Here is a 57,671-nt window from a genome sequence, read left to right as displayed (position 1 = left end):
GAGCAGGCTGGCGTCGTCATGGCTGAACCGGTGCAAACCGTTCAGGATGACGCTGACCGCGTTCAAATAGACGCTTCGAACGATATGCGGCGGCGTCCCTTCGGTGCTCATATTGGCGATGATCCGTTCCACCACGGATTTGACGGAAGCGGCTTCGTTTTTTAAGATCGACAGCTCCAGCGATTGCAGCAGTTCGGCGTAAAATGACGCCATCGCCGCCTTCGGAGCCTCCATGTCGCCGAAAAACAACACCCGGCACTCGCGGCGGAGGCGCAAATGCTCGGATGCGCGAACCGCCTGCAAATACGATAAATGAACGGCTTCCGGCGATTGGGGTTCGCCCGATAGACCCGCACCGATAAACACGCGTCCCCCGGTTTCCGCCTCCAGCTCCCGCTTGACGCCTTCAAGATAATCCTTGATAGCGAACCCGGGCGCAAAAGAGCCGATCCAGATCATTTCTTGATTGTAAATGCTTTTGAAAAAATGACATTGAAGCCCTTCCGTCGGCCGCTCTTCGATACTTCGGAGCACGTCGACAGCATGGGAGAACGTCTGCCCGCCGGCCTCCGTTCCTTCCGCCACCGCATTTTGCTTCTATGGACAAAACCGCGACGGCCAAGGACGGGTAGGGGAACGCGATGCCGTACGATTCCGCTTCGAGGCGGAATGTTTCCCAAGCAAGGGCCTTGCCGCTGACCAGCTCAAACAGCAAATTTTCCCGCATAATCGGAATCGTCTGCTTTACCTTGGCATCCAGCGTATGGTTGACGTTGGCGAGCTCGCCGAGCGCGTACCGGATGGTTTCGATTTCGTTCAGCGGCTTCGCTTCGGCCGGTTCGAAGATGTTGACGGCCAAATCGACAAGCCGTTTGATCGGGTGATAGTTTTTGCGGATGGAAACGTAAATGACCAGCAGTTCAAGCAGCAGCATCAGCCCGATCAGAAGCACCGTGTTGCGCTGAATCGTTTGAATGCCCTGCAGCGTATCCGTCACCGGCAGCATGCTGACATATTGCCATCCGTTGGTGCCCGACATCGTGTGCGACACGATATACGATTTGCCGTTTAACCGGTGGATGCCCGCTCCTTCCGTTCCTTCCGCTCCTTCCGTTCCTTCCTTCAAGCCCGATACGATGCGGCGGAACTCGTCCGATGCGCCGTAATCGGTTTCCTGTGATGCAAGCAGCTGACGGCCCTGCCCGTCGAAGATAAAAAATTGGCCCGTATACTTTTCGGAAAGGGAATTCATCATGCGTATAATCGTGTCTTCGCGCACCATGATCAGCAGCGCGCCCGGCGGATCGTATCCTCCGATCGGCAACGGCAGGGCGAAGGTTAACATGCGGACGCGGTTGCTTCCCGGGATGATGACGTTTTCGACCGGTCGGACGATGGGAGCCTTCAAGCGGCTCAATGTTTCGAACATTTCCCGGTGCGGCCAATTTTCGTAGAAGTAGCCGATGCCCGGCTTGCTGAAGTCTTCTACCTTGTAAGCGCTTCCCGTTTTTGCGAACAAATATCCCGTGCTTTCGATGTAAAGCAGCGTATTATCGATAAACCCGTCCGTGGCGTTGTATTTGCGCATTTCGTTTGCGATCACGACCCGCCCGTAGTCGCTGTTGTCGTACATTTTGATTTCGCGGTTCTGCACCAGCTCGGATGGCAGATGATAAACATATCTCATGAAGGTATCCATCGACGTCGTGAATTGTTCCGTAATATGCGTGTTCCAATCCATATCCTGCTGCTTCACGACGGCGGTCGAATGCGGATAATAATAAACGAGGATGATTAAGACAGGGAATAAGAGAACTAGAACATAGGAGGCCAGAAACTGGAACAGCAGATGATTCCGTTTTTTTCCCAATGGACAACCACCTTTCTCTTAACAAGGCATGTGATGCGGTGAGGCCGGAACGGTTCCTTTAATTTTTTATGGATATTATACCAGCGTTCCGGCAAAAATGGTACGTACAAGTTGCATCGTTTATGTTGGTTTTGTTGTCGGTTGCCATTCTAAAACGGGTTGAAATCTTGATTTTTCTTATATTTACGCGATTTTCACACCACCCTATTGTATGTACGACTTTGATCAAGTATTCGTTCGTATGTTCCGGTGTCTTTTTACGGATTATGCTCTCGAATCTTTGGTCCGGGGCTGCATTCTTGTGAAAAACCTTTACGGAGTGCTGTCAGAAATGCATGCGACCGCTCGTTAAACCGCTTTAACTTTTACCGCTTAGCGTTCCCTGCGCCAATGAAAGCGGCTGGCTTTGACGTTGGACTCCACGATGCCCCTGAATCGGGTCCGGTCCCGCTCCGTCGCAAAATCATCCTTCGGCACGATCAACGTACGGCTCGTCGACAGCAGAATCAAATATAAATTCCGGGATTCGCGCACCTCATAAATTTCGCTCCAACGGACTTTGCCGGATTCCGAATCGGAAGCATATTGAAACCCCATTTCCGAAAACACGAACGTATGGCGCTGCCTTAACAACTGATCGCTGAAAAATGCTTTCACGGATTTCCGGCGGATGCTCCACCCGTACACGAACCATAAAATGACGCTGAGCAAAAGATCCGACAGAACCGCGATCATAAACTCCATGCCGGTCCGGCTCCCGTCGATCAATAAGACGATGCCGATGACGATCAGGAAAAATATGACGGCGAGCATCAGCCTTGACGATCTTGTAAAAAAGAGATTCAACTCCTCGACATCCTTCAAATCAAGCATGGCTTCAACAACGATTTCATGGTTCAAACGGTCCGCCTCCTTTGGATCCATACATTCTCCCTATGGGTTAAACGACAAAAACAATGGCGAGGTTAGACACGGTCACAAAAAATGATGTTGAGATCACAAAAGCCGGGGCAAACCCGCAGCCCGCTTCAAGGGACTGCGAATCTGCCCGCGGTTTCCCGGCGAGCTTAGTGCGGAACCTGGGAACTGAAATCGTCCCGGCTCGATTTGTCCGCATGGTAAAAAAGAATATCGCCGTCTTTTAACGTAAAGCGATGGCCGTAAGCATCTTGAATGCTGCGGTTAAAGCCTTCAAGCTGCCACTGGTTCATCAGCGGGGCATGAATATACTGCAAATAAGGGTGGTTTAGATCCCCTTGCCGAATCGACTCGATGTTGAAGTTCACGATGATATAACCGTTTTTGAGAAAAATGGGAGACTTGCTGTCCAGCCCGCCGTGCGTGCGTCCATATTCGGCCACGTTTGTTCCGGCTTCGACCACAAAGGGCTCGGCCGGCAGCGAGTATTCCCCGTACCATTTTTGCACGGAAACGTTGGCGCGTTCCGGATCGACGGAAGCCGGGATGTTCTCTTTCAGCCTTAAAAACGTCCGGAGCTGTTCCGGTAAAATCATCAGGCTGTAGCTGCCCACAGGCGTTTTTTGTTTCGTAAAGGATTGCATGTAGTTTTGGATGTACTCGTTTTTGCCCATATTTCCGGCTTGTCCGTAATGCCCGTATTTGTAAGCGGCGGTGTCGCTCAGCTCCAAGGTCGGCACGTTCCGCAGACGGTCGTTCAAAATGACGTACCGTTTGACCTGATCCTGCGCGGAGCCGATTTTAACGAAGTTGTTTTTGCCGGCGTTGTAATACAGGTCCACCGGGATGCGTGTATCGCCCTTGGCGTTTACGGCTTTGCCGTCTTTTCCGACAAAATAAAAGGCGGGCGTAATCCGGATGCCGTCGAGCGGTCCGAACATGTTGCCTTTTGTTTTGAAATCGAACTTGAAATGGTACCCCGTTTTGACGGATACGTTTTTGTACCCTTGCAGCGGATGGCTTCCCGGGCGGATGGGCAGTGTATAGATCGCCTTGTTTCCGCGCGGATCGCCGTCGATTTCGTTTTGGCCGACCCAGTAGGACACCCCGGTAGGATTGGCGCTGCCGGCTTGGGTACGGAAAACTTTTTCCCAGTTATAATCGGCGATATCGGTAAGATGAAAATCGTATAACCTGCCGATCACGTCCACCGGTACGATATCCGTTGCGGCATGGTGAGCCAAGTTGAGATTGGCCTGCGGTTCGGCCGTAAAATCGGTAGGGGCGTTTTCCGCGATGGTGCGGAACTGGATGTCGTAAAAACCTTCGTCCACCCATACCGGCAAAAAGAACGTCGCCGCCGTTTGCATCACCGGAATCGAAACCCACGTATTTTTCGGGATAAACCGGGATTTGTCGGCCGTGTATACGTCAAAAGGAAACTTGACCTGCTTGTCCCGGACGTATTTGGCGTAGTCCCGGTCGCCATAACCCGGAATGTTCAGATGCTGCCCGGTCGTTGGCATATAAATCGTGAAAGGCCGGTCCAAAATGGTCGCGTTGCGGCCGCCGGCCGGATTCGTTTTTTGGTTATGCGCTTTGTCGTCCGTCGTGGAGGCGTAAATGACGACTGGCGTGTGCACCGTCACCGGGTTGATGCCCGGGATCGGGAAGGAGCGGTTCGAGCCCCCGTTGATGCTGCCGTCCATCAGGTTGTAAAAGATTTCGCCGGTGCTGGGCTGGCTGCTTTTGTTCGTTTTCGTTTTGCTGATCACATGTCCCGGACTGTACAAAACGTTGTCGCTGATCATGGTTGGCTCCGGAATCCGGCTAGGCGTCGGGCCGTTTTCTTGGGTGCGCGTGCTGTTCATGATCGCCTGACCTTTAAAAACCAAGGAATCGTTCCGTACCTCCACCTTTTTCACGGCTTGCTCCGCCATTCCCTGAAAAGCGCCCTGCTCGTTCGGTACGCTTGGTTTCGTTTTGCCCCCTGACTTCGTTTCGGAGGGAGCGGTCAGCGTCCCGGGCGGATCCGGCGGGAAGTAGTTGCCGTCCTGGGTGGCAGCGTATACCGGTGGATGATAGCCGGTCGGCTGAATCGTCACCGTATCCCAGGCATAGTTGGTCAGCGTCGCCCGGTCGATGTCATAGACTTCGAGATTGTCGATTTTCCAAAAGGAATAAGGACGCTGAATCGTGTAGGTGTACTCCCTTTCTTCGGTTTCGCGCTGCGGGTCGGGCTCTTCATGGGTGCCTTTGCCGTCGGGGTTCGGCACTTTTTTACCCGGGTCCCATTCCAGGATGTACGTCTTTTTCACCTTCACCTCGAAGGTGCAGACGCCTTTCATCTGGGTGAAGGCATTTTGGTATAAGTATTCTTTAGCTTTCACGTTCCCGTACAAACTTTCAGAGGTTGGAATCCCCTGCAAAACGTCGAATTTTTCGCTCCCCCTGCTGTCGGCCTTAATGACCGCGGATACGCTCGGGTCCATCGTTTGGCCGTTTATGGTTTGGGCCGGGGCAGGATCGGTGCAATTCGGTCCCGACGGCGGAGGTTCGCAGGATTGCCCGGGAGGACAGCCGTTGTCGGTGCCATCCTTCTTTTTGTAATACATATACAACGTGTATTTTTCGAAGGAACCGTCGTATTGAAAAGAATACGGATTCCCCGGCGTGATGCTGCCGCTTGGCGCAGCGTCGGTCGTTGATTTTTTAAATCCCACGTATTCATAATCCGGATGCGTAGGCGGCGTAAAGGAATAATCTTTGCCCACCGTCATTTCTTCGTTAATCCTTGGAGTAAAAATGTTAAGCGGGTTCCCGTCGGTGGTGAAATATTTGACGTTGAGTTGGGTGGCGAGTTCGATTTTGAAGAGGATCGGTTGGTAGATTCGAACTCCTTTTACGTTAGGATCAAAGTTCCCACCAGCCTGATTAGTAATATCCTCAGGGATTGGAGCATCGAGTAACATGTTGACTGTAACGGGAATAGTAGCTGTATCCGTCCCTACTCCGGTTGGCGTAATAGGTTTAATTTTATTATTAGTTCCGCCTAAACTAATTGAACGCTCATATTTGTACCAATCGTCGTCCCGAGATTCAGTGAAATAGACTTCATTGGCTGGAGTACGAATGTAGATCTGAGGGTTCTCTATTTTTTTTATTTTCCGGCCCGGAAACTGAAACCGATAAGTAAACGTAGCATCTCCAGATTTACCCATGTTAGGTCCAATATTATTTGGGACCCAAATACCAGCAGAGTTACGCCACATTTCATAATAAAACATCCCAACAAAGTAACGAAAATTACTTTCTTTATGATATTTAAGAGGAGTAATTTCATTTGAAGCATCTATTTTTGATGGGGTAACAAAATATAAAGTGCTTAAGACAATTAATAAACTAAAAAAAACTTTTAAGCCTACAATACGAATTAAGTACAGCCTCTTCATTCGCATTCTTCTCACTTCCAGGAATTTTCCATTAGAGGGATGTAGTCCTTGGATGCGAGATCAAAACCTATATACAGTACATCATTAATTTTTAAGCTCTTATAATTCTTGATCCCATCCAGTTCGTCAAGCCAAGAGATCAAAGGAAAAAAGAAGGTCTTGGTTCCGTCTTGATTGTTAATCGTTTTATTAAAGACTGGGTTCCTAGATCGAGGCTTGTTATCCTTTGTCAAAAAGAAAATATTCCCTGGAGTCTCTGTCTTGGTTTTTGTTCTAGCTTTGATATATGCAGCTCCGCCTTGTTCTACCACGTAATCAATGCTATAAAAATCATCCAGAAACGCCGCAGGCAAGTTTGAACGTTTAAAGATTAATACCTTATCGTAGGGTTTGCCGTCTCGGCCGTTCTCGTAATAAAATTTCTTCCCACTAAAATACTTCTTATACGGCCCAATATCCACCGGCTTCAACCCCAGCTCCTCCAACGTCAGAGCCTCCTTCTTCCCAATCCACACCCATCGCCCGATTTTATCCCACTCCACCGGCTGGCCTAATCCTTCACTTACCAACCGCAGCGGAACGAACGTCCGGTTTTGCTTCAATTCGATTTTCGTGCCATAGGTTTTGTCCTGCCCGTCCACTTTGGCGACCTTTTGCCCGACCGTCATTTGGACGGTATGTTGTTCGTTTTGGACCGAAACGGTCATCTGGCCGTTTGCCTTTTCCCAATCCACCTCGGCCCCCAGCGCTTCGGAAACGAAGCGGATCGGAACCATGACGCTCCCCTGCGCATCCTGATAAGGTTTCGCGTCCGGAAACTGAATTTTTTGGGCGTTTAACAACACTTCAATATTGCCCGTCGATGAATCTGCGGCAGTCGCGGAACCGTTCGCAAACAAACCGCCGGATAACAACAAAACTCCTGCCATAAATAATGGCGCCATCTTTTTCACTCTAATACACTCCCTATCAATCACATTTTTGCTTGTCCAACAACCGTCTCCGTTTCGTCATCCTTGGATCGATCTTTTCTTATCCTACGGGACTGCTTGCCCACGTGAATGATCTGGAGCACACCCCCTCAAAATCTATGTATTTGGTCATGCTAAACGTGCAACTGTCCGTCCTAAATCATAGGACAACTGCATTATACTACAAGTTATTTGAAAAATTTGTCATAAAAGATCGAAAACATCAGCAAATATCCTGAATATGGATTATTTTGCAATGGTTTGAACTTGCGAATTTGCTTCTGTCCCATCACATATCGTCCCTGCGCGTGAATATACTTGATTAATAACGGCTTATTCGTTGAACCGAGTATGCGCGTATGGGAGGTGCTGAACAATGCAATCTGACGATCATTCGCTGTTTGTCGTATCCAAGGAGGACTGGTCGCTGCACCGCAAAGGATACCAGGATCAAGTCCGGCATCAGGAAAAAGTGAAGGAAATGATTAAACAGAACCTGCCCGATCTCATTACGGAAGAAAGCATCATTATGTCGGACGGTAAACAGATCATCAAGGTGCCCATCCGGAGTCTGGACGAATACCGTTTTATCTATAACTTCCAAAAGCAGAAGCATGTCGGCCAAGGAGACGGAGACAGCCAGGTAGGAGATGTGCTCGGACGCGATCCGGTGCAAAAGCCCGGCCAGGGCGAAAAGGCGGGAGATCAGCCGGGATACGATATCGTGGAAGCCGAAGTCAGCATGGAGGATCTGGAAAATATGCTGTTCGAGGAATTGGAGCTTCCATTCATGAAACCGAAGGAACAGCAGGATGTGGTGACCGAATCCATCACGTTTAACGACATTCGCAAAAAAGGGATGCAGTCCAACATCGACAAAAAACGAACCATTCTGGAAAATTTGCGCCGCAATGCCACTTCCGGCACGCCGGGCATCCACCATATCAGTCCGGACGACCTGCGGTACAAAACGTGGGAGGAAGTCGTGGTGCCCCATTCCAGCGCCGTCATCATCGCCATGATGGACACTTCAGGTTCTATGGGCTCCTTCGAAAAATATTGCGCGCGCAGCTTCTTTTTCTGGATGACCCGTTTTCTGCGGCGGCAGTACGAAAAGGTGGATATCGTGTTTGTGGCGCATCATACGGAAGCAAAGGAAGTTTCCGAGGAGGATTTTTTCACGAGGGGGGAAAGCGGCGGAACCATCTGCTCGTCCGCGTACCAAAAAGCGCTTGAAATCATCGACAGGCGTTACCCGCCGTCCAAGTACAACATTTATCCGTTCCATTTTTCCGACGGCGACAACCTGACCTCCGACAACGAACGCTGCGTGCGCCTGATCGGCGAGCTGCTGAAAGTCAGCAACATGTTCGGATACGGGGAAGTCAACCAGTACAACCGGAGCAGCACCTTGATGTCGGCTTACCGCAATATTAAACTGGACCAATTCATGTATTACGTCATCAAGGAAAAAGGCGAGGTTTACCAAGCGCTGCGGACGTTTTTCCGCAAACAGGAAGCCGCGCTGAATTAAGGGATGGGCAGCCGGGCCATCATTCAAAAGACGTTGTCGGTTTGCTTGCAAGCAGCCGAAACAACGTCTTTTTTTTTTCGTCATATGAAAAGGTTATTTTTATATCTACATCCGGTTCGTTAGCGAAACATTGGTTTGCGTTAGACCCATTTGTCATAAGCCTTTTGCAGATTTGCGCTTGATACGAGCCCTTTTTGCAAAAGGGAATTCGGGACCAGCCTGTTGTATTTGCGGATCTTCTGATTGATTTCTTCCAGCTTGGCGTCTACCTCCACGGCAGTCAGGCCCAGTTCGGTGACCCGCTTCAAATCCGCGGCGATTTCCTTTCTGAGCTCGATCCAGGGCGGCTGAACATTGGCGTTTTTCAGGATGGTCGTCAGCATGTCCCCTTCCTCGATTTTGATCGGTTTTCCTTTGCCGGGCAAATCGTCGAAACCGCCGTTTTTGGCGAATTCGTCGACGGCCGACTCGATCATCCCTTCCCGCGTGGACAAATGTTCATGCCTCTCTTCGGTTGTGTGCTGCTGATTTTCCTGTGCCGCTTTCTTTTTTCGGTCGTTCCAGCCCAAGACGCGCCACCTCATTTCAAGAAATAGATAGAATGAATTAAAGTTTTCACTTGTCGTTCCTTGATTCACAGGGAATATCCGTTTCAAAGATGTGACTTACTTTAATTCAATCTATATAGATAAATCTCAAGAAATTAAAAATGAAGCATTTTCAATTTTATTGTAGCACGGGGCGAACGGCTGCCCGCCAACCAATATTTGAAATTTTTTCAAATTCTAAAGCCGGAGAACGGGATTCGAAATAATTACCGATCCAAATCAGCGTCTTTATAATTTCTTGATAATCGTTTTCTACAATGGGCCCAACGACATACATGAAAGGAAAGAATCCCTTATGAACAAATCTTTTGCTGTCTCTGGTGCTGCCTTTAGTATCCTTGTGTTACTGCTCACGCTGCTTGCCAATCTGTCGAAAAATACGACTTTGGTTGGCATCAGCCAGCTCGCGCCCATGATTACCGTTATACTGCTGCTCATTGCGCTGCCTGGGCGAAAAGAGGCCTTGAAGCTGCTCGGCATCGCCAAAATCGGCGGGCTAAAATGGTATGCGGCCGCATTGTTATCCATCGTCCCGATCGCGGTTGGTTTTCTTGCCGCATGGGCATTGGGCATCGCCAATCTGCCTTCCGCCGAGTTTCTCGCCAAAGGCACCGCCCATTTTACCGTCCCCCAATATGCTTGGTACGTCACGCTGAACTCCTGGGCACCGATCATGCTGATCATGATGTTTATCTTTTCCTTCGGGGAAGAAATCGGTTGGCGCGGGTATTTGCAACCTAGACTCACAAAAGCATTCGGCATCAAAAAATCGATCCTCATCACCGCAGCGGTGTGGACATGCTTTCATTATCCTTTTTACCTGAACGGTTATAACGAAGACGGGAACGTCTGGATCAACATGTTGCTGTTTTCGGTCATGATCTTCCCTCTGTCTGTTTTCATGGGCTGGGTTCGCTGGCGGAGCCAAAGTGTATGGCCTGCGGTGATCATTCATATGATCATCAATTTGGGACGCAGCTGGCTGGAACAACTATTTTTCGAAAAATCCACGGGGTGGTCCTACGTCGCCGGAGAAAGCGGGATTGTGACCATCGCGGTTTGGGTCATTGCTGCCTTGTTTATTTGGAAGAAGCTGCTTGTGGAGGCCAAGCCCGTTGAAACGAAAAGCTCCGCGTCCGCTTCTATGTCACGCCTTCACTAGCTTTACACGAACATACGAGCAAAAATTGTTTCTCTTTCCCTTCGTTCTCCCTGATACTTCCATGCAGCCTTGCATTATTAAATCGCACACCCGCCGCATACAATGTACTGGAGGATTTTTCAGAGAGAACCACGCTTAAATTTTTGGGCACAAAAAAGCCGACTCCGGTTGAAATCGGCTCTATCTAAATTAGGTTTCCAAGTTAAAGAGCTTGCTGAGCGATATTTGAAAATCCTTAAAGATATTCGACCATACGTCATCCTGCTCTGCATATAGGTTTCTCACCTGGTATAATCCATCCTGCAGCGCATTCACATGAACCGTTCGATTGCCTGGATCGACGATCCAATATTCTTGGACTCCGTATTTTTGATAAAGATTAAACTTCTCATTGAAATCCTTAAGCGCGGTTGAGGGCGACAACACTTCGATAACCATCGTTGGCGCGCCATGGCAGCCGTTTTTGGAAATCTGATCCTTGGAGCAGACCACCGACAGATCCGGCTGCGTCACATGATCAGGCACATCATATGAATCGCTCTCACTAAAAAAAACGTCGAACGGAGCGACAAAAACATAGCAGCTCTGATTCTGCAAGTGCGTTCGCAGCGCGTAATGAAGCTCCCCTACAACAAACTGGTGAAGGGCTGTCGGAGCCGGCGACATGTTATACGCCTTGCCGTTGATTAGTTCCCATGCCCCGTCCCATGTCAACCAATCTTGATACGTGTGCAGCTTCTTCTCATCCGGATTCGACAATTGGATCTACCTCCTTCGATCTCCTTATGAAAATCGGGATGCGTGTACCCGAATTATAACACAGATGGCTGCAAATGCTCAGCGCGGAGTTGTTACCCTTACAACGGCGAAATCTTTACCAATCTCAACGCTCTCAATCGTCCATCGCGGCATTATTAAATCGCACACCCGCCGCATACAATGTACTGGAGGATTTTTCAGGGAGAACCACCTCTGGCGCTGATCGCTGCACCCATCCCGAATACGCCCCGCCCGCCATACCAAAACCCACCCGGCGCTTACGCGCGTTCTTCCGGACACAGGAAGGAGCTACTCATTCATGAGCGATGAAATCAAGCAACTCGAATACGCCATCCGCGAAATCATGGAAATTGCCGACGGCTTTGGCCTGGATTATTATCCGATGCGTTACGAAATCTGTCCGGCGGATATCATTTATACGTTCGGGGCTTACGGCATGCCGACCCGTTTCTCGCACTGGAGCTTCGGAAAAACGTTTCATAAAATGAAAATGCAATATGACTTCGGGCTCAGCAAAATTTACGAGCTGGTCATCAACTCCAACCCGTGTTACGCGTTTCTGCTCGACGGCAACTCCCTGATCCAAAACAAGCTGATCGTCGCGCATGTCCTCGCCCACTGCGATTTTTTCAAAAACAATTTCCGTTTCTCCGCCTCCAACCGCAACATGGTGGAAAGCATGTCGGCCACGGCCGAACGGATCAGCCGCTATGAAATGGAACATGGCACGGAAGCCGTCGAAAACTTCATCGACGCCGTTCTGAGCATTCAGGAGCATGTCGATCCGCAGCTGATCAAACCGCAGCATTTCGATAAACAGCAATACATGGAGTATAAAATAAAGGAGCAAAAGGAAGCCGCCAAACAGGAGCCGAAAACAGGCGAATACGACGATCTGTGGAGCCTGGATGATCCCAAAACGAAAGAAAAAGGCGAGTCCGCCCCCCGCCGTTTCCCGCCGGAGCCCGAGAAGGACATGATGTGGTTTATTCAGGAATTTTCCGAAGTGCTCGAGGATTGGCAGCGGGACATCATGAGCATGCTGCGCGAGGAAATGCTGTATTTCTGGCCGCAGATGGAAACGAAAATCATGAACGAAGGCTGGGCTTCCTATTGGCATCAACGCATCATCCGGGAGTTGGACCTGACAAGCGAGGAAACGATCGAATTCGCTAAGCTCAACGCCTCTGTCGTGCAGCCGTCGCGAAACAGCCTGAATCCTTATTACCTTGGACTGAAAATTTTCGAGGACATCGAACGGCGCTGGGATCACCCGACCAAAGAAGAGCAGGAGCTGATGGGACGCAAACCTGGCCAAGGACGCGAAAAAATATTTGAGGTGCGCGAGTTCGATTCCGATACTTCGTTTATCCGCAACTATTTGACGAAAGAATTGACCGAGGATTTGGACTTGTACGTGTTCGAGAAAAAAGGCCCGGAATGGAAAATCACCGACAAGGCTTGGGAGCGCGTCCGGGACCAATTGGTCGTTTCCAGGGTGAACGGCGGCAACCCGTATCTGGTCGTATCCGACGGCGATTATATGCGCAACGGGGAAATGGTCATCCGGCATGAATACGAAGGAACCGAACTGGACCTGAAATACATGGAGCGGACGATGCCTTACGTCTACCAGCTATGGGGACGCACGGTGCATCTGGAAACGGTGATCGAGGACAAAAAAGTGATGTTTTCGTACGACGGCAAAAAGCTGCACCGCAAGTTTGTGTAATTTGATAGGTAATCCCCCCAAGTGAATCATGCTTATCGCTAATTCGGTGACTTTCAGCATGGACTCCTGATGCCGATAAAAAAATGGAGGCAAAGCTGCCGGGCATGAAACGCCCCGCCTTTGCGCTCCATTTTTTTGGTGTGCTTTGCTGGGTTTCAATGACCGTTCGTCCACTCGAAAGAGACGTTCGAGATCATATTTTTCTCTTTTTTTCGACTTTAATAGATTATACTAAGTGCATATACATACAAGGAGGAAATAATAGATGAGAGGAAAGCCGGGAAAGTGGCCGTTAATCATCATTCTTGCGTTATTCATTCAAACAAGCCTTGGAAACGGGGGCTCGTCCCCTATCTTTGCGGCATCATCGAATCAAGCGCCCGTCTTAAAGACGAGCAGCGGATCGGCCAGCTTCATCGCCGGCGATAATACGACCTCGACGCCCGTCATCATTGATACCGGCCTGACGTTATCCGACCCGGACAATACTACGTTAAGCAGCGCCACGGTTGCCATTACGGGCAATCCTCACCCCGGAGAAGACATCCTGGCCTTTGCAGGCAACAACGCAGCTCTTTACGGTAACATTAAAGCCAGTTATGACAGTGGCTCCGGCGTTCTAACACTGACGTCATCCGGAGCGACGGCTACGGTGGCTCAGTGGCAGAGCGCCTTACGCTCGGTAACTTATACCAATACGGCAATAACCCCTAATACTGCGACGCGCACGATCAGCTTTTCCGTAAACGACGGAACGTCCGTCAGCGACTCCGCAACGAAGACCGTCACCGTAACGGCGGTGGACCAAACGCCGGTCTTAACGACAAGCGACGGGCCAACCGTCTTCAAGGTCGAAGCCGGCGGGACTCGGACGCCCGTGATCGTCGATTCGGGCCTGACTGTATCCGACCGGGACAACAGTACACTATCAAGCGCGATCGTAGCGGTCACGGCCAATTATCAGCCCGGAGATGATATGCTGACATTCATCGACACAAACACATCCCAATACGGCAACATCATAGCCAGCTATAATCTTTCCACCGGCGTTCTGACATTGACATCGGCGGGAGCGACGGCTACGGTGGCTCAATGGCAGAACGCCTTGCGTTCCGTTACGTACAGCAATTCGAAAAATGCTCCGAATACATCGGTACGCACGATCAGTTTTTCCATCAATGACAGAATAAAAACAAGCGACGCCACAACAAAAACCATCATTGTAACGCCAGCCAATCAGGCTCCGGTTTTTGTGTCGACAAGCAGCGGGGAGACCAACTTTACGACCGGCGATAACGGGCACGGGAAATCGGTCGTCATCGATCCGGAGATAAAAATAACGGCCGCGGGCGGTACGGCGCTGGCCAGCGGCACGGTTGCCATTACCGACCATTTTCAATCCGCGGAAGACGTGCTGGCTTTCTCCAACGTTAGCACTGCCGTATATGGCGACATCTCTGGAAGTTATGACGCCACTACCGGCGTACTGGCGCTAACCTCTCCGGGAGCGGCGGCGACCGTGGAACAGTGGCAAAATGCCCTGCGTTCGGTCACGTACGCCAATACAAACTCAACTCCTAATAAAGCAACGCGCGTGATTAGCTTCACCCTTAACGACGGAAAAGCGAACAGCAATACCGCAGCGAAGAATGTAACCATAACGGTGGAGAATCAGAAGCCGATCGTGACCACAAGCGGCGGCACAACCACCTTTACGACCAGCGGGTCCGGCACGGCGACGCCGGTTGCCGTCGACCCTGAGGTGACGGTTTCCGACCCGGATAACCAAACGTTGGCCAGCGGCACCGTTGCCATTACCGACCATTTTCAATCCGCGGAAGACGTGCTGGCTTTTTCCAACGTTAGCACTGCCGTATATGGCGACATCACTGGAAGTTATGACGGCAGAACCGGCGTACTGGAGCTAACCTCTCCGGGAGCGGTGGCGACCGTGGAACAGTGGCAAAATGCCCTGCGTTCGGTTACGTACGCCAATACAAACTCAACTCCCAATACGGCGGAACGCGTCATCAGCTTCACCGTCAACGATGGAAAATCAGACAGCAATACCGCAACGAAAAACGTGGCCCTGGAAGCATTACAATTAACTAGCCTAAGCGCCAATCCCGCAACCGTAACCGTTCAAGCGGGTCAAAGCACCGGCACGGTCATCACCGCTACGTATTCGGATCAGTCCCAACTCGACGTAACTCCCTATGTGTCCTGGACGGTCCAAAAGCCTGAAGTGGCCAGCGTATCCGGAGGAACGATCACGGGGCTGAGTCCGGGCAGCACGGTCTTAACAGCCGTCTACGGAACCCAATCCGTGGACATTAGCCTGACGGTAACTTCGATCCCCGGGCATGGCGGAGACTCCGGCGGTAACAACAGCGGTAATAACGGCGGTAATGACGTAAGCGGAGGCGGGGGCGGAGGAGGCGGAAACAGCAATCCGAGTCCGGCCGTTCCGAATCCCGTAACGCCACCGGTTCAGAAGGCTTCGGCCTTTTATCCCTTCGTGGATCTCGACCGGCTTGCCGCCTTCATAAAAGCAGCTTTGGCTTCCGGGAACGCTCCGGATTTCAAAGACGCGGCGTCCCATTGGGCTGCGGGCGATATTAGGCTTGCCGCCAAGCTGGGCATCGCGAAAGGATATCAGGACGGCACCTTTAGACCGAATGCCGCAATCACGCGGGCCGAGTTCAGCACGCTTCTCGTCAAAGCGTTCGCTTTACGCCAAGGCGGCGAAACAAAGACATTCGGGGATGTTCAGTCCTCCTGGGCGCGGGAGTCTGTTGAAATTATCGCTTCCTTAGGCGTCATTGGCGGCTATCCTGACGGAACCTTCCGCCCGGATCGCCCAATGACACGCGCCGAGATGGTTGCGATGATCTCCAAATTGATCGTCCTTCAAGAAGATGTTTCCGGCAAAAGAGGTCCTTTCATCGACGTTGCGCCACAGCATTGGGCCGGCAAGCTGATCGAAGAAGCTGCAGCCGCCGGAATCATTCAAGGCAAAACCCGGGATGCTTTTGCTCCGAACGATAACGTTACGCGGGCGGAAGGCATAACGGTGATCCTGCGCATGCTGAGAACCGAACCAACCCTCAAAGACTTGCTCAAGTGAGAAACTGGGTGGGGACATAAAAAGGCAAAAAGCAACCTCGATTCGGCAATTCAACCGATCGAGGTTGCTTATTTTATCTATCCATCGCCTTATACCCGATCCCATACACCGTCTGCAGCAGATAATGGGCATCCCCGAGCTTTTTGCGCAGCCGCTGGATATGGATATCCACGGTGCGCGTGCCTCCGAAATATTCCATTCCCCATACGAGATCCAGCAAATCCTCGCGGGTGTACACGCGCCCGGCATGGGAGACCAGAAGCGCAAGCAAGTCGAATTCTTTTGGCGTCAATTCCATCGGGTTCCCGCCGATTTCCGCCGTTCGCCGCACCGTATCGACCTTCAGGCCTTCCAGGCGGTAGACATCCCCGTCGCTTCCTTTGTCCAGCCGGCGCACGATCGATTTGACGCGGGCTACCAGCTCGCGGACGTCAAACGGTTTGCTCATGAAGTCGTCAGCCCCGAGCTCGAGTCCAAGCACCTTATCCACGATATCGTTTTTGACGGTCAGCAGCAGAATGCCCAGCCCCTTCTCGTGCGCAAGCCGCCGGCAAACGTCATAACCGCTCAGTTTGGGCATCATGACGTCCAGCACGAGCAAGTCGGGGCGGAACGAAGCCGCCTTCTGCAGCGCCTCCTCCCCGTCGGCCGCGGTGGCGACCTCAAAGCCTTCCCGCTTTAATGCATATGTAATCGCGCTGCGGATGCTTTCCTCGTCGTCCGCAACCAGCACTCTTTTTTGATCCATGAAGTTTGTCCCTCCGCTTAAAACAGCAGCGTATTCGTTTCCCTTATTATATTAAATTCCGCTGCCGGATGAAAACGCGCCCAAAAAAAGGCATGCTTAACCCAGCATGCCCTTCTTATCCTTCATGTGATCACTTTGGCGATCCCCGTCGATTCGCGGATGACCAGATTCGACGGCTCCGTCACGATCGGCGGCGGATATTTGGGATCTTTGATCATGGCAATCAGCTCTTCGATCGATTTGACGCCGATGGCATGGATGTTCTGGTTGATGGTGGTCAACCCCGGCTTGAACAACTCCGTTTCAAAAATGTTATCGAAGCCTACGACGGAAATGTCGCCGGGAACGGTGAAACCCCGCGCTTCGATGGCGCGGATCGCGCCGAAGGCCGCCATATCGGAGGTGCAGATGACCGCCGTTGGAGGCTCATCCAGCTCCATCAGCCTATTCATCCCCTGAAAGCCGCTGTCATAGGAATAATCGCCGTCCACGACATAATCTTCCCGATAGGCAAGCGAGAAGGCCCCAAGCCCTTCCCGGTACCCGGTCAAACGCAATTCGTTGACGTCCTGGCCGGGCACGCCCGCCAAATAGGCGATCCGGCGATGTCCCAGCTCAAACAAATGCTGTACCGCCATCCGGATGCCGTTCCGGTTGTCCGTCGTAATGTTGCCGGCCCGCAGTCCGGTAGCATCGGTATCCACGAACATCGTCGGAATGCCCGCTTGGATCAGCTCTTGAATGCTGCGATGGTCTTTTTCCACGCCGAACACGACAATCCCGTCCAAATTGCGGCTGTGGCAATGATCGATAAAGGAATAGTCCGGATCGTTGAGCCGTGCGGACAAACGCATCAGGTCATACCCGCTATGCTCCAGCGCCGTTTTCATCCCTTCAAGCAGCATGGATACGTAAGGATTCGTAAACGGCACATGCAGGAGCACCCCGACCGTCCAGGATCTCCCGGTTACGAGTCCCCTTGCGATGACGTTGGGCCGGTAACGCAGCCGCGCGATCGCAAGTTTCACTTTTTTTCTCGTTTTTTCGCTGACATCGGGGTAATGGTTGATCACCTTGGATACGGTTGCTACCGATACCCCTGCCTCCTTCGCCACATCATGAATCGAAGCCAATTCAATCACCCCAAACGACGGATTGCCGAAACACGTTTTAAACCATGTCTTCTTCCCTCATTCTCATGATGCCGTACTCTATTATACTAGAAGGTTTGTGCGTATATACGATCTATTTTGCATGAAATTGGAAGAATAAGCAATCCCTTCATAAAAAACGCGTCTATCGGCGCACTTGTACGGAAGATAGACGCATTTAGCGTTCAGGGGAGACGGTTAGCTTCGCTTCTGGATTTCCGCCAAATCCTGCGTCAGCTTCTCGATCATACTCACAAAAGAAGCCAATTCCTGCGAGCTGCTTGCCTGCTCCCTGGCATGAACCGTCGTTTTCTCCGTTTCCTCCCGAACGCTGCTCAGCCGCTTCATAATGCCTGCCACCTTATCCTGAATCTGTTCAAGCGCTTCCCTGGAATGGGCGGCCAGCTTCCGAACCTCGCCCGCAACGACCGCGAAACCTCTGCCCATATCCCCGGCATGCGCCGCTTCGATCGCGGCATTCAGGCCCAGCAGATGGGTCTGATCGGAGATCGCTTTGATCAAGGCGCCCATGCTTTCGATTTGCTTCACGTCCTCATGCAGCTCGTCCATCAGCGCATGGGCCGTCTCCTGGGAATCGGCGGTCACCTGCGCGGTTGTGGCGATTTGCCCGGCGCTTTCGTTAAGCTCCGCAATCATCCCGGTAAGCTGCTGCACGACTTCGGTAACCGCTTGCAGCACATGGTCTTTTTCGTCCGCCAAATCTTTCAGCTTCTCTTTTTCCTTCATCTCGTAAGCTTCCAGCACCAGCTGGGAGTCGAGGTTGAACATTTTGCTTAGCGAAAAGATAACTTTCGTCCATTGATCCGGCACAGCTTGACGCAGCAGATCCGTGGCGATATCCAGATAGGTCATGTAGCTTCCGAGGTAATATTCGACAGGGAGACCGACGCGGGAATGCACGAGCCCGATTGCGACCCTTCTCTCCAAATATTCGTCGTCGATTTTGCCGTCAGCCAGCGACAACCAATATTCCCTCTGCGTTTCCTTCAATCTTTCAATCGTGGTGAATTTGCCGATGATCTCCATCAATTCCGGTTCTGTGGCTATATGCGCGTAAAAACGGGTAACCACCTCTTCAACCACCTTCTCGAAAACGGGACGGTGCTCCGCCAAAATCTCCATGTCTTGTTCGGTTAGCTTGATATAGTTCAGCTGCTGCTGCCTTTTTGGGGAAATGTTTATCATGGATCAGGCATCTCCTTCTTAGGTCCTAAATTTTTCCGATTAATATGTTAACTTTGTATATTATAGACTATATCGACACGTAATCCACTAGATTTGAAATAAATTTTTTCTTGTTTTTTCCTGCTCCCGTAAAAAAATCCCGAAATATGCCATGCACATGCAAAAAAACCGCCCTCTTTCGAGGGCGGTTTGCGGATTTTTTACCGGTTCAGCAGGCTTCCCACATATCGAAGCAATTCGTTTGCGCATACCGGGCAGTACCCGTGATCATCCATCAAACGTTTGCTGACTTCGTTGATCCGCTTCAGTTGGGTTGCATCCGGCGTTTTGGTGGAAGTCGTAATTTTGACGATGTCTTTCAGGTCCGCAAACAGCTTTTTCTCGATGGCTTCGCGCAGCCGGTCATGGTTGTGGTATTCGAACTTTTTCCCTTTGCGCGAGTAAGTCGAAATGCGGATCATGATTTCTTCCCTGAACGCCTTTTTGGCGTTTTCCGAAATGCCGATCTGCTCCTCGATCGAGCGCATCAGCCGTTCATCCGGGTTCATCTCCTCATCGGTCAGCGGATCACGGATTTTGGACATGTTGCAAAAGGCTTCGATATTGTCCAGATAATTTTCAAAAAGCGTTTTTGCCGACTCGTCAAAGGAGTACACAAACGCTTTTTGCACTTCTTTTTTCGCCAGCTCGTCGTATTCCTTGCGCGCCACGGAAATGAAATTCAAGTAACGCTCCCGCTCCTCCTTCGTGATGGAAGCATGCTGGTCCAGGCCGTCTTTGATCGCCCGCAAAATATCCAATGCGTTAATGCACTGAAGATCCTGCTTGATCAAAGCGCTGGAAATGCGGTTGATGACGTACCGCGGATCCACGCCGGACATGCCTTCTTCCAAATATTCGGACTGCATTTCCTTCAGGTCGGCTTCCTTGAAGCCTTCGACCTCTTCGCCGTCGTACATCCGCATTTTTTTGACGAGATCCATGCCGTGTTTTTTGGTTTCCTTCAGGCGGGTGAGGATCGAAAAAATCGCGGCGGCCCGCAGCGCATGCGGCGCAATGTGCACATGCTTCATATCGCTTTGCTTGATCAGCTTGTTGTAGATTTTCTCCTCTTCGGATACCTTCAGGTTGTATGGAATCGGCATGACGATCATCCGCGATTGCAGCGCTTCGTTTTTTTTGTTGGAAATAAACGCCCTGTATTCGGCTTCGTTCGTGTGCGCGACAATCAGCTCATCCGCCGAAATGAGCGCGAAACGTCCCGCCTTGAAGTTGCCCTCCTGGGTCAAGGAAAGCAAATTCCACAGAAACTTTTCGTCGCACTTCAGCATCTCCTGGAACTCCATCAGCCCCCGGTTCGCCTTGTTCAGTTCTCCGTCAAAGCGGTATGCCCGAGGGTCCGATTCCGAGCCGAATTCGGTGATCGTCGAAAAATCGATGCTGCCGGTCAGGTCGGCGATATCCTGCGATTTTGGATCCGAAGGGCTGAACGTCCCGATACCCACCCGGGAATCCTCGGAGATGATCACGCGGGTGACGGGCACTTTTTCGATATCGCCTCCGTACTCCAGCTTCAGCCGCATTTGGCAGGAAGGGCACAGGTTTCCCTCGATGCGCACGCCAAGCTCCTCCTCCACCTCAGCCCTCAGCTCAAGCGGAATCAAATGCAGCGGCTCCTCGTGCATCGGGCAGCCGTCGATCGCGTAAAGCGCTCCCTGGTCCGTTCGCGAATATTTTTCCAAGCCCCGTTTCAGGAGAGTTACCAGCGTAGATTTGCCGCCGCTCACCGGACCCATCAGCAGCAAAATACGTTTGCGGACATCAAGCCGGCGGGCCGCGGAGTGAAAATATTCCTCCACCAGCTTTTCAATGGACCGGTCCAGTCCGAAAATCTCCTGCTCGAAAAATTTATAACGCTTATAGCCGCCCACCTCCTCCACGCCGTACGACTTGATCATGTCATATACGCGTGCATGAGCCGTGACCGCAGCCGAAGGATTTTTACGGAGCAGCTCGATGTAATCTTTAAAGGTGCCGTTCCACGCAAGTTGATCACTTTCTGCCCGATAGGCCGCAACGCGTTCGAAAATATCCATGCTAGTACCTCCTATGACTACGTTATGGGTGGTCAAAATTTCATCAAAGCGTCAAGGGTCAACTTCCATCCCATTCATCGCATATTCAAACATCCATTGATCGAAAAGTGTAATACATACCTATGCGGAACGATGGGATTAGTTGACCTATTTTTTCGCGAAAGGAGGTTTGTCTTTTATCGGATGTTATAATATAGGAAATCAAAAAATCCGATCGAATTCGCTTGGTGAAAGCATGTATGTGTCGGAGCGGAATTGTTAACGGAAATCGGAAAGCATTGCAAAGGGGAATGATCATGACCGTGCAGCATGAAACCGAGCTGTATGAGCCGCTGAAGGCTTTTTTCGAACAGCGGGGCTATGAAATCAAGGGAGAGGTGCGGCACTGCGATCTGGTCGGGGTACGACCGGAGGATGCCGAGCCTTTAATCGTGGAAATGAAAAAAACGTTTAATCTGGCCTTGCTGCTGCAAGGCATGGAACGTCTGCAGCTGAGCTCCCGGGTTTATTTGGCGGTCGAACGCAGCCGAACCAAGCGCGGCGCCGTCAACCAGCGTTGGGGCGACATTACGAAGCTGTGCCGCAAATTGGGCTTCGGTCTTATTACGATTACGTTTTACAAAACGAAAAAGCCGGTTGTCGAGGTGCTGTGCGAGCCTGGCGTTCAGGAGCCTGCCAAACCCGTCAGGCAAAAACGGAAGGAGCGTCTGCTCTACGAATTTCACGAGCGCAGCGGGGATTACAACGTCGGCGGCAGCAGCCGCGCGAAACTCGTTACCGCCTACCGCGAAAAGGCGCTGCGCGTGGCCCAGGCTCTTGCGGCAGCCCCGCCGGAAGGCGCTTCTCCGGCGCAGCTGCGCAGCCTTACCGGCCTCGCCAATACGGCGGCCATCCTGCAGCACAATTATTACGGATGGTTCGACCGGATCAAGCGCGGCCGTTACGTGCTCACCGCCGCCGGAGCCGCAAGCCTCAAAGAATACGCCGGCGTGCTTGAAGCCGCTTCTTCGTCCGCGGCGAACATCCCGGGAAGCGCTAGCTCCGGGCCGTAAATTCCGAGATCGCTTCGCCGATCAAATTCATGCCGAGTAGCAGCTCATCCCGCCCGGGATGCGTAAAATTAAGGCGGATGTATTCGCTGCCCCCTCCGTTCGGGTAACATAACGTCCCGGGGAGAAACGCGGCCCCTTTATCCAGCGAACATTTCAGGAGAGCGACGCAGTCCAACGCCTCCGGAAGCTTCACCCAAATGAACATGCCGCCTCCGGGAACGTCGTAGCGGACGTTTTTCCAGGCCGGCCGTTTGAGCAGCTCCGTCATCAGTTTGAGCCTTGTTTCGTATTCGCGGTTCAACATCTGAATATGCTCGTGAATATTAAAGGTGGAGGACTCCAGCAAGTAATGGAGGAGGCATTGGTTGAAGTGGCTGGATTGCCAATCCGCCAGCTGCTTGGCCATGATCATCGTCTCGATCAATTTTTTGTTTCCTGCCGCCCAGCCGGTACGAAGCGCCGGAACGACCGTTTTGCTGAAGGAGCCGATATGCAGCACCTGCCCTCCTTTCCCTGCATCATCCAGCGAAAACAGGGAAGGGTGCTCGCCGTAAAAAGCTTTTGCGCCGATGCCCCCAAAATGAAGATCGCCGTACGAATTGTCTTCGACGATGAGCACGTTCCGCGTTTTGCAGATGTCCAGAACCTCCCGGCGGCGCGCCAGGCTCCATAAAACCCCGGTCGGATTGGTGAAGTTCGGCGACACGAGCAGAAGCTTCGGCTTCAGCCGATCCACCTCTTCCTGCAAACGCTCCGGGCTAATCCCTTCCGCATCCCCTTCGACCGGCACGATGGAGGCCCCCTGCATTTTCAGAATTTGCATAAACCCCGGTGCCGTCGGCTGCTCGACCAACACCGGGTCGCCGGGCTCCACGTATACGCGGGCAAGAAGATCCATCGCCTGCTGGCTGCCTGTCGTCAAGAGAATCTGTCCCGCATCCACGTCCGTCCCCTTGCGCTCCTTAAAATCCTTGCACAGCCATTCCCGAAGCGGCAAATAGCCCTGCGGCTCGCCGTATTGAAGCGCTGCAGGGCTTTTGGAAATGACGGCTGCCGCGGCAGCCTCCAGTGACGAAATCGGGAACAGCTCCTCGGCGGGAAGTTCCTCGGCAAAAGAAATGAACGATTCCCGCGTAGACAGCGATCTCATGAAGTGGATCGGCGACGAAAGCATCGCTTTTGTCCGTTCCGCAAAGGAATACCGCATGATATCTCCTCCTTCTCCCAGTTCCAATCACCGGCGGTCCGGTTGTATCTTCTTTACTCCATGTATATATATCCCGGTCTAGCTGAAAACAGGACTTTTTTGTCGCGTGGTCAGGGCAAATTTTTCGATCGCCTGAGCACGGGTGGAGACGCCTAGCTTCACGTATATTTTGCGCAAATAATTGTCGATCGAACGCCGGCTTACCGATATTTCCATCGCGATTTTGTCATACGTAATCCCTTGCACGATCCGTTCCATGATAAATATTTCCGTTTCCGTCAAATGGTATAGGGCACCGTCGACAACCGCCGGCTGCACCTGCCAGATTCCGTTTTTCAGCCAATCCATCGGGAGCATCGCAAGCCCCTCGCGCAGTCCGTCGATCATCAGCATCAGTTGGGCCGCGGACGCCTGTTTCGACAAAATTCCGCTTCCGCCCAGATTGACGATCGAATGCAGCAGCTTAATCCCGTCGGTATCCGTCAAAATGAGCACATGACTGTCCGGCGAGCCGTGTTTAATTCTCTCCAGCAGCGATTCCGCCGTTCCTTCCGGCATTTGGTAGTCCAAGAGCACCAGTTCCGGCTTTTGCTCGGTCACGAGCATCAGTCCTTCATCCCATGTCGAAGCCATTCCCGTGACCCTAAGTTCTTCCCTTTCTTCCAAAATCAATTTGGTTCCCAGCATACTTGTGGGGTGACTGTCTATAATCACGACCCGCCAAACCTTCGTCATTTCGATTGAAACCCCCTGATCAATAAAGTGGAATGAATGCTTGATCATCTAATTTATGACAATTCTAAGCGCGTTAAATGCTTGTTTTAAGACGTGTGCAAAGTAGAAAATGGTGTCAGAGGTATATTCAGGAAAATAATGTTAAAGTGGCATACGGACTCTCCCTTACTCCAAATAAATCTATCAAGATTGTATCGCAACGCTTCCATTGGGCGCAATCTCTTTTTAGGCTTTTCTGTGACTTTAGATTCATTTTTGCGAAATTGATAGGGTAATGTTAGAATGGGGACTGGCAAAAAAACCAATTGTAACCGGGGTGATGATATGGAAACGAATACCGAACCTTCCTCCGCCTATCAGAACCGGACAAGCCGGGGAAAATCCCCTTCCGTCATGCTCGTTTTGCTCGTCTGGATATTGCTTATAGCCGCAGGCATTACCGGCGCTTATCTATACAGCAATCATATGAAGCAGGATATGATCCGGCAGCTTCAGGCCGACACCCATAAACAGATGAATGAGCTGAAGCAAAGCTATGAAGCGAAATTTACGGAATTGTCCGGGGAAGTCAAAGAGCTGGAAAGCAAGGTACAGTCGTTTAACGAGCTGTTGACGTTCACGAAAGACAACGCCTCAAACAAAACGGACAACAGCAATAAGCTGTACACACAGCTGAACGAAGTCAAAAAACAGCTGAACGAGCTTCAGCGGAAAATGGATTTGCTGAAATGATTGTCGAAAAAAAGAAAATCAACCGTTTTTTCCTTTTGGCAACCGGACCGTTTTTGGGCATGTTCATCTTTATGATGTTCAGCTTCAAAACGATACATGTAGAGGTTCAGCCTGCCTCCTACGTCCCTGCCAAAACGTTGGCTGCCCAATCCGAGCAGCTCAAGCAAAACCTTGATAAGGCGGAACAGACCGTTCAAGCGACCATCTCCTCGATCCGCAGAACTTCGGCTTTATACAAGCAAACGACCGCAGCCATGAATGCCATCGTCAAAACGGCGCAAACCCAGGCGGAGCGGCCTGAAACGATCTATAACCGCCGCATCAGCGCCAAGCTTGGCGTTCCGTTCGAACGGGTGGAAAGCAGCCGCATCCGGATCGAGCTGTACCATGTCAATCCCGGCGTTTACCAAGGCTATGCGATGAAGGTGAAGCTGAAGGACCAAAACGCCATGCAAATGACTTTGGGCCGCGACAAGGTCGGCGGAGCCGAAACGACGCTGCAGGCCGTTAACCGGTACGGTGCGGTAGCCGGCATCAACGCCGGCGGTTTCGCGGATTCCGGCGGCAAACGCTACCCGCTGAGCACAACGGTGCTGAACGGTAAATATGTCAACGGGTTCGAGCCAAGCTTCAAGGATTTGTTTTTCGTCGGGCTGAATGATGCAGGCAAACTGATCGGCGGCAAGTTTTCGAACCAAGCGGAGTTGGATCGGCTGAAGCCAAAATTCGGGGCTACCTTTGTGCCGGTCCTGCTGAAAAACGGGCAGCCGATGCCGATTCCGGATAAGTGGAAAACATCCCCGAATCGCGCGCCCCGCACCGTCATCGGAAATTACAAGGACGATCAGCTGCTGATCATCGTCGTGGACGGCTACAACGAAAGCGGCGGCTCCGGCGCGACGCTTCAAGAGCTTCAAAGCAAAATGTACGGTCTCGGCATCGTCGATGCCTACAATCTGGATGGCGGCGGATCTTCTTCCCTTATTGTGAACGGAAGGGTCGTAAACCATCCGTCGGACGGGAATCTGCGGCCGGTTCCGACCCACTTTTTATTTTTTAAATAAAACGAATTCATTTATTTTTTTCCGAAGTGTGGGTATAATATGGTTTAAGAGCATGGTAGATTAGCGGGAGGTGGCCTTCATGTCGTTCTCATTAACATTTTGGATTGTTACACTGGTGCTTGTTATGTTCCTGACTGGCATCTTAACCGCGGCTTATAACGATGATAAGACCAAAGGCCTTTAATCCATGGCCCCAAAAAGGCTTCCTGAATCAGGAGGCCTTTTTCTCGTTTTCGGGCGTTTTTTGGCAAAAAAGAAACATCACGAATGATTCGTGATGTCTGTCATGCCATTATGCATGTCTTTGCAGCTGCGCCATGTCGGATTGGCACTGTCCGCAAATATAACGTTCCTTGAACTCGCTTACTTCGTCCATGGATCCGCAGAATACGCATTTGGGACGATAACGCTCCAAAATAATATGATCTCCCTGTACCAAAATTTCGACAGGGTCCCCTTCATTCATCTGATACCGTTTTCGAAGCGACTTGGGCAGGACGATTCTTCCCAGCTGATCAACTTTGCGAACTACACCAGCAGGTTTCATAGACAAACTACACCTCTCCTATTAACTATTCAACTTGTTGTAAGATTATGGACATCGGTTCCGGGCCGGGGTCGAACCATATTCCGATAACCAGGAAGAAAAACGTCGATTTACGCGGTTTAGAATGACAAAATCCGTCAATGGACGTTCTTCAATGATTAGAAAGTACTCCTCGCGGTCAGTATGCCTTTTCCAATCACAAAAAATGGGTCTTTCTTAATAGTTCGATGTGCGGATGTCGAATCCTGCTAACCCTTATAATTTTTATTTCTTTCTTTAAAAAGTTACTTCATGCCGGGAAAATCCAGCTGGCGCAGCGCTTCGTACACAATGATCGCCGCCGAATTCGACAAATTCAGGGAACGGACCTTATCGGTCATCGGCATGCGGATGCAGCTGTCCGAATTTGCGGCCAGCAGCTCCGGCGGCAGTCCCTTGGTTTCTTTGCCGAACACCAGGAAATCTCCGTCCCGGAACTGGACGTCGGTATATCTTTTGTCCGCTTTCGTCGACGTGTAGAAAAAACGGCCTTCCGGATATTTTTCCTGCACCTCTGCAAAAGAGTCATGGTATTCGATCTGAACGGCATACCAATAATCCAGCCCCGCCCTTTTCAGCTTCGAATCATCCGTGCTGAAGCCGAGCGGGCGCACCAGATGCAAATGGGTTCCCGTCGCTGCGCAGGTTCTTGCAATGTTACCGGTGTTGGCCGGTATTTCGGGTTCTACTAGCACGATATGCAGTGCCATGGGTCAGTCACTCCATCCTTCGGGTATTGTTCCGATCTGTTTTCATTCGCCGCCATAAGCAACGAAAAAGCCCTTCGCTGTAAGGCGAAAGGCTGGCTTTTCACTGGCTAAAGTCCGAATCAGGCTGCCTTATCCGTGACGCTTTTGGAAATCGGCCATAAAATCAACCAGAGCTTTGCAGCTGTCATACGGCACCGCGTTGTAAATCGAAGCGCGCAAACCGCCCACGCTGCGGTGACCTTTCAGGCCCACGAATCCCGCTTGCTCCGATTCCTTGATGAACTGCTTTTCGAGCTCTTCCGATACCAGGCGGAACGTGACGTTCATGATCGAACGGCTGCCTGCATCGACGGGACCGCGATAGAAGCCTTCGCTGCTATCGATTATATCATAAATAAGCCCGGCTTTCTTGCGGTTGGCCTGCTCAACGCCGGCAAGACCGCCCTGTTCTTCGATCCATTTCAAAACCTCGTTCACCATATATACGGAGAAAGATGGAGGCGTGTTATAGAGAGAGTCGTTCTTCGCGTGCGTACTGTAACGCAGCATCGTCGGAATATGGCTTGGAGAATCGGCCAGCATGGCTTCCCGGGCAATCACGACCGTTACCCCTGAAGGTCCCAAGTTTTTCTGGGCGCCCGCATAGATAAAATCGAACTGGTTCGCGTCGAATTCGCGGCACAAAATGTCGCTCGACATATCCGCGATCAGGGGCACGTTCCCCGAATCCGGATACTGCTGGTACTGCGTCCCTTCAATCGTTTCGTTGGAGGTTACATGCAGGTACGCGGCGTTTTCCGGAATTTCGATGCTTGCAAGATCAGGAATTTTCATATACTTGTCTGCTTCCGAAGAGGCCGCGATATGCGTTTCGCCGATCAGCTTCGCTTCTTTGATCGCTTTGTCCGCCCAGCTGCCGCTTTTGACGTAGCTCGCCGTCTTGCCTTCGGTCAGAAAGTTCATCGGAATCATCGCGAACTGCGTGCTGGCTCCCCCTTGCAAAAACAGCACTTTATAGCCTTCAGGATTGCCGAGAAGCGACAAAAGGCGGTTTTCCGCTTCATGATGGACTTCTTCGTATACTTTGCCCCGGTGCGACATTTCCATAATGGACATGCCCGTTCCCCGAAAATCAACAAACTCCGCTTGCGCGCGCGTCAAAACTTCAAGCGGCAGCGCTGCCGGCCCCGCGTTGAAATTGTATGCTCTCTTGCTCACGATAACTCTCCCTCTCTCTGTACTCGAATTTTTTGAAATCAATGATAGCAGGTATACGGGAACGCATCAAGTACCAAAATGCACAAGCGCATGTCCCGGCGCCATCGTTTTCTTCTACCACTTTAGCATATTTCCCTAAGTAAAGCTTTAAAGAATTGAAAAGCGAAAGAGACTGCCCCGTCGCGGGACAGCCTTTCGTCTGCGTTTCGATTAGCAGTCAAAGTAGAGGCTGTATTCATGCGGATGAATACGGATCGATACGGCTTTTGCTTCGCTGCGTTTCAGTTCAATGTAGTTATCGATGAAATCTTTCGTAAATACATCGCCTCCAAGCAGGAATTCATGGTCGGCTTTCAGCGCGTCGAGCGCTTCGTCCAGCGTGCCGGGCACGCTGCGGATTTCGGCTTTTTGCTCGTCGGAAAGCTCGTAGATGTTTTTGTCCATCGGGCCGTATCCAAGCTCGACCGGATTGATTTTGCGCTTGATGCCGTCCAGGCCGGCCATCAGCATCGCGGAGAACGCGAGGTACGGGTTCGCCGTGGAGTCCGGCGTGCGGAACTCGATGCGGCAGCCTTTTGGCGTCACGGCAGCAACCGGAATGCGGATGGCCGCGGAACGGTTTCCTTTGGAGAACACAAGGTTCACAGGAGCTTCGTAGCCGGGAACCAGGCGTTTGAACGAGTTGGTCGACGGGTTCGTCAAAGCAAGCAGCGCAGGCGCATGGTAGAGGATGCCGCCAATGTAATGGAGAGCCATCTCGCTCAGGTTCGCGTACCCGCCTTTTTCATAAAACAGCGGAGTGTCGCCGTCGAAAATCGACTGGTGCACATGCATGCCGCTGCCGTTGTCGCCAAAGAGGGGTTTCGGCATGAAGGTTGCCACTTTGCCGTATTGGCGGGCCGTGTTGTGTACGATATATTTATAGACCAGCAGGTTATCCGCTGTTTTCTTCAAGGTATCGAAACGGAAGTTGATTTCGGCCTGGCCGGCGGTCGCCACTTCATGGTGATGGCGCTCCACGCGCAGTCCGACTTCTTCAAGCAAACGGCACATTTCGCTGCGGATGTCCTGCTGCGTATCGACGGGAGCTACCGGCACGTATCCGCCTTTTACTTTGATTTTGAAGCCGAGGTTTCCGCCTTCTTCTTTCCGGTTCGTGTTCCATGCGGCTTCTTCGGAATCCACATAGAAGGAAGAGCTGTTCATGCTGCTTTCGTAACGGACGTCGTCGAAAATAAAGAACTCGGACTCCGGCGCGAAAAATGCCGCTGTACCCACGCCGCTGGCTTGCAGATATTCTTCCGCTTTCGCCGCAATGCTGCGCGGATCGCGTTCATAACGCTCGCCGTCCGGCGTGTAGATGTTGCACATGATGTTTAATGTCGGATGTGCGGTAAACGGATCGATAAACGTCGCATCCGGATCCGGCATCATAACCATGTCGGATTCTTCGATTCCCCGGAACCCGGCGATGGAAGAGCCGTCAAACGCAACCCCGTTTACGAACGTTTCTTCATCCACTTCTCTGGCAGGCAAAGAAATGTGATGCGCACGACCGGACAAATCGACAAAACGAAAATCCACCCACTCAATTGCATTATCTTTGATTGTTTTCAACACGTTTTCAACCGACATCTTCTCTTCCTCCCATTTTCCGAACAATTACCCACATATTCTACGAGAACGTTCAGCATCTTCTATTTATGTCGTCATTATAAAACGCAAAACCTGACATCGTCAATATCCATGTCAGGTATTTTTTTAGCATGTGTTAGGTATCCTTACACCATTTAGGTTTAAGCCCTTGTTAGCTGCACACAAACAGCCTGCCCATCCGGCTTAAAAGCCGGTGAGCAGGCCATGTATAAAGGTTATGAATAAACAGTTATTGCGCAAACGCTTCGGCAGGAGCCTTCTCCGTGTTGAATGTACGGCCGACCAGCGGAGCGAGCTTCTCCAGATCCTTGAGCAGCGCGGCGAATTGGTCCGGGAACAGCGATTGCACGCCGTCGCCCGTCATCGAGTTGTCCGGATCGGTATGCATCTCGATAATGAGTCCGTTCGCCCCGGCGGCTACGGATGCCTTGGACATCGGTTCCACCAGCTCGCGGCGGCCCGTGCCGTGGCTCGGATCGGAAATGACCGGCAGGTGGCTGAGCTGCTGCAGCACGGGGATCGCCGACAGATCGAGCGTGTTGCGCGTGTAGCTTTCGAACGTCCGGATGCCGCGTTCGCACAGCATAACGTTCGGGTTTCCTCCGGCGAGAATGTATTCGGCGGCGTTAAGCAGCTCGTCGTAGGTGGCGCTGAAGCCGCGCTTCAAAAGCACCGGCTTGCCGCAGGTCCCCAGTTTGCGCAGCAGGTCGAAGTTCTGCATGTTGCGGGTGCCGACCTGCAAAATATCGGCATATTCCGCGCAAATGTCCACATATTCCGGCGTCATGACCTCGGTAATCGTCAGCAGGCCGTGTTTTTGCCCTGCCTCGGCCATCATGATCAGTCCCTCGACGCCGACGCCTTGGAAGCTGTAAGGGCCTGTACGCGGTTTAAACGCGCCGCCGCGCAGCACCTGGCCCCCGGCCGCCTTGACGAGCGCCGCGATCTCGTCGATCTGCTTCGGGGATTCGACGGCACATGGCCCGCCCATAACGACCAGCTCATCGCCGCCGATTTTCACGCCTTTAATATCGATCACCGTATTTTCCGGATGGAAGTCCCGGCTGGCCAACTTGTAGGATTTCGAAATTTTCACCACGTTTTCGACGCCTTTCATCTGGCGCAAATGCTCTGCGATGGACGGGTCGACCTTGCCGACGAGGCCGATCACCGTACGGTCCGAACCTCTGGAAATATGGGCTTGAAGCCCGTTGTTTTCAATGACGCGAACGATGTCCTGAATTTGCTCTTCAGGGGTGGTATTGGATGTAATAACGATCAAAATTACCATTCCTCTCTATCATCAGTTTCTGTATGCCGAATCAAATGCCGGGAACCGGGTTCCCGGTAGCATGGAAGCCGACACTTTTCAATCCGATCAAATCGGCGATGACATTCACCTATTTGCTTAAACGCGTTTTAGCTTTTTAGCTTTTATGCTTTTAATCGATAAAGTAACAATAAACTATTTTGCTCTGTCCGTCAAGCCCAGGGAACAAAATGACTTGTTGGTTGGCGGCCCGCCGGCACCGGTTAACGTTTTAACCTAAGCTATCGCTTTTGCTCCATTCTTGCCTCTTCTCGTTTCCCATTTTCCGGATATCGGCTGCCGCCTGCGGATGGATGAAAAAAAAAGCGGTACAAGATATTTCTCTTGTACCGCTCTTTCCTATGGTTAAATGTTTGTTGAAGGGAACTGCCAACCCTCGCCGGCAATCCTCTCCTGCATCTTTTTTTAAGATTTGATCGTTTTGACCGGGGGCAGAAGCTTGTTCATATTGACGGTCCGCTTGATTTCCCAAGTCTCTTCGTTGTTCGGATCGTATTGCTCCAAATAGTTGATGACCTCTTTCGTTATCGGCGTCGGCGTCGATGCTCCCGAGGTCACCGCCACCTTGGCGACGCCTTCCAGCCATTCGCGTTTCAGCTCGGTGATGTCCGCAATCCGGTACGCTTTGACATGGGCGATTTCCTCGGAAACCTGCGCCAGGCGGTTGGAGTTGTTGCTTCTCGGATCTCCGACGACGATAACGAGGTCCGCTTGGCCCGCCTGCTCTGCCACCGCCTCCTGGCGAACCTGCGTCGCAAGGCATATTTCGTTATGCACTTCGGCCGAAGGATACAGGTCGAGCAGTTTTTTGACGATATGCTTAATGTCCCATTGGCTCATCGTCGTCTGGTTCGTAATGACGATTTTGGAGGAAGGAATGTTCAGGGCGTCGATTTCCTCTTCCTTTTCGATGAGATGCACATGGTCCGGGGCGATCCCGATCGCGCCTTCCGGCTCCGGATGGCCTTTTTTGCCGATGTAGATGATTTCGTACCCGTCCGCAACCTTTTCCCGGATCAAGTCATGCGTCTTGGTGACGTCCGGGCAGGTCGCATCGACCGTTGTCAGACCTTTTTCCCGGGCGATTCGGCGCACTTCAGGGGAAACGCCATGGGCGGTGAAGATTACCGTTCCTTTATCCACCTGATCCAAAATGTCCAGACGATTGGCGCCGTCAAGCGTAATGATGCCTTCGTCTTCGAAAGAGTTCGTGACATGGCTGTTGTGAACAATCATGCCGAGAATATATATGGGCCGCGGGAGATCCAGGTTTTGGGCCGCTTGGCGCGCAAGCACCATGGCGTCCACCACCCCGTAGCAATATCCGCGCGGTGATATTTTAATAACTTCCATGACTGGCTTCACCTGCTTTCTTATGCTGTTGCAGCTAACATCTATTCATTATACCTTATTCCAAAGGCGTCGGAAAGACGATCGGCAGCCAGATGACAAACGTAGTCCCTTCACCCAAACGCGTGACGACCTCGACCGAACCTTCCAGCTCATCGATGATCCATTTGGCGATGGACAAGCCGAGGCCGATGCCTTCCGTCACGCCGCGGGATTGGTCCGCCCGGTAGAAGCGTTCGAAAATATGCGGCACTTCCTCCTTGTCCATGCCGATTCCGGTATCGGAAATCCGGATGCCTACCTGATTTTTGTAGATAAAAGCGTCAAAAACGACCTGGCCTTCCGGCGTGTATTTGAACGCGTTTTCGATAAAAATGAACAGCATTTGCTGCATGTAATCCTTGTTGCCGTTGACATAAACGCCATTCAGGATCGAGAAGTCTCCGGTAATCCATTCGGCTGTACGCGGCAGCATTTTGGCCCGGCGCGCCACTTCCTCGACGAGAATTTCAAGCGGCACCGGCTGCTTCTCGAAGGTCCGTCCGGTATCGGCCCGGGCCAGGGAGAGCATGTCGCTCACCAGCCTGCTCATCCGCTTCGATTCGTCCGCGATGTCGCTGACGGCTTCAAGCGTCATCTGGTGCATCGTTGCCTCATCCAGGTTCGGGCGTTCGGAACCGTCGTCCTTTGACCACATCCTTTGCAGCAGGTCGACGTTGCCGCGAATCGTCGTAAGCGGCGTGCGCAGCTCGTGGGACGCGTCCGAAACGAAACGGCGCTGCGCGGCATAGGAGTCCTCCAGGTTTTTATAAAACCCTTCCATCCGGCCCAGCATGTTGTTGACCGTATTGATCAGCTGCCCGATCTCGTCCTGCGGCCCGTCATAAGCGATCCGTACGCTCAGGTCCGAGCCTTTTTGAATCTGGTCGGCCGCCTCGATGACTTTCCCGATCGGGGCGATCGACTTGCGTGCCAGGAATAAGCCGAAAGTCGTTGCCATGAGTACCATGATGGTTGCGCTGATGATCAATATGGAACGGAGAAGACTTAGCAATTCCTCCTCGTGACCGGTCCAAACGGCGAGTTGCAAAAATCCGATTAACTGATTCTGAACGACAACAGGCTTTTGATAGACCATGAAAGGATTGCCGTTTAATCGGAAGGTCTCAAAAGAATCGACATTAAAAGCATTCTTTGCGGAAGGGACGGGAAAGGTCTTTTTCATCCTCCCCAAATTTTCCGTGATCAGGTCACGATTATTATTATAGTCATGCAACTGTCCAAAAATCTGGGAAGATTGAAAACCCGAAGTCGCGGACAACCCACCAATATCAAATTTTAATTCGCCTTGGGAAATGTACAACACCAGATTAGGCTGAATTTGTTTGCTCTGCTCTTCAAGATTGCTCTTCACTTTAGAAAAAGTATAAAAATGAACCACCCCATACACGGCAGAGCCAAACAAGATCAGCGTTACGGCCAAGATGCACGTATACCAGGCTGTCAGCCGGAGTCGTATGGACATGTTTAGGAGTCACCTCTCAGAATGTAGCCGGCCCCCCGAATCGTCTGGATTACGCGTTTGCCTCCATGCTCCTCGGTTTTCTGCCGCAGCATCGCGATATAAACCTCAAGCACGTTGGATTCGCCGCTGTAATCGTATCCCCAGATTTTATCCATGATCAGGTCGCGGGACAACACGCGTTTCGGATTTTGCATAAATAGGTGCAGCAGCTCGAATTCCTTGGCCGTCAGCTCCAGTCGTTGCCCGCCGCGCAGCACCTCCCGGGAATCGACGTCCAGCACGATATCCTCGAAGGTCAAACGGTGGTCTTCCGCCTCCTCCTGGCCCGGCTTGCGCCGCAGCAATGCACGGACCCGCGCCAGCAGCTCCTCGAGCGCAAACGGTTTGACCAAATAATCGTCGGCGCCGAGATCCAGTCCCTTCACGCGGTGTTCGATCTCATCTTTTGCGGTCAGCATCAGAATAGGCACACGGATCCCGCCTTCGCGCAGACGGCGGCACACTTCGAATCCATCGACCTGGGGCATCATGACGTCCAGAATGACGAGGTCGGGCTCGCTGTTGAGAACGCTTTTTAAACCTTCGGCCCCGTTGTTGGCCGTTATGATATCATAGCCTTCAAACGCAAGCCCTCTGCGCAGCATGGAAATGATTTTTTCGTCGTCGTCAATAATCAGTACTTTCGATCGCATAAACGGATGGCTCCTTTATTTCTTAACTATGTTCGTTGTTATTTCTATTGTAGCAGTGAAGTTTTGCGTTTGCATCCTTGCACGGCAACAGCGGAAGGGACCTTCCCTTCCGCTGCCGATTGAAGCCTTCCGACGATTACTGATTGCTGCCGTCGGAAGGAATGTTGTATTTGTTTTTGTCGCCGATGGTGAGCTCCGTATCCATTTTTTTACCGTTGCGGACGACATGCAGCGTTACTTTCGCGCCAACCTTTTGTTTTTGGATATAATTCACAATATCCGTATGGGTTTTAACGTTGGTGCTATCGACGCCGGTAATGATGTCGTATGGGCGCAGATCAGCTTCATATGCCGGAGATTTGAAAGTAACCTCTACAACGACCGCACCTTGGGTTACGTTTGTTTCCATTTGCTTGGCGACTTCATCCGTTAAAGTTATCAGCTTGACGCCAATAAACGGTTCCGGATCCTTCGGAATTTCCTGATTGTTTTCCAGCTTCTGAACGACGTTTTTGATCGTGCTCGCCGGGATGGCAAACCCGATGCCTTGCGAATCCTTGCTGACGGCTACGTTCATGCCGATGACTTCGCCGTTCAGGTTAAGAAGCGGACCGCCGGAGTTGCCGGGGTTGATGGATGCGTCGGTTTGCAGCAAATGCTGGTATTTACGCGTATCCGTGCTTCCTTCATCACTCGCATCGATGGTGCGTTCGCGCGCACTCAGGACGCCTGTCGTTACGGTATGGTCAAACCCTTGCGGATTACCGATGGCTACAACCGGTTGCCCTACCTTCAGGCTGTTGGAATCGCCGAGAGGTACGACCGGGAAATTATTTTTGCCCTCGATTTTCAACACGGCCAGGTCCAGATCTTTGGATTTGCCGAGCAGTTTGGCTTCATACGTTTTGGTGTCATTTTCGACCGTTACCTGAATGACATCCGCATTTTCAACGACGTGCTCATTGGTCAAAATGTATCCGTCTTTTTTATAGATAAATCCGGAGCCGATGCCGTAAGGAACCAGCTGCGATTTGCCCGGAGTCTGGGAATTTTGGCCGGAGCCGGAATCACCGCCGTTGTTGCCGTAATAATCGCTGTCTCCGCCAAAGAAGAACGAAAACGGATCGTTCATAAACGGCGATTGCGATTGCGAACTCCGGCTGTTCGATTTGACGAGCGTTTCGATTTTAACGACCGCAGGTCCCGCTTGTTCCACGACGCCCGAGACGTCAAGCGGCTTGTTCAGCGGAAGCGAAGCCGGTTGGTTGCTGCCGTTGCTGGTTTCCGGTGTTGCGGTCACCGGCGTGGTGGCCTGTTCTTCGGCGGACAAAGCCGCTTTTGGCGTAAACAGGTTCATCCGGTCCGACGTAAACATCAGAGCCGAGATTACGACAACGCCGGCCAGGAACGAAATCAACACCGTTTTGACGGATGTTTTCTGCGGCGGCTTCTGGTTAAACTGCCAGTTGCCGCCGCCCCCACCCGTTCCGCCGCCGTATCCGCCGGCATTGCCGGGGTCGGACGAGAAGCGGTATGCATTAGAGGTAGGGAGCGGCCGAACCGGGTTCGGAGGGGTGATTTCGACGTCCTCCTGTTTGCTGCGGCTTTCGGCGCCATGCTGTTCTGCCCGGTCTTTTCCAATCGACTGGAACGGTCCGTAGGAATAATAATATGAAGAACCCGATTCGGAAGATCCTTGACGTTTCACGCCTTCGTTTTGAAACTCGTCTTCAGGTTGACCCGATCTGTTTCTTTCGTCCATAATAATGCCTCCTGTGCACCCTTTTTATATCTCAATGTCCTTGGGGAATTGTTTAACTGTTTATATGATGTACTATAAACCTTAACCACAGATTAAAAACAATTTAAGCGGAGATAAAAAGATAATCTGCAAAAAGACATTGATAAGATGTTTTTTCATTATTTTTAACTATAAACAACTGAAATTGATAATGTTCGCTTTTTAAATAAACAACAAACCCAGTACCTTTTAAGATACTGGGTTTGTTGTTTGAAAATTTGGTTTTTTAGTAAATTTGATGCCACTTTTTTAGTTCATCTCATTAAGCCAAAACTGCTATCCATCCTGCATAAGTACCGTACCATAATCCATTTATCAGCTGAGTTGAGATCAGTTTCAGATTTCCATAATATTGATAACCATTAATAGTTGTTGTATAAGGAACAGTTGTTGGTACATCCTTAGATTGAGAATATCCACGAGAAGGTTTATATGAGGAAATGTATACTGGATCTATTACAATATATTCTAAATGAAGTACTCTACAATCCTTTATTATCTTCCTGTATTTTTTATACAATCTTGCATACGAACAATCATTTTTAACCAACAGAATTAGCCATGAAGAGGAGCTAATGTTAGTAAGACTGAAGGATGAGCTTCATTATCCCTGCACCCATCCTTTACGGTGCGCGTAAATCGCCAGCTGCGTCCGGTCCTCCAGCTCGCATTTCATCAGCAGGTTGCTGACATGGGTTTTGACGGTTTTGATGCTGATATGCAGCTCTTCGGCGATCTCCTTGTTGCTTTTGCCTTCGGCGATCAGGAGCAGCACCTCTTTCTCGCGTTCGGTCAGGCCCGAAGAATCGCCCTGGACGGTGCGCTGGCGGATCCCCCGGGTAAGCGCCTGCGACACGTCGCCGGTCATAACCGGCATGCCGCGGTTGGCGCCCTGCAAGGCATAGATCAGTTCATCCGCCGAGACTGTTTTTAGCACATAGCTGACCGCACCGGCCTCCACGGCATCGACGACAAGATCATCCTCCAGAAAACTGGTCAAAATAACGATTTTCATGGAAGGGTATTCGGCCAAAACCGCCTTGGTCGTCTCCACCCCGTTCATCACCGGCATCATCAAATCCATCAGGATCAAGTCCGGAAACTGCTCCGGCGCGGCATTGTTCAGCCAATCGACCACCTTCGAGCCGTTATCGGCCTCGCCCACGACCTCGATGGACGGATCCAGCATCAAATACGTTTTCAGCCCCATCCGCACCATTTCGTGGTCATCCACGATCATCACTTTCAAGACATCCGCCATTATTCCTCATCCTCTCCTATCGGTTGTTTCCCGCCGGCCGTCCCATCCACAAACTTCGGTATATGTACGCGAATCGTTGTTCCGGAACCTTGACGGCTGATGATTTCCACTTTTCCGCCCAATTTTTCGGCGCGCTCCTGCATCGTGGACAAACCATAAGATCCCGTCTTATGCGGCACCTCGTTAAAACCCTGTCCGTCGTCGCTGATGCTGAGCACAACCTGCCTTTGCTCCTCGCGCAGCGACATGCTGACCAGCCGCGCATGGGCATGCTTCACGATATTCGCCATCGCCTCCTGGATGATCAAAAACAACTGGTGTTCGATCGCTTCGGACAGCTTGCCCTGCAGCTCGACTTCCTTCATTCCTTTCAAGCCGTTTTGGCGGCAGTAATCCGGGAACCATACCTCCAGGGCGTCCTCCAGGTTTTTGCCCTCAAGCTCGACCGGACGCAGCTGGGCAATAAGGGCGCGCATCTGCTTTTGCGCCATCTGGGACATTGAAATCAGCTGATTCATGACCGTCTGTCCTTGTTCCGCGTTGCGCTCCAACACTTTTGGAAGCGAGGAGGCGGACATATGGATCGCGAACAGCTGCTGGCTGACCGTATCGTGCAAATCCCGCGCCATGCGCCGGCGTTCCTCCAATACGGCGCGTTCGGCGGCTTGCTCCTTCTCCACAACCTCCTGCTCGCCCATCCGCTGCAGCAGCATCATTTTTTTCTCCATCGCTTCCATCAGGTTGTTAAACTCATGATACAAACGCTCAAAAGTCGGGTCGTCGCATTCCCCGATCCTCACCGATAAATTGCCTTTGGCCACCTGCAGCATATTGTACTCGAGTATGTCGACCCTGCGCTGAATCCGCTGGCCGGCCATGTATCCGATAATGATCGACAACAGCAGGAAGCCCAGGCTTGTGTATACCCAAACCCAGGTTCCTTTTACGGTCAGGTATCCGCTGTCCGCCCCGATCACCAACACCGCGCTCATTATGAGGCCGGTCAGAACGAAATAAAACAGCAGCACCCATTTCGTATTTTTCGTTATGTTCCGCATGCGCTTAACCCACTTTGTTCACTTTAATGTCGCCGATAAACGCGCTGACATTAATGCGGATTTTTTTGCGGGCTTCCTTATAAAACGGGGTTTTCGTCTGAAAATTGCTCATAAACCCGCTGCGCGATTCATTCAGCACCGACATGTCCCCGATAAACGAGCTGGTGTTGACGGAGATTCCAAGGTCCGTATCGTCCGGTACGTACACCTTAATGTCGCCGATAAACGCGGAAATGTTGATTTTCGTTTCCCCGAAAGGGATATGCGCGTTCGTCAGATCGAGCACCGTATCCCCGATAAATTGCGACAGGTTCGTCGGCTTCAACTCAAAATATTCGCGTCCCAGATGAATATCCCCGATAAACGAAGACCGGTTGATTTTTCCGCCGTCGTTGTGATGTCCGTCCCATTCGGCATGGCCGTGGCGGGCTTCATGTCTCATCTGCTGGTGGTGTTTTTTTTGCTCTTTGTATCTTTTTTTGTAATGCTTGTATCGATCCTTCACGTGATCGTCGTCCAGGTCGTCCGGATCGAAATCGTCGTCGTCATCGAAGTCCGCATCCGCATGGATCGACTTGCGCTCAGCCTGCTGCTTCGTGTACGGAATCCCGAACTTTTCCTCGAACTGCTGGTCCAAGGTCGATTTTGCGGTCAGGTCCTCCGGTTCAGGCGGTTCCGGCGTAAATGCCGGCGCATCATGGTCCGGGGTCGGCCGGGAAGGCGGCTTGCGGTCATTCGGCTTGAAGATGACGTACAGTCCTGCGAGAATGAGCATGGCCGGAATGATGATTTTGAAGAAGCTTCCCGGCGTTACCCAATCCCAGCCTTCGTTCCTTCCCAGAAAATAGGTCCCGAAAAGCAAAAGGAATGCCGCTCCCCAAAAGGCTCTCCGCCCTTTCAGCAGCTCCTTGACGCCCAGGACAATTAGTATGACCGGCCAGTAATGGCTGATCACGTAACCGAGACTGACATCAATGACGTTCAGCTGGTTCAGCAGGAAAATGACGCCGATCCCAATGAGCACGACCCCGCCGAACAGCCGGTCCAACCATCGTTTTTTCATAACAGGTTCTCCTTTTATCATAATCTTCTTTGCCCGCTTGGAGTCACTCCGAGCTTCTGTAACTTTGATCTAAGTGTACAACAGGTTGGCGTAATGAAGATAGCGGCGCGGGAATGAAATCGTCCTCCGTCCCGAGACCGAGTCCATTGGAACAGATTGGCAAAATAAAACACCCGCCCTTTCGAGCGGATGTCTGGATGTACCGTTATGTTCTTAAGCTTGGTCAGTCGGTTTGAATTCTTCGTCAAACTTTTCGTTTGGCGTTTTGTAGCTGCCGGTGCTGCCTGCACCTGCACTGCCTGCGCTGCCGGTACGAGCGGTTCCCGTCGTTTGTGTCGTTGGCGTATTGGCAGTGTCCTCGCCAAATTCCGTTTTGAACTTTTCGTTCGGCGTCATATAGCTGCCTTGTTGTTGTTGCTTTTTCATGGCCGTTTCACCTCCCTGAGCTTGTCGTAAACGGCAAACCTCAGTTGCCGGGGGCGTTTTTTGTTCCCCAGTCCGTAGTATGTGAAATGCCAAGAAATTTATGCAGCGGCAATCGTCTAAATGACTTCTTCCAGCAACGAAGCCGGAACGGATTTATAGGTTTGAATGGCTTTGACAAGCGTATTCAGCAGCTTCTCGCTGCATTTCCCGTTGCCGACTTTAATCACTTGAACCTCGACCTCTTTTTTGCCCCATTCCTTGTATACCTGCTTGGTCGTATCGAAATACAGGTCGATTTTTCGTCCCTTGATGGCAGAGCCGACATCGGCAACGACCGCGTACCCGTAATCCGGAATATACAAAATGGTGCCCAGCGGGAATACGCGCGGATCGGCCGCAATCGTGGAAATCGTATTTTTATCCCTGCGGACCTTCACGCCGGAATACGTAATCCCGTACTGCGGGTGCGACGGGTGTTTGCCCGTGGACTCGTAACCGGCAGTGTATCCTGTCGCCATGACCTTGAGCGTATGGATGACCTGATCCCGCTTCGGAGCCGTGACTGCAATGGCCCCCTGCTTTTTGGCGGGAACCTTGGTTTCCGGTTTCGTGACCGCGGGCAGCGCCATTGCCCCGAATTTGGGCAAATACTCGTCCTGGGACTTGGCGGCAAATTGTTCCGTCTTCTTCTGGTTAAGATCGACGATCATGAACATTTCCGGGTTGGAAGCATATTTTAACGGTTTAAGATAGTAGTCGTTTTTTGAGGCGATCATCAAGTTCGGGCCGTTGTTGTCCTCGGTATAGGACGGCATCATCGAAAATGCCGAGGCATACAAATTAGGCGTATCCGCGAATAGCCCGATTAAAAAAATACATAACAAAATCCTCTGCCATGTTTTTACCTTCATCATTGAAATCCTCCCCCTTTACTTCCGAGGATGTCCAGATGATTTGGGGTTTATACATGTTTTTTGAACCCGAAGTTCATGGCAGAGGATGATGTCGCTCAAAATATGGAACGTGCATGTCCGAAGCAGCTTTTTTCAAAAGCTTTCAGCTTCTTCAGAACGATTCCGTCCCCTTCGCTACTTTCGCTTCATTCCAAACATTTCTATCCAATTTCGAGCAGTTTTATTTAAAATATAACACGGTTTGCGATTTGCTCTTTCAGCATCGTCACCGCTTCGGCAAGCGGCTTCGCGCCCTGGTCGCCTTCCCCGCGTTTGCGGATGGAGACGGAACCAGCGTTCATTTCGTTTTCGCCGACGATGAACATGTACGGAATTTTTTCCAGCTGTCCTTCGCGGATTTTGTAGCCCATTTTTTCGTTGCGGAGGTCGGCGTCGACGGCAATGCCGTTCAGCTGCAGCTGCTCGGCGACCTGCTTCGCGTAATCTTCGAAAGCGTTCGATACCGGAATGACTTTAACCTGCACCGGAGACAGCCAAAGCGGCAGCGAACCGGCGAAGTTTTCGAGCAGGAAGGCCGTAAAGCGTTCCATCGTGCCCAAAATGCCGCGGTGAATGACGACCGGACGATGCTTCTGGCCGTCATCGCCTACGTATTCCAGCTCAAAGCGTTCAGGCAGCAGGAAGTCCAGCTGTACGGTCGACAGCGTTTCTTCCTTGCCGAGCGCCGTGCGGATCTGCACGTCCAGCTTCGGTCCGTAGAAGGCCGCTTCCCCTTCCGCCTCAAAGAACGGAATGCCGGTTTCCTCGACGACCTCGCGCAGCATGCGCTGGGACATTTCCCACATCTCGTCGTTCTGGAAGTATTTCTCGGTGTCTTCCGGATCGCGGTAAGACAAGCGGAAACGGAAATCATGAATGCCAAAATCATCATATACCTTCGTAATCAGCTGGATGACGCGCAGGAACTCTTCTTTGATTTGGTCCGGACGGCAGAAAATATGGGAATCGTTTAATGTCATCGCGCGCACGCGGTGAAGGCCGGTCAAAGCGCCGGACATTTCGTAGCGGTGCATCATGCCCAGCTCGGCGATCCGGATCGGCAGATCGCGGTAGCTGTGCATTTCGCTTTTATAAATCATCATATGGTGCGGACAGTTCATCGGACGAAGCACAAGCTCTTCGTTGTCGAGTTCCATTTTCGGGAACATATCCTCCTGGTAATGCTCCCAGTGGCCGGACGTTTTGTACAGCTCGACATTGCCGAGGACCGGCGTATATACGTGTTGGTAGCCGAGGCTTTCTTCCAGATCCACGATGTAACGTTCCAGCGTGCGGCGCAGCTTCGCGCCTCTTGGCAGCCACATCGGCAGGCCTTGTCCCACAAGCTGGGAGAAGGTGAAAATGCCGAGCTCTTTGCCGAGCTTGCGGTGATCGCGTTTTTTCGCTTCCTCCAGCATATGCAGATGCTCGTCCAGCTGGGCTTTTTTCGCAAACGCCGTGCCGTAAATCCGCTGCAGCATTTTGTTTTTGCTGTCTCCGCGCCAGTATGCCCCGGCCACGTTCATCAGCTTGAACACTTTGATTTTGCCGGTCGAAGGCAAATGCGGCCCGCGGCAAAGATCGAAAAATTCGCCCTGCTCGTAAATCGAGATGATGCTGTCTTCAGGCAGCGCATGGATCAGTTCCAGCTTGTAAGGATCGCCCAGCTCGCCGAAAATGTCCAGCGCTTCCTGGCGGCTGACCTCCTTGCGTACGATCGGCAGGTTTTCGCCGACGATGCGCTCCATTTCTTTTTCGATTTTTTGCAGATCCTCGGGGTTGAGCGGATGCTCCAAATCCATATCGTAATAAAATCCGCCTTCGATGACGGGTCCGACGCCAAGCTTCACTTCTTTGGCCCCGAAAAGGCGTTTCGTCGCTTGCGCCATCAAGTGAGCCGTGCTGTGACGCATCACTTCAAGGCCATCCGGCGAATCAAGCGTCACGATTTCGATCGCTGCGCCGTCCTTCAGCGGCGTGGACAAATCCACCACGATCCCGTCCATTTTGCCTGCAGCCGCGTTTTTCTTCAAACCGCTGCTGATCGAAGCGGCCACATCCTCAATCGTGCTTCCTTCCGCGTATTCCCGGACCGAACCGTCCGGCAGTTTGATACTTACCGACATCTTTTATTCCTCCTTCAAAATTCAACCAAAAGCATACAAAAAAACACCCATCCCTGTAACATAGGGACGAGTGTCTGTACCCGTGGTTCCACCCAAATTCAATAATGCATGTCATCGGCAGCTTTACCGCAAATCCGCATTATCCTTCATCAGCATATGGTAACGGAATGACCCGGCGGTCCATTACTTGCTTTTCCCGCTTGGAAAAACGTTCCTGACCGCAGCTACAAAGGGGTAGACGCGTAAGCCGGATCGTGAGGAAATTTCAGCCATCGGTTCCTCTCTCTGCAACGCCCGTTTCTTAGGTCCATGTCTTTGTCGAAGCTTTTATCGAATTATGTGAGTTATTATAAGTCCCAGACTTTTTACAGTCAAGTCAGATCTTCCCCGTTTCCCGGAAATAACCGTGGCAATCGGGACAATATCGGCATATTTCCACCCGGTCCTCGAAAATTTGCGACAGCGTTCTGATGACCGCCATATGCGGCTCCCGGGTATGGATGATGATTTTGGCCGGGGATACGGAAATCAGCGTGGTCACCACGGCGTCCTCCATCTGCAAATCCTGCTGGTCCAGCCGCTCCACCACAACGCCCTCGTCATGCCGGTGATCGAGCGGCTTCATGTCCTCATCCAAAAGCAGCACGTCCTGCCCGCCTTTGTGAATCAGGTGGACGAGCGGAACCTGCGGCTGTTGGAAATAAACGAAATATTTCAGCATGCCGACGAATTCTTCGTACTGGCGGTCCATCAAAAACTCATCCACGGCGTATTCCACGATTTCTTTTAATTCCTTCATGTAGTTATGGGCACGGAAGGTTAAAAAACCGTCCACATGAAGCAGCGGTCTTTCGCTTAAACATTGCTGAATGCCTTGCGCAAGCATGGACGAGCGGCGGTGCCTCGAATCGCCGAACTCCGATTTTCCTTCCATCATCATCCGGCAATGCTTCAGGATTTGCTCATGCTCCTCCGGATCAGGAAAGTCGAACTCCTCATCAAGAATCTTTTTCAACAGCTCCCGCTCTTTCTCCTGCAAAATATACTCGGCAAGCGCGCTTGCCGCCGCACCGTAAATCTGCTGCAAAACATTGCCCTTCAAAAACCGCGGGTCGTCTTCGCGGCACCGCCAGAAGGTCGTCCCCTCATGGACCGAACAGCTGATGCTGAGTGTTTTGTACTTTTTATGTAAAGCCTGGTTTGCTTTCGTAATCATGCGGATATAACGCTCCTCTTCCCGTGAATCGGAGGTTCGGGCTGCGATGCTGAACAGTTCCATGGAGTTCACTCCTTTCAAAATCCTTCTTACAAAGTATATGTCTCTGCGGGGGGGATATACGGGAGGGATCGATGGAAAACAGGCTAACATTTCTCAAGCCGAATCGACATGAAACCGCTGGAAAACCGGGCGAAATTTGCTGCTCGGGATGCCAAATTCCGGGGATGAGCAATCGGCAAAAAAGGCCTCTCCCTATGCAAGTGCCATAGGAAGAAACCTTTTCAAAAAAATGGTTAACGCGCGGATTACAAACGTCCTGCCGCTTTGGCTTTCACGAGCAGCGCATTGCCCGGCAGGTAGGCGATCGGAATATCCTCGGAAAACACGATCTGCACCGTGGCACGGTCCGCTCCGGCAAGCACCGCCTGCTCGATCGCCTGGCTTTTGGCGTCCGCGACGGCTTCGTCGTAAGTCATCTCGTCGAGCGAATAGATGCGCTCCGATTCCCCGCTGACTTCGCCGAGGGCGGCACCGATCGCGTTGGCGGCATCGTAATGATCCGGTCTGACGATCCGGGCGACGCCTTCCAGCTTGTCCGGAACAAGGATGCTTCCGCCCCCGACGAGAATGACGTCCACCGGCTCGGCGCTCGTTTTCATGCGGTCGATGGCGTCTTCGATATCGCGTGTGATGATTCCGTCGGCTTTGAGACAGATTGATTCTTCAAGCCCTTCTGTCTGCGCGCCGTCCCATTCGTAACGGCCGAGCTTTACCGCGACGTCCGTCGCCGTCAGCGTATCGCCGCCAAAAATCCGGCCGCGTCTCAGCAGCTCGTAACCGACGCTGTCCGGTCCGACCGTAACGCGGTCGCCCTCCTTGCCAGCCCGCACGATCGTGCCCCCGCCAATGCCGATCGACAAAATGTCCGGCATGCGGAAGTTCGTGCGCACGCCGCCGATTTCGACCGCCGCCGAAGATTGGCGCGGGAACCCTTGGGCGAGCACGCCGATATCCGTCGTCGTGCCGCCGATATCGACGACAAGCGCGTTGTTTAGTCCCGATAAGTGCGCGGCGCCGCGGATGGAATTGGTAGGTCCGCAGGCAATCGTCAGGATCGGATACGAAAGCGCGTATTCGCTGCGCATAAGCGTTCCGTCGTTTTGGCAGATATAGACGCCGGCGCGAATTCCGAAGCTTTCCAGCGCCTGTTCGAAGCCGTGGACGACGCCCGCGATAACGTTCAGGAGCGCCCCGTTCAGCAGCGATGCGTTTTCGCGCTCCAAAATGCCGATGCTTCCGATTTCATGGGACAACGTCACCGGCATCTTGTCTCCAAGCACTTCTTTTGCCAGTTCCGCGACCCGTTTTTCTTGGGACGGATTGACGGGAGAAAAGACGCCGCAAACGGCTACGGCCTGCACTTCCCCCTTCATTCTGCCCAAATAATCCCTGATTTCGGCTTCATCGAGCTCGACGATGGTACGGCCGTCGTATTCGTAACCGCCCCGGGCAACGTAAGCATGAGGGCCGACGGCGGCCTTCAGCGTATCGTCCCAATCCGCAAGCGGAGGCACGGCGGTCGTTGCCGGTGCGCCGATCCGGATCAGCCCGACGTGGCCCAAATGCTTGCGTTCGACGATGGCGTTGGTGCAGTGGGTCGTTCCCAGCATGGCATAGCCGACCTGTGCCGGATTTACGCCGCTTTCCGCCAGCAGCCGGCGGATCGACTCGACGATGCCTTCGTTGACGTCGCGGGTCGTGTGCACCTTGACCGTATGAATCGTGTTCAGCTTGGAATCGAGCAGGGCGGCGTCCGTATTCGTCCCGCCGACATCGATCCCGATGCGGTACATTTCTTCGTTGTCGCTTATGAGCGTCCAGGACATTACAGATCTCCTCCTTTCCCTGCTGCAAGCTCTTCAATCGGTATATATGGGACGTCATAGCCGAAATATTTCGGCCCGACCGTCTCGAGCCCTTTCGGCGTCCGCCATCTCGGGTCGCATGGGAAACCGGCCGCCGTCACTCTGGCGCCATACTTCAAGTTTTCGGTAGTAATCGGCATCCCGGTGTCCTGATCGAGCAGCGTAATGAGATCCGGCGTGACCGCCAGAGACCGCCCATCCTCCGTCGCAAGCAGGAATTCGTTTTGGAAAAACAGGCGCATCGTGCGTCCCTTCTCCGCATCGGTCCCTTCAAACACGGCCTCTCCTCGCGTAAAACCGCCTTCGGTCCGGCGGCGGATGTCGACGGCTTTGCCGTTGAACAACGCGTAACCGCCCAGCTGCTTCAGCAAAGCTTCGATCGGGTTTTGCTTCTGCTCTTTGGATTCAAACAGCGTTTTCCCGATTTCATAGGCCAGCGTTAGCGTGTGCGGCACGGCGCTTTTTTTGACCTGCGCCCCCGACACCGGATAATCGCAGATGGAGGCCGAGCCGCCCATTTGAATCGTCAGCGCGCGCGCCATCCGTTCCTCCCAAACGCCGTCGATCGCATGCATAAGCACGCCGTTGCCGCGTTCGTCCGCCATCGTGATCGGGCTGCAGTCGATGCCGTCCAGGTAAAACGTCACCATTTGCGATTCCGGGAAAGCCCGTCCCATCGCATCGGCGTCCAAAATCGGAATGCCCCGCTCCGCCGCCGCAATGACGGGGACAAGCGAGTTTCCGCCTCCGACCTCGATCGGCATGACCGCGTCCACTTTGCGCCCAAGCTCTTTTTCAATCAAATCCAGCGGTCTCGTCATCTGCTCGATGGAAGGTATTTTTTCGTTCATTACCGTCGGAGCGCCGATCATCGACAGAGGGACGACCAAACTGTCGTCTTCCAGTTCCTCGGGTCTTACCAAACGTACGGGGCCGTATTTGCGGATGGCTTCCATCGCCATCAATTTCCCGATATGGGGATCTCCGCCCCCGCCCGTTCCAAGCACCGCCGCGCCGACGGCGATATATTGGACGGCCTGTTCATCCAATTCAGTCAACTTGTTGAAATCCATGTTGTTAGCCATGATGTTATCCTTTCTTACTCATAATTTTGCCGATGATCCACTGGACGATAAAAGCGAAGATAAAAGCGTCCAGCGCCGGAACGCGCGTCAGCTGGAACCATCCGAACCCGTCCGGCGACGGCGTCGTCATATAAGCGAACAAAGTCGCAAGCACCCACACGACAAGCGAGCGTATGATCCAGTTTTTATTGCGCTCGATGCCTTCAAACGTAAACTTTTTGCGGTTCACGAGCAGATATTCCGCGGTGTAAAGCCCGCCGATCGGCGACACGAAACTCGTAATGACGTTCAGGAACGACAGAAACTTGTCATAGATGCCGAAAACGGCAAGCAAAGTTGCGAGAATGCCTGCAATGACGGTAATCAGCTTTTTCGGCACCCGTTGAAAGACGACGGAAAATCCTAGCGACGCGGAATACAAATTGTTCGTGTTCGTCGTCCACTGCGCCAGCGTCAACACGATGATGGCAGGAAGCCCGAGCCCAAGCGCAATGAAAATATTCGTCAGATCATCCGTGTCCATAAGGCGGGACAAAAAGATCGCGATGATCGTCATAAAGCTGTTTCCGACAAAAAAACCGATAAACGCCGCCGTTACCGCATGCATCGGCGTACGCGCCCAACGTCCGATATCCGGCGAGAGCACCGTGCCGACGATAAAGATACCGATCACGAGCGAAATCGCGGTGCCCATCGGAATCGGCGAGCCGCTGACCGGCTCCCAAATCGCTGAGGCGCCCTTCGTTTTGAACGCCGTGAAAACGGCGATCCCGATGAAAATGACAAGCAGCGGTACGGACCACACGCTTAATCTTTCAATGGAACGGTAGCCCCAAATCGCCGTCGACATCATGAGCAGGCCGCCGATAAACGATAGAAGTCCCAGCGGCAGATCCACACCGACGAGTTTATCGAAGGCCGTATGCATATTGGATGCAAAAAATCCCACCTGCACGCCAAACCAGCCGAGCGAGAAAATACCGAGTACGATCGATACGATCCGCGCCCCGACGTTCCCGAACAAAAACCGGCTGATCATTGCCGTGGACAGTCCCGTTTTCGCTCCGACAAAAGCGCACAACGCGCCGATCAATCCCAAAATGACGGAACCGATCACCGTGGCCGTCAGCGAGTCGGAAAGATTCATGCCGTTGCCGAGCTCCGCTCCCAAAAACATCGCCGACAAGTCGATGCCGATCGCGATCCAGACGAGCGACATGGACAACCATTTTTTGCGCAAATGCGCCGGAACGGGTTCCCTTTCAAAATCTTGCGCGTTTGATTCCTTGTTTTTTACTTGACTCGCTTCACTCACTTTACCCATCCCCTTGTTGTGAAATCTTCTTGATGAGGTTGTCCATTGCTTACGAGCGCACGCCGTTCCAAAACGTTTCAAAAACATGATTCAGCTTGCGTTCGTAAACCTCTTTGGAGGTGTAGTAGAAATATTGGATGCTTAATCCGTCCATTACGTTTAAAAAGGAATCTACCAGAGGCTGCACCTTCTGATCGCGGATGGCGCCCTCTTCCATGCCCTGCACGACCAATGTTCCGACAAGTTTCGTCAGCCTTTCGTCCGAATGGAGAAAGGCCTCCTCTATCGTTTCTTTCAGAAACACGGGCGGAAATACCATATAGCGCAGCACGAATTTACTCGCGTCAGGGCACTCCCGGTAAAATTCGTATTGCCTGGACAAAATCCCGTACATGCTTTCCCGTGCGCTCAGCTTCTCCCGCCCTTTGGACAGCTCCTGAATAAACGTATTGTAAGAATCCATCGCCTCGCGAAAAACCGTCATGAACAAATCTTCCTTGCTTTCGTAAAAGGCATAAATCGCCGGCGTTTTCACGCCCACCTCTTTTGCGATTTCAGAGAGCGCCGTGCCGTCGTATCCTTTCTCCCCGAACAAACGCATCGCAGCTTCCTTGAGCTTATTTCTGGTCATGGATCCCTCAACTCCAACATTTAATTAACGTTAATTAAGTAAACTATACAAATATACGCATAAAAATACAATACTTTTTTTAGGGAATGTCGCAGGGGGCAGCATTTGGCATCAACGCAAAAAAAATCCCGCTTCGTACCGAAGCAGGATTTTTGTCGTTCAACATTCCATATTTATTTCTAATTTTAACGTAATAATAGACCGATTAGTTCTGCATAACAAAATCGCGTTCAATTTCGGTTCCTTCTTCGAACACGCGCAAAATGTCATAGCGGGTGTTGCGCTGCGCCGGAATTTTGCCCGCTTCACGGATCAGCTGAAGGATCGAGGCGATGTTCACTTTGTGCACGGCACCGGCCGAAGACACGACGTTTTCTTCCATCATCGTGCTGCCGAAATCGTTGCAGCCGTAGCTGAGCGACAGTTTGCCCACTTCAGGGCCCATCGTCACCCAAGAGGATTGCAGATTCGGCACGTTGTCGAGGACGAGGCGTCCGATCGCCACCGTTTTCAGGTAAGCTTCAGGCGTTTCGCGCTCCCGCTTCAGGCCCGTATTGTCCGGCTGGAACGTAAACGGAATGAACGCAAGGAAACCTTTCGAATCATAGCCGTTTGCGATGCATTCATCCTGGGCGTCGCGAATCCGCAGCATGTGAAGGGCGCGTTCTTCCATCGTTTCGCCAAAGCCGATGACCATCGTGGCGGTTGTGTTCATGCCGATTTTGTGAGCCGTTTGCATGACGTCCATCCAGTCGCGCCACGTGCCTTTATGGCGGCTGATTTTTTTGCGGATGCGGTCATCCAAAATTTCGGCTCCGCCGCCGGGCAGGGAATCGAGGCCCGCAGCCTTCAGATCGCGCATGACTTCTTCGAGCGAAAGCCCGGATACCTCCACCATTTTGCGGATTTCCGCCGGGGAGAACGAGTGCATCGTAATATTCGGGAACCGCTGCTTGATGCCGCGAAGCAGATCCGTATAATAGCTGAACGGCAAATCGGGGTTCGTGCCGCCCTGCATCAGGATTTCGGTTCCGCCCACATCTTCGGTTTCTTTGATCTTTTGGAAGATCACTTCGTCGGGAAGCAAGTAACCTTCTTTATGACCGGGTACGCGGTAAAAGGCGCAAAACGTGCAGTATGTATCGCACACGTTCGTATAGTTTACGTTCCGCCCGATCACAAACGTCGTAATCGGTTCCGGATGCTTCCTTTTCATCATGATATCGGCGGCGTGGCCGATTTTTTCGACTTCGTTGCTTTCAAACAGGGTGACGCTGTCCTCCAGGTTCAAGCGTTCCCCGCGCAGCGCTTTGTCCAGGATCTGATCTACTGTGCTCATCTCCGGAAGCCTCCTTATCATATGGCAAAATATATATGCTTTTAGCGGACTTATATCATCAAACCGTCTTCATCATCTTATCACATTTTACATTTGAGAAAAACTTCACTTTCTCGGATGTAAGGCCGTATTTTTTGCAGAAGCCGTGATTTTCAAGGATTTGACAGGGCTAACGTCACAAAATGGACACGAAATGGACAAAAAGAGCCCGACAGCCCAAGGGTATGGCGATGCTCACCATGGCAAAAAAGAAAACGCCGCGTCAGGCGGCGTCTTCCATTGTTGCGTTATCCCTGCAGGGCTTGATCCAAATCGGCAATCAGATCGTCGATATCCTCCAGGCCTACGGAGAAACGAAGCAGTCCGTCCGCAATTCCCCGTTCGTGGCGTACCTCCGGAGGCATCGCCGCATGGGACATCATCGCCGGGTAGGACAGAATGCTCTCCACCGCTCCCAAGCTGACGGCGACGAGCGGAATCCGGACTTTGTTCAGCACCTGTTTGGCCCGTTCGCCCGAACCGACGTCGAAGGAAACGACGGCTCCGTATCCTGTCGACTGCTTCTCGTGGATTTCCCGTCCCGGATGATCCAGCAGCCCCGGATAATACACCTTCTCGATGTCCGGGCGCCCGTTCAGCCATGCGGCTAATACGGCTGCGCTTTGCTCGCTGTGGTTCATCCGGGCCTGCAGGGTTTTCATCCCCCGCATGAGCAGCCAGGAATCCTGCACGCCAAGCACCGTTCCGAGCCCGTTTTGCAGCTGCTTCAGCTGTCTGCCGATGGAAGGCGTACGCGCGACGGCGAGACCGGCCAACACGTCGCTGTGCCCGCCCAGAAATTTCGTCGCGCTGTGCAGCACGATATCGACGCCATGCTCGATCGGACGCTGATAATACGGCGTCATAAACGTGTTATCGAGCATCGTAAGCAGGTCATGTTCTTTCGCCCAGGACGTGACGGCCGCAATGTCGGTAATTTTCAGCGTCGGGTTCGACGGGGTTTCCATATACACCGCCTTGGTGTTTGGCTTCAAAGCCGCTTTGACCTGCTCCAGGTCGGTCATGTCCACAAACGTGCTTTCGATGCCGAGGCGGTTTAAAATGCTGGTCAGCAAACGGTATGTACCGCCGTACACGTCCTCGGTCACGATCATATGGTCGCCGGCGGACAGCATCATAAACGTGCTGGAGATGGCGGCCATGCCGGAGGAATAGGCAAAACCTCTTACGCCGCCTTCCAAAAGCGCAATATAATCTTCAAGCGCCTGGCGCGTCGGATTGCCCGAACGGCTGTAGTCGTGAACCGGAGGGTTAAACACATCCTCGTGATGAAAGGTCGACGCCTGGTAAATCGGAACGCTGGACGCCCCGGTGTTGCGATCGATTTCGGAGCCGAAATGAAGAAGTTTCGTCGCGAACTTCCGTGCTTCATGGCTGTTTTGCTCTTTGTCGTGCTGCTCACTCATGGCGTTTTCCCCCTTCGACTTCCTCAATGGCCGCGTCCAACGCGCCGCCGAGATCGGCGATCAAATCGTCGATATGCTCGATGCCGACGGAGAAGCGCAGCAGCCTGTCATCCACGCCGACCGCCTTCCGGATTTCCTCCGGAATGTCCGCATGGGTTTGTACGGCCGGATAAGTCATCAGCGATTCCACGCCGCCCAAGCTTTCGGCAAACGCGATCAGCCGGATGTGGCGGAGAACCGGCTCCACGTAACGGGCATCCTTGACCTTGAAGGAGAAAATGCCCGTGTTCCCGCTGGATTGTTTCTTTTGAATGTCATGACCCGGGTGCTCCGGAAACGCCGGATGGAACACTTCGGCCACCGCCGGATGCTTCTTGAGAAACTCGGCCACGGCAATCGCGTTGCTTTCGTGCCGTTCCATCCGCAGCGCCAGCGTCTTCATGCCTCTCATCAGCTGGTACGAATCGCTTGCCCCAAGAACGGCGCCGATCGAGTTATGCAGGAAAAACATTTCTTCCGACAGCTCGTTGCCTTTCGTAATGATCAAACCGGCCAGCACGTCGTTGTGCCCGCCCAAATATTTGGTCGCGCTATGAATGACGATGTCCGCGCCAAGCTCGATCGGACGCTGGAAAAACGGCGTCAGCAGCGTATTGTCCACGATGGTCAGCAGTTCATGGCGTTTGGCCCATGCGGACACCTTTTCGATGTCGGTAATCATCATCAGCGGATTGGTCGGCGTTTCGATAAAGACCGCTTTCGTCTCCGGCCTTCTCGATTTTTCAAGTTCATCCAGATCGTTGGTGTCGATGTAAGACGCGCTTACGCCGAATTTTGAAAGGATTCTCTCAAGCAGCCGGTAAGTCCCCCCGTACAAATCAAGCGATACGATCAAATGGTCGCCCTGCTTGAACAGGGAAAAAATCGTTTGCAGAGCAGCCATACCCGAGCTACAGGCAAAAGCGGCGTCTCCGGACTCCAGTTCAGCGGCCGCTTCCTCCAGAACTTTGCGCGTCGGGCTTTTCGTGCGGGCGTAATCGAATCCCGTGCTTTGCCCAAGCTTCGGATGGCGGAACGCGGTCGCCTGGTAAATCGGAAAGTTCACGGCTCCCGTGACCGGATCCTCCTGCGAGCCGATTTGCGCCAACCGGCTTTCGATGTTTAATGCTTTGTTTTTCTCCATGTCGGTTTCCCCCATACTCTCTTTAAGTTCAGAACTTATAACAAAATCCCCGGATACATCGTTTAAATCTGCGGCCAGACTTCGGCGACCTCTCCGATGTCATAAGGCGTTTCCTGATATACATAGTAATTCAGCCAATTAGAGAATAATAAGTTTGCATGGGCGCGCCAAATCGCCGGCGGCGTTTGGGACGGGTCGTCATTCGGGTAATAATGTTTCGGAATGTCCATGGCCATGCCCTTGGCGATGTCCCGCTCGTATTCCCATTTCAGGGAATAAGGGTCGTATTCGGAATGTCCCGTCACGAAAATTTGTTTGCCGTCTTTGGTTGCCACCAAATAAATGCCCGCTTCCTCGGACTCGGACAAAATTTCGAGCTCGTCGATGCCGTCGATGTCTTCCCGGCGCACCTCCGTATGGCGGGAATGAGGTACATAAAAGATTTCGTCGAAACCGCGAAGAAGCTTGACGTTCTGCCGATTGACCGTATGCGGGAACACGCCGAAGCATTTTTTGGCCAGATCCCATTTCGGAACGCCGAAATGATGATACAAGCCCGCCTGCGAGGCCCAACAGATATGCAGCGTCGAAGTGACGTTCGTTTTGGACCAATCCATGATTTCCTCGAGCTCGTGCCAATAGAACACGTCTTCGAAATCCAGGCGTTCCACCGGCGCGCCGGTAATGATCATGCCGTCGAAACGGCGGTGGCGCACTTCGTCAAACGTCTTATAAAATGCTTCCAAATGTTCCACGGACGTATTTTTCGACGTATGCGATTGCGGGTGCAGCAGCGTAATTTCCACCTGCAGGGGGGAGTTTCCGAGAAGACGGAGCAGCTGCGTTTCCGTCGTCTCTTTGGTCGGCATGATGTTCATGATGGCGATCCGAAGCGGACGGATGTCCTGATGGTACGCTCTGCTGTCATCCATGACGAAGATGTTTTCTCCGTTCAGAATTTCTTTGGCCGGCAGAGCATCCGGAATTTTAATTGGCATGATTCAACACTCCTTTTAGAAGGTGGCGAAAATCATACGGGGGAGCAAGGTGCATATAAAACAAAAATGACCTTCCGCATAGAGAAAGGTCATGTTCGTTATATTTTACGCCTCTCTCATCTGTCAGAAACCGCTGCTTGCCGCAGCGCAACGTTCCTGCAAGAATTAGCACCGTGCGCATACGCGCCGGTTGCCGGGTTTCATCGGGCTAGTCCCTCCACCTGCTCTTGATAAGATTTCGCTGTATTCAGTTTTAATGTTCTTTGTTCCTTACTTTAAATCATAATCCCATCCTTCGTCAAGAAGCTTTCGGGCGGATGCCGCAACATTTTCCCACACCTTTTTCCAGCCTTTGTCATACGCTGTAAGCGGACGCCAGCAAGGGTCAATTTTTTCTTGAAAGGTCCATGGCCCGGCGTTATACTAGACAAGTGTTTGAACCTAAAACAAGAGGTGACATGAGATGGAAGGCGACCCGAGCCCGACGCTGAATGCAATTGAACACAACCGCATAGAAACGAAATCAGCTTGCCGGCGCAGGGAAGTTTTCGCTTTTGTCCACCACGGATTCCTCAGCTAAAATTCCCCAAAAAAACGACCGGTTCGCTGATTTCTTTCCTATGCCCTAAACAAGCATTCCCTGAGCATGCGTTGCATGAAGGGAAGAAGGAGTGAAATCATATGAAAATCCGGTTGGTGAACGAAGGGGTTTTCTCCCCGATTGATGACATCCAAGCCACACTGACTCCCCCGCCTGCAGGATTCTATTGGATCGATGCGGATGTGGAAGACCTGGCGCTTTTGCAGCCTTTATTTTCCCTGCATGATCTGGCGGTGGAGGACTGCTTGAGCGAAGAGGAACAACGTCCCAAAATCGAAATTTACGAAAACCATTATTTTATCGTTGTAAACTCCATCCGTTTCGATGACGAGGAAATTTTCCTGCGTGCGTTGAACGTCTTTTTAGGCCGTCATTTCATCATTACGGTAACCAAGCAAAAAATTAACGAACTGCGCTCTTTGAAGCCGATATTATGGGAACAGGAAGTCAGCACTCCCGACCGTTTCCTGTATTTGCTGATCGACCTTGTCGTTGACAACTACTTCACGGTAGGCGACCGGATCGAAGCCAAAATTGAAAAGCTCGAAGAAGATATCCTGATGCACACCAAAAAATCGCACCTGAACGAAATCATCGGCCTCCGAAGCGAGATTTTATGGCTGAAAAAGGTGCTCGGACCGCAAAAAGAACTGATCAACACACTCAATAAAAGAGACCTGCGCCTGATCGACGACCAGCTGCAAAAATACTTTAGCGACATTTATGAAAATGCCGTCAAAATTTCTGAAACCTTCGATACGTTCCGCGACCTGATGGGCAACCTTCGCGAGGCCTACCAGTCCAGTATCGCGAACCGGGCCAACGAAATCATGCGCGTTTTTACGGCCATCACAACGATATTCATGCCGCTGACCGTCATTACGGGGATCTATGGCATGAACTTCGACAATATGCCTGAAACGCATACATCATACGGATATTTTGTCGTGATCGGGATCATGGCCGTGCTCGCCGTCAGCATGCTCCTGATCTTCCGCAAAAAAGACTGGATTTGAAAGGCGGACGGCCGAAAAAAGAAAGGACGAAGAAGCGCTTTCTGCTGCATCGTTTGCAGGCGTAAAGCATCTTCGTCCTTTTTGCGTTTAGCGTCATTTCGGGGAATGGGGCAGCTTAAGCAGGCCGCCGTCATGCCAACCGCCTTACCGGACGTTCGGATTTGCGCGCGGCCGCCCGGGTGCGCAGCCTATCCCGCATTTCTTCTGCCTTCGGCTTCCTTGCGGAAACGGATCCGAATCAGGCGCAGCCGTTCATACCGCAGCTCCATCAGCGGCCCGGCAGCCGCCTCCTGGCCGTACACCCGGTGCAGCACCGGCTTCAGCAGCGTATCGCCCAGCTCCTCGAACGCCCTCCATACCTCTTCCTGCTCCGCTTCCGGCATTTCCTGCAGCTCCCCGGCGATCAGGCTTTCCGCGTCGTAACCTTCTTTTTCAAGCTGTTCCAGCGCTTCCACAAGCTCGCGTCTCGTCAGGCCGGTTTCCTGTTCCATCTGCTCCAGTCTTTTTCCGGTTCGAATGCCTTGAAGCAGTTGCTGCTTCGTCCGATATTTGTCGAGATCCTGCTTATATTTCTGCTCTTTTTGCTTGTATACCCAAGCCTCGTACGTCGTTTCGTCCAGCTCGTCCTGAACCCAATCCAGCGGGAAACCGTGGCTGCGCTCCTGTCCGGCGGTAATTTCGAGCAGCTCCCCGCCGTATTCCGCCGCCTTGTTGTCCCCGACGCCCGGCAGCTGCAGCAGCTCGTCCAACGTCGCCGGCACGAACGTGCTGATCAGCCGCAGCAGCCGGTTCGTCGCAATAAAATACGGCGCTTTCCGCTCGGCCGCCGCCTTTTTGCGCCTCCAGGCGCAAAGCTCGTTGTAAAGCTCCTCACTGTAGTTCAGCTCGCTGTAGCAGTATAGCTTCTGAACGGCCTGGCTTTTTCCTTTCTGCTCCTCTTCGTCGTGAAAAATCCCGTCAATGACGGGCCGGAAGCCTTCGCCTAATTTCACG

The 57,671-nt window shown here is 52.1% G+C and carries 46 protein-coding genes and 1 riboswitch (2 of these 47 cut by a window edge); of the genes, 8 read left to right on the top strand and 38 right to left on the bottom strand.

Annotated elements, in window-relative coordinates; all coding sequences use genetic code 11:
* The 5 genes from RJP21_RS25235 to RJP21_RS25215 form a co-directional block, all read right to left on the bottom strand.
* Positions 1 to 459, bottom strand: the 5' portion of a protein-coding gene (locus RJP21_RS25235; RefSeq protein ID WP_310861750.1) for a helix-turn-helix transcriptional regulator. 444 nt of this gene lie to the left of the window's left edge; only the first 459 of its 903 coding nucleotides appear in the window; it begins with the start codon at positions 457 to 459; its stop codon lies beyond the left edge, outside the window.
* Entirely contained in the window at positions 407 to 1,870 is a 1,464-nt protein-coding gene (locus tag RJP21_RS25230) for a cache domain-containing protein (RefSeq protein WP_310861749.1), read from the bottom strand. The genes RJP21_RS25235 and RJP21_RS25230 overlap by 53 nt, the downstream gene beginning before the upstream one ends.
* 372 nt (positions 1,871 to 2,242) lie before the next feature.
* Positions 2,243 to 2,770, bottom strand: a complete 528-nt coding sequence (locus RJP21_RS25225) for a YcxB family protein (RefSeq protein WP_310861748.1) — start codon at positions 2,768 to 2,770, stop codon at positions 2,243 to 2,245.
* 167 nt (positions 2,771 to 2,937) lie between these two features.
* A complete protein-coding gene (locus RJP21_RS25220) occupies positions 2,938 to 6,240 on the bottom strand; it encodes a DUF5704 domain-containing protein (RefSeq protein WP_483874804.1) in 3,303 nt (1,100 codons plus the stop codon).
* A gap of 11 nt (positions 6,241 to 6,251) precedes the next feature.
* Entirely contained in the window at positions 6,252 to 7,184 is a 933-nt protein-coding gene (locus RJP21_RS25215; RefSeq protein WP_310861795.1) for a stalk domain-containing protein, read from the bottom strand.
* A gap of 403 nt (positions 7,185 to 7,587) precedes the next feature.
* On the opposite strand from RJP21_RS25215, the gene yhbH reads away from it, so the two are divergent.
* Positions 7,588 to 8,745 (top strand): sporulation protein YhbH, encoded by a 1,158-nt coding sequence (gene yhbH, locus RJP21_RS25210; RefSeq protein WP_160043183.1) that lies wholly within the window; start codon positions 7,588 to 7,590, stop codon positions 8,743 to 8,745.
* 140 nt (positions 8,746 to 8,885) lie between these two features.
* On the opposite strand, the gene RJP21_RS25205 is transcribed toward yhbH, so the two are convergent.
* Positions 8,886 to 9,314, bottom strand: a complete 429-nt coding sequence (locus tag RJP21_RS25205) for a DnaJ family domain-containing protein (RefSeq protein WP_310861746.1) — start codon at positions 9,312 to 9,314, stop codon at positions 8,886 to 8,888.
* A 334-nt stretch (positions 9,315 to 9,648) separates the two neighbouring features.
* On the opposite strand from RJP21_RS25205, the gene RJP21_RS25200 reads away from it, so the two are divergent.
* Positions 9,649 to 10,515: a CPBP family intramembrane glutamic endopeptidase gene (locus tag RJP21_RS25200; RefSeq protein ID WP_310861745.1), complete on the top strand. Its 867-nt coding sequence runs from the start codon at positions 9,649 to 9,651 to the stop codon at positions 10,513 to 10,515.
* Between the two features lie 189 nt (positions 10,516 to 10,704).
* Here RJP21_RS25200 and RJP21_RS25195 read toward each other — a convergent pair whose 3' ends face one another.
* Positions 10,705 to 11,274, bottom strand: coding sequence for a Uma2 family endonuclease (locus RJP21_RS25195; RefSeq protein WP_310861744.1), 570 nt, complete (start codon positions 11,272 to 11,274; stop codon positions 10,705 to 10,707).
* 319 nt (positions 11,275 to 11,593) lie between these two features.
* Here RJP21_RS25195 and RJP21_RS25190 point away from each other — a divergent pair, with 319 nt between their 5' ends.
* Entirely contained in the window at positions 11,594 to 13,027 is a 1,434-nt protein-coding gene (locus RJP21_RS25190) for a SpoVR family protein (RefSeq protein ID WP_160043179.1), read from the top strand.
* Positions 13,028 to 13,292: 265 nt separating this feature from the next.
* Positions 13,293 to 16,154: an S-layer homology domain-containing protein gene (locus tag RJP21_RS25185; protein WP_310861743.1), complete on the top strand. Its 2,862-nt coding sequence runs from the start codon at positions 13,293 to 13,295 to the stop codon at positions 16,152 to 16,154.
* Between the two features lie 73 nt (positions 16,155 to 16,227).
* Here RJP21_RS25185 and RJP21_RS25180 read toward each other — a convergent pair whose 3' ends face one another.
* From RJP21_RS25180 to RJP21_RS25165, 4 genes are all read right to left on the bottom strand, one after another.
* Entirely contained in the window at positions 16,228 to 16,902 is a 675-nt protein-coding gene (locus RJP21_RS25180) for a response regulator transcription factor (RefSeq protein ID WP_310861742.1), read from the bottom strand.
* Between the two features lie 122 nt (positions 16,903 to 17,024).
* Positions 17,025 to 18,035, bottom strand: a complete 1,011-nt coding sequence (locus RJP21_RS25175; protein WP_310861741.1) for a LacI family DNA-binding transcriptional regulator — start codon at positions 18,033 to 18,035, stop codon at positions 17,025 to 17,027.
* Between the two features lie 216 nt (positions 18,036 to 18,251).
* A complete protein-coding gene (locus RJP21_RS25170; protein WP_310861740.1) occupies positions 18,252 to 19,259 on the bottom strand; it encodes a protoglobin domain-containing protein in 1,008 nt (335 codons plus the stop codon).
* Positions 19,260 to 19,459: 200 nt separating this feature from the next.
* Positions 19,460 to 21,355 carry a PrkA family serine protein kinase gene (locus RJP21_RS25165; RefSeq protein WP_160043174.1) on the bottom strand — a complete coding sequence of 632 codons (1,896 nt, stop codon included), beginning with the start codon at positions 21,353 to 21,355 and terminating at the stop codon, positions 19,460 to 19,462.
* A 296-nt stretch (positions 21,356 to 21,651) separates the two neighbouring features.
* Between RJP21_RS25165 and RJP21_RS25160 the strand changes: the two genes are divergently transcribed.
* Positions 21,652 to 22,407, top strand: coding sequence for a DUF2161 domain-containing phosphodiesterase (locus RJP21_RS25160; RefSeq protein ID WP_310861739.1), 756 nt, complete (start codon positions 21,652 to 21,654; stop codon positions 22,405 to 22,407).
* On the opposite strand, the gene RJP21_RS25155 is transcribed toward RJP21_RS25160, so the two are convergent.
* Both RJP21_RS25155 and RJP21_RS25150 read right to left on the bottom strand, forming a co-directional pair.
* Positions 22,391 to 23,614, bottom strand: a complete 1,224-nt coding sequence (locus tag RJP21_RS25155) for an aminotransferase-like domain-containing protein (RefSeq protein ID WP_310861738.1) — start codon at positions 23,612 to 23,614, stop codon at positions 22,391 to 22,393. The genes RJP21_RS25160 and RJP21_RS25155 overlap by 17 nt on opposite strands.
* Positions 23,615 to 23,692: 78 nt before the next feature.
* Positions 23,693 to 24,349 carry a response regulator gene (locus RJP21_RS25150; protein WP_310861737.1) on the bottom strand — a complete coding sequence of 219 codons (657 nt, stop codon included), beginning with the start codon at positions 24,347 to 24,349 and terminating at the stop codon, positions 23,693 to 23,695.
* Positions 24,350 to 24,673: 324 nt separating this feature from the next.
* Here RJP21_RS25150 and RJP21_RS25145 point away from each other — a divergent pair, with 324 nt between their 5' ends.
* A complete protein-coding gene (locus tag RJP21_RS25145; RefSeq protein WP_310861736.1) occupies positions 24,674 to 25,081 on the top strand; it encodes a hypothetical protein in 408 nt (135 codons plus the stop codon).
* A complete protein-coding gene (locus tag RJP21_RS25140) occupies positions 25,078 to 26,145 on the top strand; it encodes a phosphodiester glycosidase family protein (protein ID WP_310861735.1) in 1,068 nt (355 codons plus the stop codon). The genes RJP21_RS25145 and RJP21_RS25140 overlap by 4 nt, the downstream gene beginning before the upstream one ends.
* Positions 26,146 to 26,437: 292 nt before the next feature.
* On the opposite strand, the gene RJP21_RS25135 is transcribed toward RJP21_RS25140, so the two are convergent.
* The 24 genes from RJP21_RS25135 to metA form a co-directional block, all read right to left on the bottom strand.
* On the bottom strand, positions 26,438 to 26,692 hold the full coding sequence (locus tag RJP21_RS25135) for an AbrB/MazE/SpoVT family DNA-binding domain-containing protein (protein ID WP_160043317.1): 255 nt from the start codon (positions 26,690 to 26,692) through the stop codon (positions 26,438 to 26,440).
* Between the two features lie 284 nt (positions 26,693 to 26,976).
* Positions 26,977 to 27,441, bottom strand: coding sequence for a tRNA (uridine(34)/cytosine(34)/5-carboxymethylaminomethyluridine(34)-2'-O)-methyltransferase TrmL (gene trmL / locus RJP21_RS25130; protein ID WP_310861734.1), 465 nt, complete (start codon positions 27,439 to 27,441; stop codon positions 26,977 to 26,979).
* Positions 27,442 to 27,570: 129 nt separating this feature from the next.
* Positions 27,571 to 28,662 (bottom strand): 3-phosphoserine/phosphohydroxythreonine transaminase, encoded by a 1,092-nt coding sequence (gene serC / locus RJP21_RS25125; protein WP_201452183.1) that lies wholly within the window; start codon positions 28,660 to 28,662, stop codon positions 27,571 to 27,573.
* Positions 28,663 to 28,869: 207 nt separating this feature from the next.
* Positions 28,870 to 30,294 (bottom strand): type I glutamate--ammonia ligase, encoded by a 1,425-nt coding sequence (gene glnA, locus RJP21_RS25120; protein WP_310861733.1) that lies wholly within the window; start codon positions 30,292 to 30,294, stop codon positions 28,870 to 28,872.
* Between the two features lie 250 nt (positions 30,295 to 30,544).
* Positions 30,545 to 31,597: a 3-deoxy-7-phosphoheptulonate synthase gene (aroF, locus tag RJP21_RS25115; protein WP_310861732.1), complete on the bottom strand. Its 1,053-nt coding sequence runs from the start codon at positions 31,595 to 31,597 to the stop codon at positions 30,545 to 30,547.
* Between the two features lie 453 nt (positions 31,598 to 32,050).
* A complete protein-coding gene (locus tag RJP21_RS25110; RefSeq protein WP_310861731.1) occupies positions 32,051 to 32,998 on the bottom strand; it encodes a 4-hydroxy-3-methylbut-2-enyl diphosphate reductase in 948 nt (315 codons plus the stop codon).
* A 55-nt stretch (positions 32,999 to 33,053) separates the two neighbouring features.
* Positions 33,054 to 34,520 (bottom strand): sensor histidine kinase, encoded by a 1,467-nt coding sequence (locus RJP21_RS25105; RefSeq protein WP_310861730.1) that lies wholly within the window; start codon positions 34,518 to 34,520, stop codon positions 33,054 to 33,056.
* Positions 34,521 to 34,522: 2 nt separating this feature from the next.
* A complete protein-coding gene (locus RJP21_RS25100; RefSeq protein ID WP_160043162.1) occupies positions 34,523 to 35,212 on the bottom strand; it encodes a response regulator transcription factor in 690 nt (229 codons plus the stop codon).
* Between the two features lie 136 nt (positions 35,213 to 35,348).
* Positions 35,349 to 36,974 carry a S1C family serine protease gene (locus tag RJP21_RS25095; RefSeq protein ID WP_310861729.1) on the bottom strand — a complete coding sequence of 542 codons (1,626 nt, stop codon included), beginning with the start codon at positions 36,972 to 36,974 and terminating at the stop codon, positions 35,349 to 35,351.
* Between the two features lie 643 nt (positions 36,975 to 37,617).
* Positions 37,618 to 38,274 (bottom strand): response regulator, encoded by a 657-nt coding sequence (locus RJP21_RS25090; protein WP_310861728.1) that lies wholly within the window; start codon positions 38,272 to 38,274, stop codon positions 37,618 to 37,620.
* Entirely contained in the window at positions 38,274 to 39,332 is a 1,059-nt protein-coding gene (locus tag RJP21_RS25085; protein ID WP_310861727.1) for a sensor histidine kinase, read from the bottom strand. Before RJP21_RS25085 ends, RJP21_RS25090 begins: the two co-directional genes overlap by 1 nt.
* Before the next feature lie 4 nt (positions 39,333 to 39,336).
* On the bottom strand, positions 39,337 to 40,395 hold the full coding sequence (gene liaF / locus RJP21_RS25080) for a cell wall-active antibiotics response protein LiaF (protein ID WP_310861726.1): 1,059 nt from the start codon (positions 40,393 to 40,395) through the stop codon (positions 39,337 to 39,339).
* A 213-nt stretch (positions 40,396 to 40,608) separates the two neighbouring features.
* Entirely contained in the window at positions 40,609 to 40,821 is a 213-nt protein-coding gene (locus RJP21_RS25075; protein ID WP_160043157.1) for a hypothetical protein, read from the bottom strand.
* 116 nt (positions 40,822 to 40,937) lie between these two features.
* Entirely contained in the window at positions 40,938 to 41,735 is a 798-nt protein-coding gene (locus tag RJP21_RS31345) for a 3D domain-containing protein (protein ID WP_397386281.1), read from the bottom strand.
* A gap of 224 nt (positions 41,736 to 41,959) precedes the next feature.
* Complete coding sequence (thrS, locus tag RJP21_RS25065; protein WP_310861725.1) at positions 41,960 to 43,900, bottom strand: threonine--tRNA ligase; 1,941 nt, start codon at positions 43,898 to 43,900, stop codon at positions 41,960 to 41,962.
* Between the two features lie 376 nt (positions 43,901 to 44,276).
* Positions 44,277 to 45,179 carry a putative sporulation protein YtxC gene (gene ytxC, locus RJP21_RS25060; RefSeq protein ID WP_160043154.1) on the bottom strand — a complete coding sequence of 301 codons (903 nt, stop codon included), beginning with the start codon at positions 45,177 to 45,179 and terminating at the stop codon, positions 44,277 to 44,279.
* Positions 45,180 to 45,424: 245 nt separating this feature from the next.
* On the bottom strand, positions 45,425 to 47,005 hold the full coding sequence (locus tag RJP21_RS25055) for a hydantoinase/oxoprolinase family protein (protein WP_310861724.1): 1,581 nt from the start codon (positions 47,003 to 47,005) through the stop codon (positions 45,425 to 45,427).
* Positions 47,005 to 48,129: an S-methyl thiohydantoin desulfurase family protein gene (locus RJP21_RS25050; protein ID WP_310861723.1), complete on the bottom strand. Its 1,125-nt coding sequence runs from the start codon at positions 48,127 to 48,129 to the stop codon at positions 47,005 to 47,007. The genes RJP21_RS25055 and RJP21_RS25050 overlap by 1 nt, the downstream gene beginning before the upstream one ends.
* A gap of 4 nt (positions 48,130 to 48,133) precedes the next feature.
* Positions 48,134 to 49,444: a cytosine permease gene (locus RJP21_RS25045; protein WP_310861722.1), complete on the bottom strand. Its 1,311-nt coding sequence runs from the start codon at positions 49,442 to 49,444 to the stop codon at positions 48,134 to 48,136.
* Positions 49,445 to 49,493: 49 nt separating this feature from the next.
* Positions 49,494 to 50,075, bottom strand: coding sequence for a TetR/AcrR family transcriptional regulator (locus tag RJP21_RS25040; protein WP_310861721.1), 582 nt, complete (start codon positions 50,073 to 50,075; stop codon positions 49,494 to 49,496).
* Positions 50,076 to 50,280: 205 nt separating this feature from the next.
* Entirely contained in the window at positions 50,281 to 51,414 is a 1,134-nt protein-coding gene (gene mqnC, locus RJP21_RS25035) for a cyclic dehypoxanthinyl futalosine synthase (protein ID WP_160043151.1), read from the bottom strand.
* Between the two features lie 287 nt (positions 51,415 to 51,701).
* Positions 51,702 to 52,880 carry an aminotransferase class I/II-fold pyridoxal phosphate-dependent enzyme gene (locus RJP21_RS25030; protein ID WP_160043150.1) on the bottom strand — a complete coding sequence of 393 codons (1,179 nt, stop codon included), beginning with the start codon at positions 52,878 to 52,880 and terminating at the stop codon, positions 51,702 to 51,704.
* Positions 52,873 to 54,063: an aminotransferase class I/II-fold pyridoxal phosphate-dependent enzyme gene (locus RJP21_RS25025; protein ID WP_310861720.1), complete on the bottom strand. Its 1,191-nt coding sequence runs from the start codon at positions 54,061 to 54,063 to the stop codon at positions 52,873 to 52,875. Before RJP21_RS25025 ends, RJP21_RS25030 begins: the two co-directional genes overlap by 8 nt.
* Positions 54,064 to 54,125: 62 nt before the next feature.
* Positions 54,126 to 55,061, bottom strand: a complete 936-nt coding sequence (gene metA, locus RJP21_RS25020) for a homoserine O-acetyltransferase MetA (RefSeq protein ID WP_310861719.1) — start codon at positions 55,059 to 55,061, stop codon at positions 54,126 to 54,128.
* Positions 55,062 to 55,174: 113 nt separating this feature from the next.
* A riboswitch (SAM riboswitch) is annotated at positions 55,175 to 55,298 on the bottom strand.
* 444 nt (positions 55,299 to 55,742) lie between these two features.
* Between metA and corA the strand changes: the two genes are divergently transcribed.
* Complete coding sequence (gene corA, locus RJP21_RS25015; RefSeq protein WP_310861718.1) at positions 55,743 to 56,678, top strand: magnesium/cobalt transporter CorA; 936 nt, start codon at positions 55,743 to 55,745, stop codon at positions 56,676 to 56,678.
* A gap of 188 nt (positions 56,679 to 56,866) precedes the next feature.
* Here the strand turns inward: corA and RJP21_RS25010 are convergent, their stop codons facing one another.
* A protein-coding gene (locus RJP21_RS25010) for an HRDC domain-containing protein (RefSeq protein WP_310861717.1) crosses the window boundary here: on the bottom strand, positions 56,867 to 57,671 show its 3' portion. Its footprint extends 200 nt past the window's final position; 805 of the gene's 1,005 nt are visible here — the last part of the coding sequence; its start codon lies off the right edge, out of view; it ends in the stop codon at positions 56,867 to 56,869.

The organism is Paenibacillus sp. VCA1 (assembly GCF_031583795.1).
In the GTDB taxonomy this organism is placed as follows: Bacteria; Bacillota; Bacilli; order Paenibacillales; family Paenibacillaceae; genus Paenibacillus_AQ; species Paenibacillus_AQ albilobatus.
This window is presented reverse-complemented; position numbering and strand designations above follow the sequence as displayed.

What these genes read in the sequence shown, in the direction of transcription:
- RJP21_RS25140 (WP_310861735.1), top strand. Translation starts at nt 25,078, where the DNA reads ATGATTGTCGAAAAAAAGAAAATCAACCGTTTTTTCCTTTTGGCAACC.
- RJP21_RS25150 (WP_310861737.1), bottom strand. Translation starts at nt 24,349, where the DNA reads ATGACGAAGGTTTGGCGGGTCGTGATTATAGACAGTCACCCCACAAGT.
- RJP21_RS31345 (WP_397386281.1), bottom strand. Translation starts at nt 41,735, where the DNA reads ATGATGAAGGTAAAAACATGGCAGAGGATTTTGTTATGTATTTTTTTA.
- RJP21_RS25025 (WP_310861720.1), bottom strand. Translation starts at nt 54,063, where the DNA reads ATGGAGAAAAACAAAGCATTAAACATCGAAAGCCGGTTGGCGCAAATC.
- RJP21_RS25050 (WP_310861723.1), bottom strand. Translation starts at nt 48,129, where the DNA reads ATGGCTAACAACATGGATTTCAACAAGTTGACTGAATTGGATGAACAG.
- trmL (WP_310861734.1), bottom strand. Translation starts at nt 27,441, where the DNA reads ATGGCACTGCATATCGTGCTAGTAGAACCCGAAATACCGGCCAACACC.
- RJP21_RS25200 (WP_310861745.1), top strand. Translation starts at nt 9,649, where the DNA reads ATGAACAAATCTTTTGCTGTCTCTGGTGCTGCCTTTAGTATCCTTGTG.
- metA (WP_310861719.1), bottom strand. Translation starts at nt 55,061, where the DNA reads ATGCCAATTAAAATTCCGGATGCTCTGCCGGCCAAAGAAATTCTGAAC.
- RJP21_RS25145 (WP_310861736.1), top strand. Translation starts at nt 24,674, where the DNA reads ATGGAAACGAATACCGAACCTTCCTCCGCCTATCAGAACCGGACAAGC.
- RJP21_RS25155 (WP_310861738.1), bottom strand. Translation starts at nt 23,614, where the DNA reads ATGCGGTATTCCTTTGCGGAACGGACAAAAGCGATGCTTTCGTCGCCG.
- RJP21_RS25095 (WP_310861729.1), bottom strand. Translation starts at nt 36,974, where the DNA reads ATGGACGAAAGAAACAGATCGGGTCAACCTGAAGACGAGTTTCAAAAC.
- RJP21_RS25090 (WP_310861728.1), bottom strand. Translation starts at nt 38,274, where the DNA reads ATGGCGGATGTCTTGAAAGTGATGATCGTGGATGACCACGAAATGGTG.
- ytxC (WP_160043154.1), bottom strand. Translation starts at nt 45,179, where the DNA reads ATGGAACTGTTCAGCATCGCAGCCCGAACCTCCGATTCACGGGAAGAG.
- RJP21_RS25190 (WP_160043179.1), top strand. Translation starts at nt 11,594, where the DNA reads ATGAGCGATGAAATCAAGCAACTCGAATACGCCATCCGCGAAATCATG.
- RJP21_RS25220 (WP_483874804.1), bottom strand. Translation starts at nt 6,240, where the DNA reads ATGAAGAGGCTGTACTTAATTCGTATTGTAGGCTTAAAAGTTTTTTTT.
- RJP21_RS25040 (WP_310861721.1), bottom strand. Translation starts at nt 50,075, where the DNA reads ATGACCAGAAATAAGCTCAAGGAAGCTGCGATGCGTTTGTTCGGGGAG.
- RJP21_RS25110 (WP_310861731.1), bottom strand. Translation starts at nt 32,998, where the DNA reads ATGGAAGTTATTAAAATATCACCGCGCGGATATTGCTACGGGGTGGTG.
- mqnC (WP_160043151.1), bottom strand. Translation starts at nt 51,414, where the DNA reads ATGAGCACAGTAGATCAGATCCTGGACAAAGCGCTGCGCGGGGAACGC.
- yhbH (WP_160043183.1), top strand. Translation starts at nt 7,588, where the DNA reads ATGCAATCTGACGATCATTCGCTGTTTGTCGTATCCAAGGAGGACTGG.
- RJP21_RS25160 (WP_310861739.1), top strand. Translation starts at nt 21,652, where the DNA reads ATGACCGTGCAGCATGAAACCGAGCTGTATGAGCCGCTGAAGGCTTTT.
- RJP21_RS25075 (WP_160043157.1), bottom strand. Translation starts at nt 40,821, where the DNA reads ATGAAAAAGCAACAACAACAAGGCAGCTATATGACGCCGAACGAAAAG.
- RJP21_RS25055 (WP_310861724.1), bottom strand. Translation starts at nt 47,005, where the DNA reads ATGTCCTGGACGCTCATAAGCGACAACGAAGAAATGTACCGCATCGGG.
- RJP21_RS25180 (WP_310861742.1), bottom strand. Translation starts at nt 16,902, where the DNA reads ATGGATCAAAAAAGAGTGCTGGTTGCGGACGACGAGGAAAGCATCCGC.
- RJP21_RS25105 (WP_310861730.1), bottom strand. Translation starts at nt 34,520, where the DNA reads ATGTCCATACGACTCCGGCTGACAGCCTGGTATACGTGCATCTTGGCC.
- RJP21_RS25135 (WP_160043317.1), bottom strand. Translation starts at nt 26,692, where the DNA reads ATGAAACCTGCTGGTGTAGTTCGCAAAGTTGATCAGCTGGGAAGAATC.
- thrS (WP_310861725.1), bottom strand. Translation starts at nt 43,900, where the DNA reads ATGTCGGTAAGTATCAAACTGCCGGACGGTTCGGTCCGGGAATACGCG.
- RJP21_RS25185 (WP_310861743.1), top strand. Translation starts at nt 13,293, where the DNA reads ATGAGAGGAAAGCCGGGAAAGTGGCCGTTAATCATCATTCTTGCGTTA.
- RJP21_RS25030 (WP_160043150.1), bottom strand. Translation starts at nt 52,880, where the DNA reads ATGAGTGAGCAGCACGACAAAGAGCAAAACAGCCATGAAGCACGGAAG.
- glnA (WP_310861733.1), bottom strand. Translation starts at nt 30,294, where the DNA reads ATGTCGGTTGAAAACGTGTTGAAAACAATCAAAGATAATGCAATTGAG.
- RJP21_RS25215 (WP_310861795.1), bottom strand. Translation starts at nt 7,184, where the DNA reads ATGGCGCCATTATTTATGGCAGGAGTTTTGTTGTTATCCGGCGGTTTG.
- RJP21_RS25085 (WP_310861727.1), bottom strand. Translation starts at nt 39,332, where the DNA reads ATGCGGAACATAACGAAAAATACGAAATGGGTGCTGCTGTTTTATTTC.
- RJP21_RS25170 (WP_310861740.1), bottom strand. Translation starts at nt 19,259, where the DNA reads ATGATAAACATTTCCCCAAAAAGGCAGCAGCAGCTGAACTATATCAAG.
- RJP21_RS25165 (WP_160043174.1), bottom strand. Translation starts at nt 21,355, where the DNA reads ATGGATATTTTCGAACGCGTTGCGGCCTATCGGGCAGAAAGTGATCAA.
- corA (WP_310861718.1), top strand. Translation starts at nt 55,743, where the DNA reads ATGAAAATCCGGTTGGTGAACGAAGGGGTTTTCTCCCCGATTGATGAC.
- RJP21_RS25100 (WP_160043162.1), bottom strand. Translation starts at nt 35,212, where the DNA reads ATGCGATCGAAAGTACTGATTATTGACGACGACGAAAAAATCATTTCC.
- liaF (WP_310861726.1), bottom strand. Translation starts at nt 40,395, where the DNA reads ATGAAAAAACGATGGTTGGACCGGCTGTTCGGCGGGGTCGTGCTCATT.